The sequence below is a fragment of the Xenorhabdus indica genome (assembly GCF_014467235.1).
GTDB classification, from domain to species: domain Bacteria; phylum Pseudomonadota; class Gammaproteobacteria; order Enterobacterales; family Enterobacteriaceae; genus Xenorhabdus; species Xenorhabdus indica.
Genome location: NZ_NKHP01000011.1, coordinates 57,672 through 111,904, shown reverse-complemented (window position 1 = coordinate 111,904; position 54,233 = coordinate 57,672). Strand labels below are relative to the sequence as shown.

The window sequence follows — 54,233 nt, the reverse complement described above, 5'->3', positions numbered from 1 at the left end:
TCAGTCCATTTTGGGATTTTTTTGATTTGGCGATTAATCAGATCGCAAAAATTGGACTGAGTTCCCTCCAAGTGATCTACTATTTTGAAAGCTTATTTACTTTCCATATTAGCGGTTTTAATAATTATACGCACTTTAAGTGATAATTAATTTTTTATCCATGATTTTTCAATACTAATTAATTAAAAGAAATTTTTTAATAATCAGCTATGTATCTAATCATGATACTCCTGCCTCATAAATACAAATGGTTGTTCTATTGAATAAAAAATAACATACCGTCAGTAACGGGAGATTGATTTAATCAAAAGAGTACATTTATAGGGGAGGCAATAATATGGATAACCATTATGATGTTTTGATTATGGGAGCGGGCGTTTCTGGCATTGGTATGGCATGCCATTTGGCAAGAGAATGTCCTGACAAAAAAGTGGGGATCTTAGAGCGTCGTCACGCAATAGGTGGAACTTGGGATTTATTTCGCTATCCGGGGATTCGCACAGATTCAGATATGATGAGCTATGGCTATAAATTTCGTCCCTGGACAGATACCAGTATTTTTGCTGATGGGCCTTCAATTAGGCGCTATCTGAATTCAGCAGTAGAAGAGTATGAAATTGATAAAAAAATTCAGTTTGGATTAAAGATCACCAAAATTAACTGGTCAAATGAAACTCGCCAATGGACTGTTACCGCAATAGATGAAACCAGTGGAGAAACTCGGCAATTTACTTGTCATTTTCTTATCGGCGCGACGGGTTACTACAATCAGGATGAACCTTATGTACCTAAGCTCCCCGGCCTTGAAGATTTTAAAGGCACAATAGTTCATCCACAACACTGGCCTGAGACATTAGATTACAAACGAAAGCGGGTTGTTGTGATTGGAAGTGGCGCAACCGCAGTCACTTTACTTCCGGCAATGGCATATGAGACTGAGCATATTACTATGCTACAACGTTCCCCAAGTTATATTTTTTCAATACCGGGCAGGGATAAGATAGCTGAGTTTCTGAATGGCATTATTCCACAACGTTGGATTTATACATTAAGCCGAAAACGCAATATCTTATTTTTTAGCTTGTTATATAAAATCAGCCGGTATTTTCCTCACTTTTTGAAATCGTTATTGTTGGGATTAGCCCGCAGAAAAGTTGGCCCTGATTTTGACATGAAACACTTGACACCCAAGTATATGCCATGGGATGAACGGTTGTGCTTTGTGCCTGACAGCAATCTATTTAAGGTTCTGAAAGAGGGGAAAGCTTCTATCGTCACTGATCAAATTAAACGTATTACTGAAGACGGGATTTTATTGCAATCAGGTAAAAAATTATCTGCTGATATCATAGTGACAGCGACAGGGTTGCAATTACAACTGATGGGGGGAGCTGAGATTGCTATTGATGGTCAACCACAGCAAGGTAATAACATGATGTTCTATAAAGGGACATTGATACAGGATATTCCTAATTTTGCTTATCTATTTGGTTATATTAGCAACGCCTGGACATTAAAAGTTGATCTCTCAGCGGAATATATTTGTCGTTTATTACATGAAATGGATCGCCGTCAGGCTACGGTTGTGACACCACATGCTCAGCCGGATGAGGTAGTACCTGATAAACATTTATTTGGTGCCTTGCAATCTGGCTATGTGAAACGAGGCGAAGATGCACTTCCCCGTCAGGGACGCAGTCCAAATTGGCAAGTGTCACATGATTATCAAAAAGATAAACAAGTCTTACGGCAGCCAGTGGATGATCCCGCTCTGGAATGGTTGTAATCATAATCAGCCCGTTATGATAACGGGCGAATTATTTTTTATCAGATTTCAGAGTAATAAGGGGTCATGCTCCCAATAATTAGATCTTGTGATAAACGCCCTATTTTTTATTATGGGTGAGATATGGCTAAAGTCGATGTGATTTGTCGTTATTGTCATAAAAATTTTTTGATTGGCTATTATTCTGTATTGAAATCAAGGAAATCTACAGCGTATTTAAGATATAAATTCAGGAGGAGATATTAGTTGATATAATTTTTTATTAAATGATCAATTAATAAATTATTTACTCCAGACTAATTATATTTGCAAAGGAATACCTGAATAAATTTCGATATGGTTTAAAAATGGCATGCGGATTGCCGCAAAATGGTTAGTTCTGTGGCGCATAAATTTACTTGCACCTTTTCTCATATTTTGTCAGCTTTAGTAGTGTCAGGGGTGCTGACAACGACTTTTTCAAGACAGGGTAACTATGATGAAAAGTGTAGGTTTTATCGGCTGGCGTGGTATGGTTGGCTCAGTATTGATGCAAAGAATGGTGGAAGAAGGGGATTTTAACCAGATCAAACCCGTTTTTTTTACGACTTCCCAACATGGACAACCAGCCCCAGAGTTTACTGGTAAGTCGGGCGTTTTGCAGGATGCTTTTGATATTGAAGCACTGAATGCGTTGGATATTATTATTAGTTGTCAGGGAGGGGATTATACCAATGAAATTTACCCCAAACTGAAAGCAACGGGCTGGCAGGGATATTGGATCGATGCGGCTTCTGCACTCCGCATGAATGATGATGCTGTCATTATTCTCGATCCTGTTAACCATCAACATATTCAGAACAGCCTGAATAAAGGGATTAAAACTTTTGTTGGCGGTAATTGTACTGTCAGTCTGATGCTAATGTCATTAGGTGGTTTGTTTGCTAATAATTTGATCGAGTGGGCATCAGTCTCAACCTACCAGGCAGCTTCTGGTGGTGGTGCTCGCCATATGCGCGAATTGTTGATGCAGATGGGCATGCTACATGATCAGGTTGCAGATGAACTGCAAAAATCGGCTTCTGCGATTTTAGATATTGAAAAGCGTGTAACTGATTTCACTCGCAGTGGTATTCTGCCGACCGACCAATTCGGTGTTCCTCTGGCGGGGAGTTTAATCCCGTGGATTGATAAGCAATTAGAAAATGGGCAGAGCCGTGAAGAGTGGAAAGGTCAGGCGGAAACCAACAAGATTTTGAATACGGGTGATGACATCATTCCGGTTGATGGCCTGTGTGTCCGTATTGGAGCACTGCGTTGCCATAGTCAGGCATTTACCTTGAAATTGAAAAGAGATATTCCGATTCACGAAATTGAAACGTTGTTGGCATCCCATAATGATTGGGTTCGCGTGATCCCGAATGATCGCGAACTGACCATGCGTGAATTAACACCGGCGGCGGTGACGGGGACTTTGAATACACCAGTAGGGCGTCTGCGTAAGCTGAACATGGGGCCGGAATATCTGTCTGCCTTTACGGTTGGTGATCAGTTACTGTGGGGAGCGGCAGAGCCGTTGCGCCGTATGTTGCGGATTTTGTTGTAGTAAAGCATTTAATAGACCGCCATTATTGAATAAATATTGGTGGTTGTTTTGTTTTTTTATATCTTACACTTACGTAATAGGGGCAATCAGGATGTGTCGCCATTTTATGTTGGTCCCTGCATGCTAGTTTTTTATAAATTCTCATGTTATTGATTTTAACATAATTTAGATCTCAGCGTTGTTTTTCACTTTCCGCAATTAGCTTATCACCTAGGTATTTTTAATGCCTGCCGCTCTTTCGGTGGAGCGCTGGCTAATTTCGTCAATGCACAGATAATAGCATCTACATCAAGGGGTAACTGTCCGGTTTTCGATACTTGTCAAATGCACAAACAAGAGTTGTTCTCGATAGGTGAGTGATAGTAGCTTGAAACTGATTTGAGGTGTTTTAAATGGTAAGAACGGGCGGTTTAATTCGCCCGTTTAACATAAAAGGAGTTTAATTAACCATACTTCTTAGCGAAATCTTTATCTGACATGCATAAATAGATAATAAATTCAATAAAAGAAATGATATAAGGAATAAACGTCCAGCAAAAAATAAGGTATAAAAACCCTGATCCTATTTTTCCTAGATAAAATCTATGCACCCCGATAAAACCAAGAAAGAAAGCTAATAGAGCTGCAGTTATTCTGCTTTTTTCACCTTGTGTTTCTTCTTTTTGAACTGCACCACAGCTAGGGCAAGAGCTTGCGGAGGTGTGGATTTCTTTTCCACAGCCACGGCAATAAACCATGTTTGACATATAAATATCCTTAGTGTTATCTATCTTATTCTTATTTATATTAAAACTATCAAGTTAAAAAACCAATGATTTTAAGAAAAATAAGACAGTCTCAGGGTGACCAATGGGAAGAAGGTTATAAATCCAATTTATTGATAGTGATGAATGTTTAGATAATAGCCAATTCTCAGACATGTACTGTCTCCCGACATTCCATTCATAGCCATATCTACGTTTTGTTTATGTGTGTCAGAATGACATGCGGTTCCAGTTGCCAAGAATGGCGATCGTTATTTCTGTATTTTGAATGTATCTTCCGAATAATTGGTGAGTATTATTTGCTAGCATGGTTAAGTTTCTCGATAAAAATTAAGGACACAACCCAGTAAAGCGATATCCTCCATTTGCGGCAGAAAATACCCATAATTTGCTGTTACTTGGGTCTAATATCATCGAATATGGTGCATCATCAATAAACCCAAGCCTGTTGTAGGCATTTGAAAGGTGTTTCGTTGCGGTCGTCAATTTTAATTTTCCATGATGGCCTGTTTGGTAGGACAAATTGACAGCTTTTTCTATCAATAAATAAGCACAATTTTGGATCCCCGGATGGGTAATCAGGTAACTGACTTCAGGATAATATGGGTAGTGATCATCTTCATTGTAGGTAAATAACATTATTCCAATGGGCACCATCAGAGAAGACACTGAGTCTGTTGGAAAGTGAGTTGTATAACAAACAAAGTAGGTATAATTGCAGCCTTGATATAAGGTACTATCTTTTTTTCTGATGCGAAATGATAAATTATCTTTCACTGTACATAACAGGCTATCTGTTATACAACATCGAAGATCCCATAATTCTTCGGTGGAAGGATTCGATTTTGCTTCTATATTGTCTCTTCTTCGATATGTATTTTCGATATGTGACAGCCATCCATCCTGTTGAATTGAATTATATAATTTCCTGACTGCCATTTCCGCTTCTTGCAATGTTGCTTTTTTGACTATTGGAATATATCCATTTATTAATCTGGGGTTGTGATGATTGACATTGATATTCAACATATTTTTGGAGGGCTGAGTATGGAAAGAGTTTGAGCGGGATAAAGTTCCAGATGGCGTTTTGTGTATATAGCTATTAAAAGAAGAATTTCGTTTTAACATAATAATAACCTTTATAATAGAAATTGAATATGATTAATAAAATTAAGCTACTCTTAACATTTAGGTTCAATATGTTATTGAGAATTAAAAATTCCTGATTTATATAATGAAAGTGAAATTTTTCTTATCTTATTAATAAGATCATTTTTTGTTTTTTATGAAGAAATATCCTTAAATAATCGCTCGTTATCAGGGTAAATAAATGAAGGATTTTTCAATTAATTTGAGAAGTAATATAAGGCAGTTTTAGATGGTTTTCCAAGTAACCAATGAATATTTTATAGATAAATTTTGAACCGTCTTTTCCCCGGATAACGTTTTAGTTATCCGGGGCAGGTGTAGGAATATCAGATATCAATATTCGCAGCTTTCAGTGCGTTCTCTTCAATAAATGCACGACGAGGTTCAACAGCATCACCCATCAGGGTGGTGAACAGTTGATCGGTCGCAATGGCATCTTTCACAGTGACACGCATCATACGGCGAGTTTCTGGGTTCATTGTGGTTTCCCACAACTGATCAGGGTTCATTTCCCCCAGACCTTTATAACGTTGGATAGAAAGACCACGGCGTGACTCTTTGCTCAGCCATTCCAGTGCTTGCTCAAAGCTACTTACTGCCAGACGGCGTTCGCCACGCTCAATATAAGCACCTTCTTCAATCAGATTACCGATCAATTCACCCAGTTTGCTGATGCGACGGTATTCGCCTCCGTGAATAAAATCGAAATCCAGATTGTAGTTAGTATCAACACCGTGTGTGCGGATGCACAGAACCGGCTCATAAACCTGACGCTCGCGATTTTCATGGATTTGGTAGCTGTAAGTGCTGCCATGTTGCTCTTTGTCATTCAAACGAATGGTCAGTGCACTTACCCATTCTTCCACTTTGGTCTGATCGGTTAAGGCATCTTCGGTCAATACCGGATGGTAGATTAAGTTATTCAGTAGCGCCAGCGGGTACAAGCGTTCCATGCGTTTGATTATTTTTTGTGTAGTATTGAATTCAGTTACCAGTTTTTCCAGTGCTTCGCCTTTTAGAGCCGGAGCGTGTGGATTGGTATAAAGTGATGCACCATCCAGTGCAATGGACATTTGGTAGGCTTCCATTGCATCGTCGTCCTTGATGTATTGCTCCTGTTTGCCTTTTTTCACTTTGTACAGTGGTGGCTGAGCAATATAGACATAACCACGTTCAATGATCTCCGGCATCTGACGATAGAAAAATGTCAGCAACAGAGTACGAATATGGGAACCGTCAACATCGGCGTCGGTCATGATGATAATGCTGTGATAACGCAGTTTATCCGGATTGTATTCATCACGGCCAATACCACAACCCAATGCGGTAATCAGGGTTGCCACTTCTTGTGAAGAGAGCATTTTGTCAAAACGCGCTTTTTCAACGTTCAGAATTTTACCTTTCAGTGGCAGGATAGCCTGATTTTTACGGTTGCGCCCCTGTTTGGCTGAACCGCCCGCAGAGTCACCTTCCACCAGATAGAGTTCGGACAGTGCAGGATCACGCTCCTGACAATCAGCCAGTTTGCCCGGCAGACCTGCCAGATCTAATGCCCCTTTGCGGCGGGTCATCTCACGTGCTTTGCGAGCAGCTTCACGGGCACGTGCTGCATCAATGATTTTGCCAACAACAGTTTTGGCGTCGTTAGGGTTTTCCAGCAGGTATTCCACCAGCTTCTCGTTCATCATCGTTTCAACCGCAGTTTTCACTTCAGAAGAAACCAGTTTGTCTTTCGTTTGTGAAGAGAATTTCGGATCTGGAACTTTAACCGAAATAACCGCGATCAGACCTTCACGGGCATCATCACCGGTAGCACTGACTTTGGATTTTTTGTTGTACCCCTCTTTATCCATATAGCTATTGAGAGTACGGGTCATCGCTGTACGGAAGCCCACTAAGTGGGTTCCCCCATCGCGCTGAGGTATGTTGTTGGTAAAGCAATATATGTTTTCCTGGAAGCCATCATTCCATTGCATGGAAATTTCAACACCAATACCGTCTTTTTCAGTGGAGAAATAGAAAACATTCGGATGGATCGGGTTTTTATTGCGGCTCAGGAATTCAACAAATGCCTTAATACCCCCTTCATAATGGAAGAGATCTTCTGTATTGGTGCGCTTGTCAACTAAACGGATGGAAACGCCGGAGTTCAGGAATGATAATTCACGCAGACGTTTTGCCAAAATATCAAATTCGAAATCGGTGTTAATTTTGAACGTATCCATACTTGGCCAGAAACGCACAGTTGTTCCTGTTTGTTCTGTATCACCAACGACTTTCAGTGGTGCTTGCGGAACTCCATGATGGTAGGTCTGTTCATGTACTTTACCGTCACGACGGATAGTCAGTTCCAGTTTTTCAGATAAGGCGTTAACAACAGAAACCCCTACGCCATGCAGGCCGCCGGAAACCTTATAGGAGTTGTCATCGAATTTACCCCCCGCATGCAGCACGGTCATGATGACTTCCGCTGCTGAAACACCTTCTTCTTCGTGTATGTCGGTAGGAATACCGCGGCCATCATCCTGTACAGAAACTGAGTTATCTGCATGGATTGTGACAATTATTTTGTCACAATGGCCTGCGAGGGCTTCGTCGATAGCGTTGTCAACAACCTCGAAGACCATGTGGTGCAGGCCAGTACCATCATCGGTATCACCGATATACATGCCTGGACGTTTACGAACAGCATCCAGCCCTTTTAATACCTTGATACTTGAGGAGTCATATGTATTCGACATCAACGTTTCTCGCTTATCTTAATCCTGTGGTTGAACCTCTATACCCTTCGTCTTTCGAATTGCCGCTTTGTTGGCTGCACCTCGAAATCCATTGGGCATATTTTGCCATGTTCTACGCGAAACATCCTGCTATTTACATCAATCATGTCTGCAACTTGCTCAGGCGTTATTGCACTGACAAACACCTGGGCCTGCGTAGATTTCAGACGCTCGGCTAATAAATTACGACGACCGGCATCCAACTCAGAGGCAAAATCATCAAGCAGATACAGGCATTTTTGCCCGCTCTGTCGGGTGAAATATTCACCCTGTGCTAACCTCAGGGCACACATCAGTAACTTAAGCTGACCACGTGAGAGCATATCTTCTACAGATATGCCGTCTGCCCTGATCCGCAGATCGGCTTTGTGGGGACCGGATGCGGTATAGGTTAATGCTTTGTCGCGCTCAAACTGACGCGCGAGCAGTTCTGCATATTCACTTTCTTTATCCCAACCTTGTTGGAAAGAGATATTGAGAGTGAATTCAGGTAAAAATTGTTTGCAGGTTTTTTCAATATCTCCGGCAATACCTGCAATATATTCTGCACGCCATTGGCTTATCTGGGTCGCAAGCGGTGCAAACTCGTGATCCCAGTGCTGGATCTGGTTATAACGGGTTACCTGTCGTAATGCCGCATTTCGTTGTTTGAGCAGCCTTTTCAGGTTGACCCAACCAGTAAAAAAACGCGGTTCATTATGAAAACAACCCCAATCAATAAAAGCACGGCGGTATTTCGGGCCACCATTCAACAGCGTAAAACCTTCTGGTGTGATAAGTTGCATCGGCAACATTTTTGCCAGCTCGGCAATTTTGTGCCCATCACTGCCATCAATTCTGACTTTGCTGTCACCCTGACGGTTTTTGCTTAATCCAACCGATAGCGTTCGTTCATGGGATTGTTGCTCCAGCCTCCCATGAAGAATGAACTCCTCACAATCCTGACGGATCACTCTTCCCGCCTGAACACTGCGAAAAGCGCGTCCATGGCCCAAGGTGTAAATGGATTCCAATACACTCGTTTTGCCGCTGCCATTTGGCCCAACAAGAAAATTAAATCCCGTTGCCAACGGCAAATCGGCATTTGCGATATTACGAAAATCGCGGATCAACAGACGCGAGAGAATCATGAGTTATGAATTAATACTTGTTACAGACGTATTCTTTACAGACGCATCGGCATCACGACATAAGTCGCTGCCTGACTGGCTGAATTCTCTATTTTTACACTGGATGTGGCGTCCGTCAGCAGTAAACTGACTTGCTCGCATTTTAATGCGTTGAGGACATCCAATACATAACTGACATTGAAGCCAATTTCCATTTCAGCGCCGTGATAATTGACGTCGACGATCTCTTCTGCTTCTTCTTGTTCCGGGTTATTTGCGGTAATTCGAAGCTGGTTTTCGCTTAGGTAAATGCGAACACCACGGAATTTTTCGTTGGATAAAATCGCAGCTCGTGAAAATGCCTGCTTAAGCATGTCACAATTTGCTTCCAGCGTTTTATCAGGATTCTTGGGCAGGACACGACGATAATCAGGGAAACGCCCATCAACCAGTTTTGAAGTAAATATAAAGTCACCAACGTGGGCGCGAATATTGTTGCTGCCAATCTGCAATTGGAGTGGGTTATCTCCACCATCCAGTAATCGCATTAATTCAATGACACCCTTACGAGGGACAATCACTGAGTGTGAAGGTAAACTCTGGCCGATATTCATTGAACAGACCGCCAGACGGTGGCCATCTGTAGCAACAGTACGCAGTTCTTCCCCTTCAGTTTCGAATAGCATACCGTTCAAATAATAGCGGACATCCTGATGTGCCATTGAGAATTGAGTAGACTCAATCAGACGTTTTAATGTTGCTTGTGGTAGTGAGAATTCAACTTCGCTTTGCCAGTCATCCAGATTGGGGAAATCGGATGCAGGTAAGGTAGAGAGTGAAAAACGACTGCGTCCGGAGCGAACCAGAATACGGTCACCATCCAGCTCAACGCTGATTTCCGCTCCGTCAGGCAATCCGCGCCAGATATCAAAGAACTTACGCGCGGGAATGGTGGTTGCTCCCTCTTCATGTGGCTGAGTGAGTGCTACACGAGCCTTCATTTCCATTTCTAAATCTGTACCTGTCAGTGACAGGGAGCCGGTTGTCACCTGCAACAATAAATTGCCTAAAATAGGCAGAGTAGGGCGGCCACCTAAAGGGCTGCTGACCTGCTGCAAGGGTTTTAATAATTGCTCACGTTCAATGATAAATTTCATAGCGCTAGGAAGATAATGTTCTGATTAAGTTAGAAAAATCTTCTTTGATGTCATGACTTTCTTCACGCAATTGTTCTATTTTACGACATGCGTGCAATACGGTTGTATGGTCACGACCACCAAAGGCATCCCCGATTTCAGGCAAGCTGTGATTTGTCAGCTCTTTTGCCAGCGCCATTGCCATCTGTCTTGGACGGGCAACAGAGCGTGAGCGGCGCTTGGAAAGCAGATCAGCAACTTTGATTTTGTAATATTCAGCGACTGTTTTCTGAATATTATCAATAGTTACCAGCTTTTCTTGTAGAGCCAATAAGTCACGTAATGCTTCGCGTACAAAATCAATAGTAATCGCCCGGCCAGTGAAATTGGCGTTGGCGATGACTCTGTTCAAAGCGCCTTCGAGTTCACGGACGTTGGATCGCAGGCGTTTAGCTATAAAGAAGGCCACTTCCCCCGGTAACTGAATCTGGTTTTCATCTGCTTTTTTCATCAGAATGGCAACTCGAGTTTCCAGCTCCGGTGGTTCAATAGCAACAGTTAATCCCCAGCCAAAACGGGATTTTAACCGATCTTCAACGCCATTAATCTCTTTTGGATAGCGATCTGATGTCAGAATAATCTGTTGATTACCTTCCAACAGAGCATTGAACGTGTGAAAGAATTCTTCTTGTGATCGCTCTTTATTAGCGAAAAATTGAATGTCATCAATAAGCAGGGCATCTACTGAACGATAATAACGCTTAAACTCTTCTATCGCATTGTTCTGCAACGCTTTAACCATGTCCTGTACAAAACGTTCAGAATGCATGTATACCACTTTGGCATTGGCTTTACGTGCCATGATGCTGTTGCCGACAGCATGTAAAAGGTGGGTTTTACCCAATCCCGTGCCTCCATAAAGGAATAGCGGGTTATATGCTCCTCCCGGATTATCGGCAACTTGTCTGGCTGCTGCCCTGGCGAGTTGGTTGGATTTACCTTCAACAAAGTTATCAAATGTATGTTTCGGATTTACGTTTGAACGATAGGATAACTCCGGCTGCGCTTTTGCATTATCCCAGCTCGGACGTACAGATAAACTGGATGGAGCAGTAGCCACCGGCATATCAGCAATGATTTTCTGAGACGTAGACTGGCTCGGTGAAACAGGCTTATTACCCACTTCAAAACGCAGTAATGGTACTTCAGGACCACAGAAATCATTTAATAACAAATTGATATTATTTATATATTTCTCTCTAACCCAATCCAATACAAAGCGATTAGGCGCATAAAGAGCCAAAGTGTTATTACTTAGTTCTGCCTGAAGGGGTCGTATCCACATACTGAATTCTGTGGCAGGTAACTCATCCTGCAAACGGGCAAGACATTGCTGCCAAAGCGAAAGTGACACGGCAAACTCCCCTAAAACAAGACCAATAAAAGAAACTGGAATAAATAGATACGTTATACTGGGCACAAGACATTACTATTTACCGATGAGAACGTTTTGACCGATAAGAATATTACCGATAAGAACATCTACCGATGAGAAAGCTCGCAGTACCTTGTGGCGACTTTTACTTTCATCGCTCTCCCAACGATCCGTACAGCGAGATCGGAATCGTGACCAATGATCATAACGCAAAAGACGATATAAATCCTCATTCTTTTACACAGCTTTGACGCTTTTTATCCACAGGGAGATCACCACGCGTTGGTACTCGTAGAATATAAAGCCCATAGAAGATACTGTAGTGTAATCATGGTATATAGCAAATCCCATTTAGTTATCGTTTAAAATTCAAAGGGAAAACAGCAGTATAATTACCAACCAAATGTCAGGATCTGTGTTGCATCCTTGCGCTTTATTACACAGTCCGTATAATCTTGCACCCTGTGTGTAATGCCGAACGATTTTTTTCCGGCTGTGGCTGGTGGAAGTCAGGGTTAACACTTTAAATAGCAAAATATTAGGTAGCAACAAGTCTGACACCGATTGAAGCGCGGTCAGGCTCGCGTCATCTTGGATTGACTAAGGGTAGTACATTTTATTACAATCCTGCCTCTTTCTATATATTGATGTTGCGATTGAGGCATCGGTGTCTACTTATTTCTCACTGGTCGCCAACGCATTTGCTGAATCAGTTACAAATTTTAAGTTAGGTAGAAATCGCTATGAAACGCACTTTTCAACCATCCGTACTGAAGCGTAACCGTACTCACGGCTTCCGCGCTCGTATGGCCACTAAAAATGGTCGTCAGGTTCTGGCTCGCCGTCGTGCGAAAGGCCGTGCTCGTCTGACTGTTTCTAAGTAATAAAGCTAACCATTCCAAGTGGTTAAGCTCGCTTTTCCGAGGGAGTTACGTTTGTTAACTCCCGAGCATTTCACTTATGTTTTCCAGCAGCCACAACGGGCAAGTTCCGCAGAGATCACCATCCTTGGACGCCTTAATGAGCTGGGGCATCCCCGCATCGGTCTAACCGTCGCCAAAAAAAATGTTAAACGCGCCCATGAGCGTAATCGTATTAAGCGATTGGCTCGTGAAAGTTTTCGTTTAAACCAACATAAATTGCCTTCCATGGATTTTGTCATTTTGGTGAGGAAAGGGGTCGCTGAGCTTGATAATCGTGAGCTAACGGAAACGTTAGGCAAATTATGGCGTCGTCACTGTCGCTTGGCTCGCGCCTCTTGATTATTTTAATCAGAGGTTATCAGTTAGTGATTAGTCCACTACTGGGGCCTCGTTGTCGTTTCAACCCTACTTGTTCCCAATATGGTATTGAGGCATTACGCAGGTTTGGAATGATAAAAGGCAGTTGGTTAACGGTGAAACGCGTATTAAAATGCCACCCTTTACACGAAGGTGGTGATGATCCTGTCCCACCTAGAAAAAACGAAGATAACAGAGAACATTAACGATGGATTCGCAACGCAATCTCCTTCTCATCGCTTTGCTGTTTGTTTCGTTCTTGGTCTGGCAGGCGTGGGAGAATGATAAGAACCCACAACCAACAGTACAGATCTCGCACCAAACAAGTACGCTGGGTAGCGAAGCAGGCAATGGGCAAGGCAAACTGATCACCGTGAAAACGGATGTGCTTACGTTGCACATCAATACCCGTGGTGGTGATATTGAAGAGGCTGACCTGCTGGCCTATCCTGATACTATGGGTTCCAAAACACCATTCAAACTGCTTGAATCAACCCCTGAATTTACTTATCAGGCTCAAAGTGGATTAGTGGGTCAAGATGGTCCTGATAACGCAAAACGTTATAAAGAACGTCCTTTATATAGCACAACACAAACGAATTATGTTCTGGCTGATGATCAGAATGAGTTGCGTATTCCGATGACTTACACTGCGCCGGATGGTGTAGTTTACGTTAAAACATTTGTTCTGAAACGTGGCGATTACGCGGTTTCAGTTGATTACAGCATCGATAACGTGACTGACAAGCCATTAGAAGTTGCGTTTTTTGGTAAGCTGAAACAGAGCGTTGAGTTACCAACGCATCGTGATACAGGTAGCAACAACTTTGCTCTGCACACTTATCGTGGTGCTGCTTATTCATCAGATGATGAAAAGTACAAAAAATACAGCTTTAGTGATATTGAAGATAAGGATTTATCTTTATCTACAAAAGGTGGCTGGATAGCGATGTTGCAGCAATACTTTGCTACAGCTTGGATCCCGAATCAAAACGAAACCAGCACTTTCTACACTCGACATCAGGATAAAAAATTAGCGGAAATCTGGTATCAAGGTGCTTCTGTTGATGTCGCTCCTCACAGTAAACAGTCCGTTTCTTCTACCTTGTGGGTTGGCCCTGAAATTCAGGACAAAATGGCAGCGGTTGCTCCACATCTGGATCTGACTGTTGATTACGGTTGGTTGTGGTTTATTTCCCAACCTTTGTTCAAACTATTGAAATTCCTGCATGAGTTCATCGGTAACTGGGGCTTTTCCATTATTGCGATTACCTTTATCGTGCGTGGTATCATGTACCCGCTGACTAAGGCGCAATATACCTCTATGGCGAAAATGCGTCTGTTGCAGCCGAAAATTACTGCGATGCGTGAGCGTTACGGTGATGATCGTCAGCGCATGAGTCAGGAAATGATGGCGTTGTACAAGACAGAGAAAGTAAACCCATTGGGTGGCTGTTTGCCTCTGTTGATTCAGATGCCAATCTTCCTTGCATTGTATTACATGCTGATGGGATCTGTTGAACTGCGTCATGCACCATTTATGGGCTGGATTAAGGACTTGTCTGCCCAAGACCCGTATTACATCCTGCCATTGCTGATGGGTGTGACTATGTTTGTGATCCAGAAACTGTCACCAACTACCGTCACTGACCCAATGCAGCAGAAGATCATGACTTATATGCCAGTCGTGTTTACTATCTTCTTCCTGTGGTTCCCGTCTGGTCTGGTGCTGTATTATATCGTCAGTAACCTGGTTACTATTATCCAACAGCAGGTTATTTTCCGCAGTCTGGAAAAACGTGGGTTACATACTCGCGAAAAGAAAGTAGACCTTTCTAAAAAATAAGTCTTTTAAAAATAGATTTTTTAAAAAATATAATAGAGGGCGGTCATTGGCCGCCTTTGCTATTTCAGAAAATGGGTAAAAGAGAGAATTTCATGAATACCACCGATACGATAGTCGCTCAGGCCACTCCTCCGGGACGAGGCGGTGTAGGCATTCTGCGTATTTCTGGCCCCAAAGCTGCGGAAGTTGCTGAGGTGGTATTGGGAAAACTCCCGAAACCCCGTTATGCCGACTACCTGCCGTTTTGTGATCTGGATGGTTCTGTATTAGATCAAGGTATTGCCCTTTATTTTCCTGGCCCTAACTCATTTACCGGTGAAGATGTGCTGGAGCTCCAAGGGCATGGCGGGCCGGTTATTCTTGATTTACTGTTGAAACGTATTCTGGCAATTTCCGGTGTACGCATCGCAAATCCGGGAGAGTTTTCTGAGCGCGCATTTCTGAATGATAAACTTGATTTAGCTCAGGCTGAGGCAATTGCGGATCTGATTGATGCCAGCTCAGAACAGGCTGCCCGTTCTGCAATGAACTCTTTGCAAGGAACATTCTCCAAACAGGTTCATCAAATGGTGGAAGCGCTGACTGACCTGCGTATCTATGTTGAAGCGGCGATTGATTTTCCTGATGAAGAAATTGATTTTCTTTCCGATGGCAAGATAGAGGCCAAGTTGGATGAAGTGATTGCAGAACTTGAGCAAGTTCGTTCACAAGCACGTCAAGGCAGTCTTTTGCGTGAAGGGATGAACGTGGTGATCGCCGGTCGTCCAAATGCAGGTAAATCCAGTTTGCTGAATGCGTTGGCTGGCCGTGAAGCTGCGATTGTCACCGATATTGCGGGGACAACACGTGATGTTTTACGCGAGCATATTCATATTGATGGCATGCCGTTGCATGTGATTGATACCGCAGGTTTGCGTGAAGCCAGTGATGAAGTAGAACGCATTGGTATCGAACGCGCATGGCAAGAAATCGAACAAGCTGACAGAGTACTGTTTATGGTGGACAGTACGACAACCAATGCTACCGAGCCTGCACAAATCTGGCCGGAATTTATGGCAAGTCTGCCTGCATCTTTGCCTATTACGGTTATTCGTAATAAAACAGATATGACCGGAGAAGAAACCGGTGTATCAGAGGTAAATGGTCATTCATTGATCCGCCTTTCTGCCCGTGAAGGTGATGGCATTAATTTGCTGCGTGATCATCTAAAAGAAACCATGGGCTTCAACAGTAATACCGAAGGCGGTTTTCTTGCCCGCCGTCGTCACTTACAGGCCCTGAATACCGCAGCAGAACATTTGCAGGAAGGTCATCAACAATTAGTATTTGCCCGTTCAGGAGAGTTGTTGGCGGAAGAACTGCGTTTAGCACAACAAGCATTGAGTGAAATCACGGGAGAATTTACTTCTGATGATCTGCTTGGCCGGATTTTCTCAAGTTTTTGTATTGGGAAGTAATATTCTGAAAGTCCCAAAAACATAAAGCTATTTCAAATGATATCGGCTGATTTGAAAAATTTTATTCACTGAGGGAAAGGATTCTAATCCATTGTGCTCCGATTTTAGTTTTTTGGAGCACAGTTTTTGGAGCTTTAGTTATCCCCGTAATACGGTATAAATTCCGGGAAAAATTTTTCAGTAAAAATTGCGGGTTCATGCAAGAAGTGATGAAAAGAACCGGAATATCCAGGGCAACTGACTTCAAGCTAAAAAACGATTTGTCAATCCAACTCAAAGCTAATTTTCAGTGTGATATCTGCCGCCAGATTTGCAGGTTTCGGGCCAATGGATTTAGCAAGACTGAGTGCTTTTAAAGCCTCATTATCCATTGCACTGTAACCGGAGGATTGAACGACTCTGGCTGTGGTGATGGAACCATCATCTTGCAGTGTAAAATTGACGGTAACCGTACCTTCCTGCCTCATTCGTTTTGCTTTGCGGGGATAACGTTTATGACGTTCAATTTCCTGTCTGAGTTTTGTGCGGTAATTATCTGATTCACTATGACCTTGACCCATCACTGGTTGTGAAGTTGCCGCTCTGCTCATGCCGCCTTGTGAATTGATCTGCTCAATGCCATTGGTTTCCAGCTCTTTTAGGTGCTGTTTCTGAGCGGATTGAACGGATTGTTTTTCTCCATTTTCTTTTGGTTTTTCTTTCCGCTGCTTTTTCGGCTTTTGAATGTTAACTGGCTCGACAGGTTTCTCGATCTTTTTTTCTGTTTGAACTTTTTTATCCAGTGTAATTGCTGGTGTTGTTGGTGATTCAGGAACAGTTGGCAATAGCTGAGATAATTCAACAAACTCCGGTTCCTCCTTCCACGATGAAACCGCTACCATAGTGATCGAAAACTCTTTTTCAGGCGAATTTTGGTTGAGATGTTGAGCACTCTCATCGTAAGAATCTGTATGTCGGTTTAACAGCCATATCAGACTGGTATGCACTAAAACAGCAATCAGGATACCAACCAGAAAGCGTTTATTGAGTGTCAATGGAACATAGTTAACAGGGTTGTCTGATATCGCTGTGTTGATCATATTATCCTCTAAAACTGGCTGGTAAGACTGAGTTTAAAGGTTCTGCCCGGTGCCGGTATCATTGAGCGCGTCAGCGGATCAAGATAATAGCGGTTGGTTAAGTTAGTACCAGTCAGCTCCATTGATAGGGTAGGGGTGATCTGATAGCTAACATAAGCATCGACAGTGAATACCGGATTCCAGCGCATTGGATTGTTGGACTGCCCTTTGTAAACATCTGGCAAGATATTCATCAGCCATTTTTCATCTTTGTTTTCCGCTCCGCTGTGATAGAGCATCCGGCTGCCTAGCTCCAGTTTTTCATCAAACAGACGTCCGCCGATATTCAGATTAGCTGAATATTTCGGTTGAATGGAAGTACGCAGATAACCTCCTGGAAAACCACCGTCAATACACTCAGGGATACCATAACGATTCTGGGAGTCGATTCTTGCGACTGAGTTATTGTCACACACCTTGTTTTTCATATTGTAGACCAAGCCAATATCGGTAAAAACACTACCGTTGTCGTAACGCGCCTGTAACTCCAGACCAGCCAGTTTTTGTTTATCCAGTTGGGAGAAACGATAGGTATTATCCCGGTCGAACACATTTTCAATAACAGTATTGTAATAGGAGAGTTTGATATCGGCATTGCGTTCAGCATTAACCAATTGGCTGAAATCATAGACGAAGCCCACTTCTGTGGTTTTGGCTCGTTCTGGTTTGAAGTTTAGGCCTGTGTAATTTGCTTTAAAGCCTGAAAAGCCGACAGTATCTTCAAAAATACTCGGCATTCTTACTGCTTCAGCATAACGGGTATAGATTCGGAGATTGTCGGTGATATAGGCCGTAGCAGAAAATGTTGGTGCCCATGCGTGATCCTTACGTTTTGGGGCTGGTTCCCAGGGATTGGTAGGATCAGAGCCAGATACACTATTTGCATCGACTACCATGCCGTATTCATATTTATAAACTTCTTTGCCAGTTATTGGATCGATGATTCTCTCATTCATATCAAGCTGACCGTTGAAATAGGGGTTTTGGTTCTTTTTGAGCTGACCATTACTGGAATCATATTCCCAAGTGAATTCTTCTTGAACCATCCAACGCATCTGCTCATGGCGATCAATTTTGGATTTAATTTTTTTTACTTTATTACGTAACTCTTTTTTTTCTTTTCTGTTAAGTTTGGAATAATAATCGTTATTCTGCTTTTTCTTAAAATATTCCGATTCTTCTGCTGTTAGTGTTCGCCAATAACTCATCTCATGCCCGATGGAATCACCCACTTTTTTATAACGTCCATCTCTCGCGGCACGACGTTCATTGAGAAAATCATCTTTGGACCAATAGGAAACACGTTTAGCACCCGCGCTTAATGCCAGCCATGAAGCAGGGCGCCAATCAAAGTTAAAAGCGAGATTGATTTCTTGACGTTGCCCTTTCCTTGCCGGTGACTGGAAAAAGTACATATTTTGGGGATTATACTCATCGTTGGAATCCAGATGTTCGCGTTGGAAATTTCCTATCAGGGTCAAGTCCAGATTGCGGGTCAGCTCAAATTTATTAGAAATATCCACGCCCCAGCGATTATTTTGGGAATTGGTGACGGCTGTATTTATCAATGTGCCATCAATATCGGGGGTCTTTTTGTCGCGCTCGTTTTCCCATTTATAATCCCGGCTAACCGGACTACGGGGATATCCACCCGCGGTATTGGTATTCCCTGTCGTGCGGGTTGTCCACAAGTTTATATCGAAATCGATATAGGGATTTTCAGCAGGGTGCCATTTATAAGTCAGGTTGGCTGCTTGTTGACGGACATTAGCCAGCGGCCATTGAGGAACCACATTATCTTCAGCAAGTACCATTGCCAGTCTTGAAGGCATAATATCGCCAAAATCCATGCGAGTATTGCGAAAACCAAGTTGTAGTGCTTGATCATCGGTGAAGTGCCAGGTGTTTTTGATTAACACAGATTGCATCTCACTGGAAGTATTAGGAACTTCATTACCGGGGCGGTAGATGCGGGCAGCAAAGGGCAAATAAGGGTCTAAACTTGTTTGTGGTTCAGTCATCAGTTTTTTATCGGCTTCTGTAACGGCTTCATCATAACGATGGGCTCCACCTTTACCGGCAAAATAGTTACCCTGACGGCGATAAGCATAAGCCAGCATCAAATCAAAATATTGCTGCCTTGTGCCCACGGCGATACGGAATGCATTGTCTTTGAAACCAAACAGTTTATTGTCTTTTGATGAATGTGGCGTGATTTTCAAGGCAGGATCAGTTTCAGCATCTTTGTAGGTAAAGTCAGGAATATCGCGGTAATCCTGCCCCAGTGACAAAGAAGGGATACGCTCTCTGACTGAATTACTACTGGTTTCCAGTTTGGTATTGATGCCAAACGTTTCTCCTTCCGGCACCACATCATCAATATTTAGTGTTTTGATAGCGACTGCGCCCCCGATAGATCCTTTGACTTTACGATTCAGGGAGGGGCCTTTTTCGATTTCAATACTGCTGATTAAGTTTGGGTCAATATAGTTGCGGTTATTAGCACCGTTGTAACCACGCCCAACGGTAATGGCCTGTTCCGTTCCATCAATAGTGACGGGAACACGTCCCTGCCCCTGAATACCACGGATATTAATATCTAAGGCACCACTATTGCGGGCATCACCGCTGTATACACCTGCGGCACCTTTAATGACGTCAGCAGGAGATGCACCTTTGTAGCGCTCGATCTGCTTTTTGCCGATATAGATATTAGAAATATCTTTGTCATAGACCGCATCATAACCGGTTTCATCTTTATGACTGCTATCTGTAACCCGAATTTTACCTAAATCAGTCTTGCCGTTTGGGGCTGTGGTCGCAGGTTTGGATTCAGCAAACAGAGGTGGTGCTGCCAGTGAAAATGCCAGTGATAAGGCCACTGTGGTGGGGGTAAGCCGGGTTTTGAGTCGATATGCCATTGCTATTTCCTGCCTCAATTATCATCGTACAAATAAAAATCATCAGATTTTGCTTAAAAATATTTTTCCAGCCTGATCAGCACTTCGTTTTTGTTAAAGCTGTACAACCAATCCACATTGCTGTGATTGCGTCGGTGGCGGAAAGTCACAGAGGGGGTCATGCCCAATATTTCAGCGGCAGGAATTTTGATAACAGCAGTGTAAATTTGCTCCGTATCCTGACGTCTGGCCCTAAGCATCGGGCTGTAAGCGCCAAAGCGCCGATCCCGCAGTGTGGCAAATAGTGAACCATTGATACCGCGGTAGATTTGCCCGGCAATCCCGGCACGTGCACCCCATTGTTGATAACGGTCTGCGGGATGCAGGTCGTTATCCCGGTAAACCCAGTCACCGCCGCCAAACAGGATAAATTCTTTGTTAATGGCGTGGGATAAGGTGAGGTAAGAAGAGGTGAGTGCGCCATCTTTTCTGCGGTAATGTTGCTGATGGCGCAATTGTTTGTGCTCAAGTTCAATATTAAGCGCTGTTTGGGAGGTAATTCCCCATCTCCACTCAGTTTTGAGACCTGTGGCGCGATAAAAGGTATCACCAGCCCGCTGCTTATATTCAAACACAGGGCCAAAAGAGATATTGTGGTTCCTGTTTTTATAATTATAGCCGCCGATTAGCTGGAAAGTGTTTTCGTTCTCATCATGGTAATCACGATAGTTTTCACCATAAATCAGACCACGCCCAAAAATACCGTGATGGCCGATAAGCTGGTAGCGCCGGTTTAATGTAGCATCATAAGACATCCCCCACGCCTTGATGGCTCTGGGGACTTGGCTTTGAAAGAATCGGTTATTCTTTAGGTCATAATACTGAGAGAAGCTTTCCTGATCAGGAGACATATTGACGTTATCGTTATAGGCATAACCAGCAGAGAATGAGCCACGCCAACCATTTCTCAGTTTTATGGCTTCCAGGTAACTGTTAATGTTCTTTAAAACTGCTTCTGGTAACTGTTGCGGTTCACTCGATGCTGAGAACAGGTCTTCAGCTTCCCGGTTTTTATGATCTTCAAAATAGACACGAGCTAATTCTAGTTTGATGCGAAGAAAATCGGGTTGTTGTTTCAGAATTTGTTGATAATGATAGGCAGCGAGATCCAGGTCACCTTCAAGACGTGCCAGCCCACCCTGGGCAAAATTCACCAACATAACATCATGCCCGGATAATTTTTGGTAAGCGGCGAGAAAGCGACTGACATCCGGCCATTGTCGGTGGTTTACGGCAAGATAGAGAGCCTGACCGATATCATTTAGATTATTTTCTACCTGAAATGTTCGCCCATTAATGACAATAGATGAAGCGTCGTCCTCGGTAAAAATGGGATCAGGGGTAATCAGATGGGTTTCTTTTTCCTGTTGATTATGTTGTGCCTCTTGCCAGATTTTATGTGAGGTATCTTCATCCGCATAAGTGGATAAAGAAAAGCATAAGGCTATCAATGCTGTTAATAATATTGGCGTTTTTCTATTGTCAAACATTGGGGAAACCAGATCACAAAGTTCATGCTATTAGAAAAAATAAAAACAGAGAACAGTGCCCATTTGGGGCACTGTTCTCTAAAAAATTAACAATTACTGTTTAGTACCACCGAAGGCGGTATCTTTGGATCTGTCATCGTCAAATTTGGCATATCCAGCCAGACTGGATGCATTATCTCCAAAGAAGTGACCTTCTGTTGTCCCGACAAGGTTGCCAATGTTAGCGTCGCCCTCAAACTTAGCATCGGCATAGATATCGGCATCAATATTTATTGTCATTGCAGCATTTGACATCGAACCAATCAGTGTTTTTTCACCAAAATCTGCGGTAAATTCACCGGACAGAGCATTATTACCGCTGTATTGGTTAATACCTGTTACTGTATAAGTTGCTGTACCATCGGTTGGAATGTTGGTAGTGACATCCTTGCCAGCGTAATAAACCGTATGGGTTGAGTCATCGGCATTACCCGTCTGGGACCATTCACCAAAGTAAACATCCGCATTGGCAACTTTGCTGAAATGAAATACTCCCATACTACCGTGCGTACCTGGAGCACCCGCCATTGAGATATTATGAATGCCATTATTATCGGCTGGAGCCATACGGGTCAGACCAGCAAACCCAGTGATCTGACCACCGTAGACGGAACTGACACCTATACCCGGTTCACCCGCTCCGCCACCGTGTGGACCACGACCCGCTTCGGTTTTCCCAACCTTAATATATGATGGTGTACTTACTTGACTCTGACCAAATCCTACTGCTGCCTGAGCCTGTGCCATAAATCCTAAGACGCCTACAGCGGCGACTAATACTTTAATCTTTCTCATTATTATCCTCGCTTGGAATAGGGGTTCCTTTTTACCCCATCATGAAAAATGAACTGATTTACTGCGCAAAGAAAATTACACTTTTCATATGATAATGTAAATGATAATAATTCTTGTTTGTTTTTTGTTGTGTAGGGTGGTTAAAAGAGGTTTTTATATAAGGTGGTGAATTTATTTAATTTTTTCTTTTTTTGATAGAAGGGGAACAATTTTCTTTTTGTCAAAAATGTGAGATTGGTAAACTTAAACACTTTATATTGTTGTGGTATTAATAATCTAATTTTATTCAGTGAAATAGTTATTTATACTCGGAGAAGCTTTTTTTTGCATGAGCATAACGCGAATTCTATTAAGAATGTCTTTATATTTATCAATCTGATATCTGTTTATTATGGAACCTGTTATGGACGCCAAAATCATTATTCAATCAGCTAAAGAAAGGGAAGATTTCAGGGAAGAATCTTATGATCTTATCAGTGCCAGTTGGCCGGAATTTGTAGATCATGGTGAGGTGGTCGAGCAATATTGGGATACGTTATATGAGCCTGATTTTAGTCATTTTCAAAAATGTGCCATCCTTAAACAAGGGCAACAAGAACGTCTGATTGGATTATTGAATTCAATTCCTTTTCCGTGGGAGCAAACTTCCTTAAATCAACTGCCTGACGATGGTTGGGATGCAGTATTGCGTAAGGGTGCAGAGGCTAAGGGAAAAAAGCAAGCAAATATGCTGTCAGCTTTGTCTGTGACTGTTGATCCTGAATTCCGTGGACATCATGTTCCGGCTTTATTAATTGATAGTGTGAAACAAACCGCGCGTGAAGCAGGGTTGCAAGGGATGGTTGTTCCTGTCAGGCCAAGTCTGAAAAGTTGTTATCCACTGCAAGATTTTGTCGAATACTGTAACTGGAAAAATGAAAAAGGGGAGCCATTTGATCCCTGGATACGTACTCATTGGCGTTTAGGGGCCAAAATCATCAAACCTGCACTCCGTTCGATGAATATTTACGGTACAGTGGAAGAGTGGCAAGAATGGATAGGTATGAAATTCCCACAAAGTGGGGAATACATCATTCCAGGTGGATTAGTGCCATTGGTGGTGGATACGGAGAAACAGATGGCCCACTACATCGAACCCAATTTGTGGGTGTTTCATAGCCTTGATTAATCTTTTAACCGTTGAGGGTGTGTATATATTGTTGCTCGTCCCGGCTTACAGAAACCTGCCAGTGTCAGGTTACATTTTTCCGCTACTTCGATTGCAAGTGAAGTAGCGGCAGAAACTGCAAACACTATTTCCACGCCACAATTGGCGGATTTTTGCACCATTTCGTAACTGGCCCGGCTGGAAACCAAAACAGCCCCTTGCTGCCAACCTGTTTTTGATCGCATTCCCAGTAACTTATCCAATGCAACATGGCGACCAACGTCTTCGCATCCACCCAGTAAATTTCCTTCTAAGTCAATCCAACCAGCAGCATGTGTACAACCCGTTATTGCACCGATATTTTGCAAACGGGGTAATTGTGAAAGCGCCTGATCCAGATAGCTTAATGAGAAATTTTGTGTAAAGGGCAGGGGAGTGATTGGGCGAAATATTTCAGATAGCTGTTCGGTGCCACAAATACCACAACCCGTTCTGCCAGCCATACTGCGACGGCGCTCTTTCAATTCAGCAAAGCGGCGACTGGAGAGTTCGATATGTAATTCAATGCCGCCGTGACAACTGATAATTGAATCAATACCACGAATTTCCTGCGGAGAAATGATCAGCCCTTCCGATAATGAGAAGCCGATTGCGAAATGTTCGAGATCTTTCGGACTTGCCATCATCACAACATGAGAAATGCCGTTGTAAACTAAGGCAATGGGGACTTCTTCTGCCACCCAATCCAGTTTGGGGCTGCTCAGATGGTTTTTTTGTTGTACATAGGTACGGGAAGTACCGCAAATCTCATGAGTGATTAAGTGGTTTCCTGACCTTGTGTTACCCATCTGCTTCATTCTCCATCGGATTAATTTATGATGCTGTTAATTGAATATCATCGGCTCAATCCGGCGCTTGCGTTGTCAGTAAAAATACCAGAGACTATTTTCTTCTCTGTTTTTACTGACTTTATTGATTGAACAGTTCTTTATTCGAATAAAAAACTATTCGAATAGTTTTCTGAGCCTATGATTCGCTTCTTGTTTATCAAAAGGTTCAAGTGATTCACTTGGGGACAACCCGATATATTCCAAGTGCTCTGCTTCATCTTCGGTCAATAGCTTTCTCTTTCTCAACTTGAGTAAATAATTCCATTCCCAAATACCGCCAGAATCTTCAGTTGGGCAGACTCCGTTACCTGCGGTAACTTTAGGCTGAAGGACATCTTTTTCAAGTACCTTCTCTACTGTTACCTGATGGAGCCAGTCATCACCAAAGTCATACTGGTAGTTGAGTTCATCACCAATATCACGTAAGAATAAACCAATACATACCTGGTCATAATTTTCTTCCGGGATTTCTATTCCCCCAAGTTCAAAACGGAACAGGTGCATATTTTCCCATCCCATGACATTTTGTATCACATCATGCAATTCATTCAGTGTCATCTGGTTACTGACTTGAACCCGACGCCAGATAGCAGGGCTTGCTTCCAGTAAGCTGATTTTGATAACCAACCCTTGTGGTGGGATTGAAGAAGAGAGGTCATCCAGATCCATAGTAAAAAGCCGAAAACTGAATTCAGACAGGGTATCAAATAAACCAAATCTCTTACGGTTTATCGCGGGATCGTGGAGCGCATGAGCCAAATCCAGATATTCATTCGTCAAACGTTTCTCTTCTGGTGGTAGCTTATATCTCTCGACAGCGGCGGAGTAAGTCAGACGCCCGGTAAACACGTCCTTGTTTGCATAATAGTAGAGTTTCAATAAGTCTCTGGGTTTTTTCGCTTTCAATATACATTCTTCTGGTGCCAGCCAGCTCATCATGAGCGCTGATTCAACAGATTGGCCGAGGCTGAAGTAACCGAGACGACTCTGCTCTTGCCGCTTCGGGTTTACCTCATAACCCAATTTCTGGCTCCATTGTTCAAGATTAAACTCTTCTGGTTGAGTCCAGTCGATAGGCAATTGTGACAACCAATAAAGTGAGTAAAGGTCGAGAGGTGTATTTTTAGCTTGCTGAACGGAAAAGATCCACGGTAGCACTTGTTGCAGCCAGTCTGGAGAAACAAGCGTAAATTCAACACTGGTATCGGTGCTTAATTGTGCTATTAACTCACTGAGTGTTTGGTCAGGGACGGTATTCAATAAGGTTTCCCGGATACCAGATTTAAAATCCAGCATCATACTTATCTGGTACTCCTTACCATCCAGTGTGGCTTTCATCATCATGCTAGCGCAATCATTACCGTCAACCTGGGTGGTGTATAGTTCGTATATTTCTGCTGTCGCCCGTGCCTTATGGTGTGCCAGTGCACGTTTTTTCCATCGCTTCAGATAGGGTTTAATTGAAGGATGACGGTTGAAACGGGCACACAGGTTTATAAGCTGTAAGTAGGATAAATGTTTCCAGGCAGAAGAAGAACATTGATCCAGCACTTGTGCACTGGTAAGCGCTATTGGTTCCTCAAAGTATTGAGTTAGCAAAAGTAGTGCATCAATACCCCATGAATACTGTATGACTTCCGACAGTATATAGTGTAACGCGTCAAGGGGGGCAACAGAAAAACCATCTTCAAAAAATTCAATGAATTCGATGCCGGATTGAAGATTAAGTTCATGAATGAGTTCTTTTAATTTAGGAGGATTTTGGGGAAAAGAAGCCACATTTGTGCTATCGGTATGTTTTGTAATATCCAACAATTGAGCAATGTCAGCTTTGATGTGAAACTGGTATCGCTTCAAGATTGAGGAACATAACAATACGTTTTCACTATGCAGCTCGAAGTTTTCTTTAGCATAATTTAGTATTAGTTCAATAGCTTGTTCAAATTGTTGTTTGACTTCCTTAGGTGAATTGACAGCGATTAATGCGAGTTCTGAGATGGCAACTTCAAGCCAATCTTGGACGCTGTCTCCTATATCATCCATAGTTTCTTCAGGTAGAGTTAATGCCGTAGTGATCATCAAAAAGATATTCTCTGGATTGGCAAACCACTGAACTTGCTTTGGGGTTAGATGTCGTTGCTTCTCTGGCTGGAGGGCATATTCTTCTATCGCAGAGCACAATTTTTCAGGTGTTAGTTTCATCATCAATCTCTTCTATTTTCAATATATTAATCAATAAGAATAACCATGATTGTACTGTCCAATCTAACCTAGATTGTAAATATAGTTATTAACAGGATTTCATTCTGATAATACTCTTATTTGTCACTATGATCGCCAATTTATTCAACAGATTTTAAATTTAATAGTTAATTGCGATTGAATTAATCAACATAGTGTTAACAGTAGAATCATGGTGATAGATTTTTTAAAAACTTACCCTTATCTGTCAGGTTGGCACATTAGGTACTGAAAGACTTGCTTTATTTTGTCTACAGTATGTCGGGAAACCTGTGCTATTTTCATCGGCTGGTATGAAACTGGACTCATGCATGGAACACAGTAAGGTATGAAGAAAAAAATAATCTCAGGGGTTTATTTGGGGGTATTGTTGCTCGCAGCTCTGGTATTAGTATTTGAAAAAAGTGCTGATATCTATCCCGCGTTAGTTTCTGTTGGTGTATTTAGTACGCTCTTTGGGCTGGTATTTCTTATTACAGCACGCGGGTTGTTTTCCGCAGTATTTACCGGAACCCTTTTTATTATCATCAAATTCCTCAACCAGCTAAAAGTTCACTACTATAAAGACCAACTGATGTTCTCTGATTTGAATATTATGCTCGATCCTTCAAATCAGGAAACTCTGCACCACTATTGGCTAGCCGGTCTTGCAGTAGTAGCGATGCTGGTTTGGCTAATCTTCAATATGTTCCTGAGCTGGAGAAGTGCAAATCCAGTGCGAGGGCTAAAATGGCGGGTGTTGAGTGTTGTATTGGTTGCTGCCGGTGTTGGGAGTGTCAATCTTACCGTCAATGCTTACCATAACGAATGGCAGGCTGAATTACCCAAAGGGCGTGGGACAATGACCAATATGGTGATGTCAGCTAAAGATGTAGAGTACCAATCTCCTAAATTTGGTGTATCAGCAGATTATTTTTTGCAGCAGGCGAAAAATGTCACTCTGCCTGAACCACAATCAGAGGTAAAACCGGATGTGGTTGTATTATTGCAGGAATCTACGGTTAACCCGCATATTTATCAGTTACCGACGAATACTCGGTTACCAGACCTTTTTATGTTTCAGCATGATGCGGGGGTCAGCGCGCAAAGTCCACTCCGGGTACAAACCTTTGGTGGTGGAACGTGGCTATCAGAGTTCTCTATCCTGACGGGATTAGATACTGATGACTTCGGCTCGCGTAAAAATTCTGTGTTTTATTTTGTGGTTGACCATCTGCAAAATAGCCTGTTTCATGCCATGAAAGATAATGGTTATTATACTGTGGTGCTGACGCCATTTAATAAATCTGCCTATCATGCCGGACATGCATACCAGACACTGGGTGTTGATCGCATTATCCAGCCACAAGAGTTGGGTTATCCAGCAAGTATGGATGAGAATTTGTGGCAGATCAGGACACAAGATGTATTGTCTTACGTGAAAACTCTCCTGACTGAGGAGACGGATAAACCCATCTTTATTTACGCTCTGACTATGTACGAGCATGGGCCTTATGAAGAGAACCATAGCGACGATTATGGATTGACGGGCAAACTTGAAACTTCATCGGCAATAGGAAAATTCAGCCACTATATGGAAAAGATCACGACATCGGATCCATCTATCAAAGAATTCAGTGAATTTGTGGCTAAACGCGATAAGCCGACCGTTTTTCTCTCATTTGGTGATCATCAACCTAATATCCATTTTAACCAATATTCCTCTTCACTGCCTGATCCGGCGTATCTGACTCAATTTACGATGCGGGATAATCTGAAACAGGGAACGCCTATTACCATCGGCAAGCTGACAGATATTTCTTTTCTCGGCGGGATGATTTTGGAAAGGGCTCGGTTAACCGTTCCACCTTTCTATCAGGCTAATATAACGATGCGTCATTTATGTGGTGGTGAGCTTAATGACTGTCAGGACAAAGCACTGGTGGAGAGCTATAAGCATTATATTTACCAGCAGTTATCTGTGGCAGGTAAAGAATAACCTGGCTGTTATGTAAATATTAAGCAAATAAAACCTACATGCGCTCAATCGTGTAGGTTTTATATGTAAGCTTTATCTGGTCTATTTCAATGGTGTAATGCGGTAAGCACAGCGTCGGGCACCGTTCAGAATATATTCAGTTCTTTCCACTTGTGCTTGCAGAATTTCCCGAAACATTTTGAGCTCAGCGCGACAAAAACCCTGGCATATGCTGGCGGCAGCACAGATTGGGCAGTGATTTTCAACAAACAAAACTGAATTATCTTCCTGAACGATATATTGAGCCATATAACCTTCCTGGCAGCGTATCTTAGCCAGACGCTCAATTTTTTCCTGTAATCCAGTTGCTCCTTCCATTGCGATTTTATAATTATCAGAAACTTCTTTTTCACGAGATTTGATAATGAAATCCAACGTTGATTCACCCAATTGATCGCGGATAATCGTAATCATCTGGACGGTTAATTCTGCATGAGTATTGGGAAATTTAGCGTTCCCCTTGTCGGTCAGATACCAAAGCTGAATAGGGCGACCGACTCCCCTTGTTTCTGAGTGCCCTTCAACCAGACCCTCTTTAGCCAGCTTCACAAACTGTTGGCGGGCAGCTTCCGCAGTGGTGCCTAATATCTTACCAGCATCAGCAGATTGCATAGCACCTCGCGTTTTTAATAGCATCAATAATCGTTCACTCACAGAGTGTGGCGTTATCATGCTATTTTCCAAGTCAATGCTTGACATATTGTTAGACCTGACAGTAATTTATTCCAAGATTTATCTTGTTTAATTTAACGTAACAAATTTCACAACTCAACCTGAGTTCAGGAATAATCATCATGACAATAACTGAGGAAAATCGCTGGAGGGATCTGTTTTCCAGTAAAAATGCACCGAGTGCGATAGCGCTTTCACTGGGTGTGGGATTGATGGCTGTTAATACTTTGATTGCGATTACGATTTTGCCTTCTGTTGTAAAGGATATCGGGGGATTGAACCTCTATGCCTGGAATACAACGTTGTTTGTTGTCGCATCTATTATCGGATCGATACTCTCAGCACGACTGCTGAGTGCATCAGGTGCAAGAAATGCTTATTTGGTTGCTGCCCTGGTTTTTTTTATTGGCAGTCTATTTTGTACTTTCGCACCAACAATGGAAATTATGCTGATTGGGAGAGCCATTCAGGGGCTTGGAGGTGGATTTCTCTTTGCACTTTCCTATTCAATGATTAATCTGGTATTTGCACAATCGCTTTGGCCACGAGCGATGGCATTAATTTCAGGGGTATGGGGGGTGTCAACCCTTATCGGGCCAGCTATTGGTGGTATTTTTGCTGAAATGAATGTGTGGCGTTATGCGTTTGGCATTATGTTGCCTATTATTTTGTTGTATGCCTTATTCACTTATCGGATTCTCCCCAAAAAACAGGTAGAGAATACAACGAAAACAGCGTTACCCGTTGTGCAGCTTATTCTGCTATCCGCTGCTGTACTCGCAGTCTCCGCAGGGAGTTTGTCACAAGATGTGCGTATCAATATTCTTGGCATTGTGACAGCAGTAATATTGGTATCCTTATTGGTTATCTATGAATCCCGCACTTCAGCAAAATTATTTCCAGAGAATGCGTTGAATTGGCACTCTCCCCATTTGATCTTATTCGCGACTATATCGCTTTTAGTGATAGGGCTGGCGGGTGATGTTTTTATTCCCTACTTTCTGCAAATTCTGCACGGGAAATCTCCTTTAGCTTCTGGTTATATGGTTGCCACTGCGGCAATTGGTTGGACGATTGGGGAAATGCTCAGTGCTAGTTGGCAGGGTGAGAAAATTCGCTTGGCGATTGTAAGTGGTCCTGTCTTCATGCTTATTGGTATGTTGATATTGCTTGTCATGTTGCCTTATCAGTCAGCGGGAGAGTGGCAAATAATCCTACCGATAATTTTTGGCTTGGGGCTATTTGGTTTTGGTGTCGGTTTTGGTTGGCCTCATTTGTTGACCCGCATTTTGCAGGTTTCCAATGATACTGATAAAAATATTGCCGGTTCATCTATTACTACTGTTCAGCTATTTGCCACAGCATTTGGCTCTGCATTGGCTGGCATGGTCACTAACATATTTGGATTTTATCAGCCCGGTGGCATTGAGGGCGCAGTTTCTTCTTCCCATTGGTTATTTTTACTTTTCACTATTGCACCAATATTGGCATTATTGACTGCATGGAAATCAGCAAGGATTACAGTAGAACAGCAGTAAAATAGGCAAATGGTATAATCTGTGCATTGGCTTTCTATGGAAAACCAATGCATAAAAAGTATCGGTTTTTGCAGAATATCAGCCATATTAAATTCCTTTAATACCCATCAATTCATTTAGATAATTACGATATTAGACGTAACAAGATAGGTAAATATAATATGATATGGAAAGATGTTATAAAATAAAACTAAGGATATTTGATGTTCATGATTTCCAATCTACCAATGGATGGTTTAAGTACCAACATAAAACATACCCAAAGATATAGCCGCTCAATAATAAAACATGTTTTGATACTATTTATGCTCTTCTTTAGCATAAGCAGTGTATCAGCAAAAGAGAGCCGACAAGAGACGACGCTCGTTGAAGTGCCGGCACTTACCCAGAGTGTAACGGATGTATCCAATGTCCTAACCAAGAATGAACACCAACGTTTGACTCGCAAACTGAAAAAATTGCAATCAGAACACAAAGTTCAAATGGCGGTTTTGATTATTCCGACGACAGGGAGTGATAGTATTGAAACCTTTGCTTCCCGCGTATTCACTGAATGGAAACTAGGCAGTAAACAACGTAATGATGGCATTCTGTTTTTGGTGGCATCAAATGATCATAAGATGCGTATTGCCGTTGGCTCCGGGCTTAAAAAGCAGCTAACGGAAACTCAACTGGCAAATATTTTACGTAAGGATGCGAAGCTTGCTTTCAAAGAGGATGACTATTATGAAGGTCTCAATAATAGCATTGAGTCCCTTGAATCCTTGGTAAAACAACCTTGGCAAGAGAAGGCGTCGCAAGAAACATCGAAGATTACGCAGGCTTTTGAAGACGACAACAGCGATACTTCCGACAACATATCAGATAAAGATTTTTCGAATCTGCTGATTTTTTGGTTGATCGGCCTGATATCTTTGCCACTGCTGGTTTTCCGCAAAGGTGGCCGGTTTAAGCGTTTCCTCAAGAGTGCATCAACGGTGGCTGTCTGTACTTTTGTTCTCAGTTTGGTTGGTATTTTTCCTACTATCCCGTTGGGATACTATCTGATGATTTTCTTCTTACCCGTAATCCTGATACTTGTTGTGCTCTTTTTCGGTGCATCGTTACTGGGCAGTTTATTCAGTAGTCTCTTTGGTGGGTTATTTGGTGGTTCCGGTTCAGAATCTCCTACTACTGCTACTGAGCGTACGGCAAACCCTAACGATGACAGTTTTTCCGGTGGTGGCGGAAAAAGTGACAATGATGGTGCATCAGGGGATTGGTAACCTGTTTGGTTAGAACCTGATTGTTAAGCAGACATGCTTTTTATACGTAATATAAGAACATGTCTGCTTTTTTGTACGCTTAACTAAAATATCTTCTCCATTTGGTCGATAGGGTTTTAATCGTGAAGAATTGGCATAATTATTTACCTATATTTTAGTTTATTACATGGCATATCGATAATTCCAACATTGAATATTCAAGATGTTGAAATTTTATCGAAGGCGAAATCTGACAGGTTTTGTTGATAATTCACACAACGTATTACCATTTTTACTATTTGAATAATTCGAATTAAACCAATTGCTTGAAATAGAATATTGTCAGAACACGCGATATGAGACTTCAGAAAGAAGTTATTCATATCGCGGTATCTATAGATCATCCACTTAATGATTTTGATCCGATTGCTTGTACCCTTCATTGTTAATAAAACAGGATAAACAAAGCACTACGGTTGCCAGAACTAGGCAATAAGCGACAATTGGCCAGGTAGTCGCATTGGATAAAAAGGTAATGGTGAGCGTTCCGCCTATTCCCAACAATAACCCTCCCAGACAAGAGTAGAGTGCTGTTACAGTGCCGGCCATATGATCAAAACCTTGTAGTGCGCCATTAGGTGCAACAGAAATCGCCATAGAAACTCCAACACCGACGAACCACATTGGGACGATGAAACCAAATACTGACTTAGGTATGAGCGTTTCCCCAACAGACAGCAATAGTGCTCCTGTTATCACTTTGGTTGTTCAGGCCATACGATATCAGGGGCAATTGAGCAATCCACCCGACTGAGCAACACCCGGTATTTACGCCATGCAGTGAATGCAGATTTTTCGGCATCAGTGGCAATACCTAAATCGACGGCATCCTGTAGTGGAGCAATCCGATGAAACACCTCAATCAGCAATTGTTGTTTCTGAGATTTTGCCTGCTGCACTTCATGTTGATGCTGTGCTTCAATATCCGTCACCCACTGTGTACCATTCCATTTATCAAAGGGAGTTTTCGGCTCCAGTAGCGTGAGTTCTGTGGGAAGATCCCCAATTTCCATTATCTCAATATGTTCACGAGTCTGAATATGGTATGCCTTTTTACCCCGGTAATCTGATACATACTCCCATGATTTGCCGTCAACTGTCCGGCAAATCACCTTATTCGGCGCTTTGGGCAGTTTGGGTTCATCCAGATACGATCCCGCAGATAAAGTAACACCAATAAAGGTACGTTCCAGTTTTGTTCCGATATATTCCCGGTTTACCGCATTCGTGCAATAAACCTGTACCCAACCATAGGACAGAGCAAATCCATTTTCGTCAAATTGTATCGGTGGTTCTGTTGGTTGAGTCATTACCTTCCCCTTACTAAAAATATCACCGCAACATTTTTCATCCTATTTTCAGCCGATGTCGGGACAACGGAAGATGCACGAAATTTTCGATCTTCATAAACGTAGCCATCGTCTCCAAATGCGTCACTGTAAACGTGACTTCCTCTACCTTGGTCAATGGTGGAAAATACTCCAGTTGTATGATCGGAAATCTCATCTGTTTTACGACTACCTGTCCTAATTACTCCTGTGATATCTCTGATAGCATCAGCCTGAAATGATCCCAATACCCTCCCAACCTCTGGGTCAACACTTCCGGTTTTATCCCATCCACGAGGCACATAACCCCGCCAATCTGGCAGATTTCCTGAAGGGTAGTGTTTGAGTAATTCAGGATATTTATTAGGGTCAATTTGTCCGCCCTCCATCGGCAGGAAGTTATTGGGATGCGGTAGATCACTGCACCACATTAAAATACCACCGATGGGAACTGCCAATAATTCAGCGTCTTCTTTTTTGATAAGCTCACTAATCAGCATAGTTGTCACATTTTGGCTCATCACAAGATCATTAGATACCCCAGTTTGTTGAACAATAGCTGATTTTGGCAAGGCATTTTCCGCCTGATTGACTGTATCTCGTAATCCGAGATTATTTACAAAAGTGTCTTTATCAGGAATATCAGCTCCGTTCTGGTCTTTCGCTAAGCGGGTATTGGCATTGTTATTCGCATTGTTGGCGTTTTGGTAGGCTGTATTGGCTAGGTCATAGGCTACTTTCACTGCTTTTGGTGTTGCTGCGTTAGCCTCGCTATCACTGCTGACATCATTGCTCAGGGTAACAAATCCTTTATCACGTAGCGTTGCATCTGGATGGTTGCGACTTAGGGCGTGTTTTTCTATCGCTTCTTTGATTGAATCTTTGATATATTCCGGTGTTGTAACGATCACAAGACCGCTATCATCTAATGCCTTTGTTTCAGGTTTTTTATCTTGCATATTTATTCCCTCATTTAATCAACAATACATATTGCTAAATAACATGAAGGCGGTGGGAGACTTCTCCGCCTGTGAACATAAATAAACGGGTTCATCAATACTGGAGAGTATGGGCATGGCTAAATTCAGTTGGTCAATATTTGGTGAGCTGCATGTTTTGATGGCAGGATGACTTAAAATAACAGACGGAGAAATAACAAAATTCATCTTGCTGCGGATTAAAATTATACAATAAGAAGGACCCCCTTCATTTCTTAATGATCGGACCGCACCCCTTATCAAATATGAATGAGATATATTAATTATGTAGCTTATGACGTTATTTTGATATTGGTTTTAACAGTTTCTGTTCTACTAAATAGCTTATATTTGATATGTTATTTTTACTGGTTTAAGTTCAGGTAAAACCTCTTTCTTTTGAGATATTGTGAATCGCTAAGAAACATTATTCAATATTTTTGAATCTAAGCTGACTTTATTTGATAATATATTGATTTATATATTATTTATTCCTGTGTTACCTTGAGTGGTACATTAATTTTATTTGTGTTTGATCGTTCGCGATTTACGCAGTATAAATGAATGCTACTATTATCCAACTGAAATTTGATGGAATTAATATGTCTTTAGATGTTGCTTATTCCTTAGAAATAGAAGATTTTATTGATGCTGATAGAGCTTACGAGTTTTACTGGGCAGGTCTCATTACTAGCAAAAAGGCTTTTATTTGTCCTGGTGAGAATTGCCGGGCCCAAGTAACGTGTGCAAATATCGATGAAGAAACCCAAAAAATGAAGGTTGTTCCACATTTTAGGGTTTATGGCGATCATGATGAAAGTTGTGAGGTTTTTAATAAAGTACCTTTGAAAATAACTGAGCTAATTTTAGAAAAAAATAATACCGAGAAAAAATCAATTGATCTTTCTGTTGTTGATTCTTTTTTACTGGTAAGACCTCCTTCGTATTATGAAGTTAATGATAAAAAAATAGATTTTAAGTTGGAAGATTTGAAAAGAAACATAAAATATAAAAACAAAAACATTTCATATAATCTTAAACAAATTGGTTTTATTGGCAATGTTTATTCTGTTAGAACTATAGTAAGCAGGTTTCTCAGATATTCATCTGATAATACTATTAGTAACAGGTCCATCAATATAAGTGGTATGAATATCCCATATTCTTCATTTTTAAAACTGATTTGGGAGCAAAAGCTTGAGGATTTACCAGAATATGGCTTGATTTATTATGGCTGGGCTTATGTTGATAGACATGAAAAAGGATACAAAATTAAGTTTAAAAAAGGTTTCAAGAATGAATTAGATGAAATTTTGCCTGTTTCTCTTTATATAGGAGACAAATTAATTGAAAAGTATCCTATTAAAAAATTAGTAACAAAAAGGCTTTCATCTATCTCTGCCGAAATTAAGCCGACAGCGTTTGTATTCGTTTATGGTAAACCAAGGATATATAAATCTCCAAAAACATTAAAAGAGTATGTGAATTTTGATTTGTATAACCTTGATATGATTGATGTCAATAAAGAAACTCCCTTACCTAAGAAAAAATAACATAGCAGTTGGTATTTTTAATTAATAATATAAGTTTAAAAATTAACCATCATAATTTGGTAATGCTCCCAATAATTAGATATTATGATAAACTCCCCGCTTTTTATTACGGGTGAGATATGGCTAAAGTGGATGTGGTTTGCCGTTACCGTCACAAAGCGGAAGCGGTGAAAGGACATGGAAAAGGGCGTAATGGGCATCCGCGTTATCACTGCTATGCCTACCAAAACCTTTCAACTGAATTACACCTATCAAGCCTGTAATCCCGGAATGAAAGAGCAGATTGTTGATATAGTAATGAATAACTCTGGTGTTAGAGATACCGCTCGTGTTCTGAAAATTGGCATTAACACGGTCATTCGCACATTAAAAAGCTCACGCCAAGAAACGTAACCACACTGCCGCTGGCGGGAAGTGACATTCAGATTATCTGTGAAATAGACGAGCAATGGGCATTTGTCGGTAGCAAGAAGAATCAGCGCTGGCTCTGGTACGCCTGGGAACCTTGTATGAAACGGATAGTGGCGCATGTGTTTGGTGGTCGCAGCAGGAAAACACCTCACCGGAAAGAAATTTACCCAACGTATCGAGAGAACCAATCTCACCCTCTGTATCCGCCTAAAAAGGCTGAATCGAAAAACGATAGGTTATTCCAAATCCGAAAAGATGCACGATAAAGTGATAGGAACGTTCATTGAAACAGAATACTACTTTTTCTAAACGATCTAACTATTGAGTTCATGACCTTGATAGCGTTCTTTTCAGCCTCAATCTTTGCCAGTGCTTTGGCTTTACTTTCTTGTTTTTCGCTAGCAACGTCATAGCCCAAAGCAACCCGCTCTGATAGCTCTCTGGTAAATTCGTTCTCTTGCTTTTGATAGTGATAGATCAATGTATGAACCTAAAGTTATCACTCTTGGCATACCTGCAAACTTATACCTAAAACGCCATATAGGGTGCTTAAAGGTTTTTCGATAGCATAGATATAGCCCGTTACCGTCCGCTTTCCCTTCGAATCTTTCGCCCGACTTTATCCACGCTCTGATCTCTTTATCTGTGAGCTTAGGCATTGTGCAATCTCCAATGAAAAAAGTAAGGTGTACCCAAAATGATTTTATAAATGTGCTATGGGTACACCTTTGGGTACACGATAGTCATGCGCTATTGTGAATCTTTGTGCAACATTCTGATAGAATAAAAGCCATTAATAACTTGTATTATATGGCTTTTTGATATTTTGTGAGTTTTTATGAAACACTATTCAATATTTTGAATCTGTTCTCTCATCTGCTCAATCAACACTTTTAATTCAATCGCAGAATTAGTCACATCCGCATTAATTGATTTTGATGCCAATGTATTCGATTCGCGGTTAAATTCCTGCATCATAAAATCGAGGCGGCGGCCGACAGCTTCTTTCTTTTTCAGAATATTACGAGTTTCTTTGACATGAGCATCCAAGCGATCCAGCTCTTCTGCCACATCAATACGTTGAGCCAATAAGATCAACTCTTGCTCAAGACGGTTATTTTCCAACTGAATCTGGGCTTCTTCCAACTTGGTTTGTAACCGTTCACGTTGCCATTGCAGGATGGCTGGCATCTGTACACGGACCTTGCTGACTTCCTCAGTTACGGCATCCAAACGTTGTTCAATCAGTGCGTTAAGCGCTTGGCCTTCAGTTTCTCGGCTTTGGATAAAGGCATCCAGCGCCATATCGAGTTCTGCAAGCAATTGTGTGCTGATGGCATCCAGATCTTGTTCTTCGGCAGCCATTACACCCGGCCAGCGCAGAATATCTACAGGGTTAATTTCCCCTTCATTGCTCAGTTGTTTAATCCAGCCTGCTGCTTCAACAAGTTGTTTGGCCAGATTTTCATTAAGAATCAGTGTACCCTGAGCGCGGATATCCAGCTCAAAACGTAGGTTACATTCCACTTTGCCGCGAGTCAGACGGGAACGGATACGCTCACGGATGACTGGTTCCAGACTTCTGAATTGCTCTGGCAGACGAATATAAGTTTCCAGGTAACGTTGATTGACAGAGCGCAATTCCCAGGCTGCATTTCCCCAATCTCCCTTGATATCTCGCCGCGCAAAAGCGGTCATGCTACGGATCATAACTCATTCCCAATTTATAAAATGATGAATGATTATAACGTTCCAGGCAGATGCAGGATAGGCATTCGCCACGTTAGGCCGTATAATGCGCCCCCAATAAAGTATTAACAGCGGAGAGAACACTATGAGCCTGGTAGGAATGCGTCCGGCAGGAAGAGCGGCAGGGCAGGTTCGTCCTATTAAAATAACCCGTCATTACACTAAACACGCAGAAGGTTCTGTGTTGATTGAGTTCGGGGACACCAAAGTGTTATGTAATGCCTCCGTTGAAGAAGGAATTCCACGTTTTTTGAAAGGTCAGGGGCAGGGTTGGATCACGGCAGAATATGGTATGTTGCCACGAGCGACAAATACCCGTAACGCCCGTGAAGCCGCTAAAGGCAAGCAAACTGGTCGTACGATGGAAATTCAGCGTCTGATCGCTCGCTCACTGCGCGCTGCCGTAGATTTGAAAAAACTGGGTGAATATACCATCACGTTAGATTGTGATGTCATTCAGGCAGATGGAGGCACGCGTACCGCCGCTATTTCCGGCGCATGTGTAGCTTTGGTAGATGCGCTGGATAAGCTGGTTGCTAATGGCAAACTGAAAGAAAGCCCGTTGAAATCAATGGTAGCCGCAGTTTCTGTTGGTATCGTTGATGGAGAGGGGCGTTGTGACTTAGAGTATGTAGAAGATTCTGCGGCTGAGACTGATATGAATGTTGTCATGATGGATGATGGACGAATGATTGAAGTTCAGGGCACGGCAGAAGGTGAACCGTTTAGTCATGATGAATTGCTGTCATTACTCTCCCTTGCGAAAGAAGGATTGGCAACTATTTTTGCCGCGCAGCGAGATGCGCTAACGCAATGTTTTCCAAAAGAAGATTCTCTAAAACAAGATGAATTGAAAAAATAAATGGATCAGGCGGCTGAAGAGTCGCCTTTTTTATGTCTGAGATAATGGCGATAAGAATCAAATGATGCACAAGAGGAGAACCCCATGAAAGCCTATCAGCGCGAATTTATTGAACTGGCACTGGAAAAACAGGTGCTGAAATTTGGCGAATTTACGCTGAAATCCGGTCGTCAGAGTCCGTATTTTTTCAACGCAGGGTTATTTAACACCGGACGTGATTTGGCATTGCTTGGCCGTTTTTATGCTGCGGCATTGCAGGATAGCGGTATTCAATGCGATTTGCTATTTGGACCAGCTTATAAAGGTATTCCAATTGCAACTACAACCGCAGTGGCGTTGGCGGAACATCACGATATTGATATGCCTTATTGTTTTAACCGTAAGGAGGTAAAAGATCATGGGGAAGGAGGAACACTGGTTGGCAGCCCATTACAAGGAAGAGTTGTGGTAGTTGATGATGTGATCACAGCAGGAACCGCTATTCGTGAATCAATGGAAATTATCAAACAACATGGTGCAACGTTGTCTGGCGTTATTTTGTGTCTGGATCGTCAGGAGCGTGGACGGGAAACACTTTCGGCTATCCAGGAAGTTGAGCGTGATTATCACTGCAAGGTCTTCTCTATCATTACCTTGAATGATTTGATTACCTATCTGCGTGAAAACCCAGAAATGCAGTCTTATTTAGAGGCGGTGGAAACTTACCGCAGAGAATACGGTATTTGATAGTTCGTTCTGGTTGATTGCTCTGTAAAAATTACAGACTAAAAAAATCCCTCGCCCAATGGTGGGCGGGGTGAGTAGTAGAAATGACATCCCGCAGATAATGTGGAAGGAATGTCATTACTGAGCGATTAGGTAGTCAACTCAGCTAGCCAAAGCATGTTAACACAAATTTATACAAAAAACGTTAGTGAAAAACGCATGTTATTATTTCCATATCCTGTCATGAAAAGATCCCAGAATAAAAAATGTGCGTAACAGGTTTGGGAAATTTATTGTAGTTGGGTCAATATCAAGGGCCAGCGTATTTCAAATTCTTTCGTCGGTCGATAGCGGAACTCAGAGCGAACAAAACGAGAGAGCATGCCTTCACAAAAAGCCAGTAATTGTGATGCTAATATAGTTTCGTCATAACTGAACCCTTGTCCATCCCGTATTTTTTTCTCTTTTAAGATTTGGCGAAGCTGTACTTCAATACGCTCAAACAGTTGGTTGATACGGTTTTGTAATCTGTCTTGTTCAAACATCAGGGCATGGCCTGTCATGATACGGGTTAAACCTGGATTTTTTTCTGCAAAGCCCAAAATGAGGATCAGGATTAACCGAATTCGAGGAATGGTCTCTTTTTCATCTTGCAAAATCAGGTTGATGCGAGAAATTAAAGAGTCTTCAATAAACTCAATCAGGCTATCAAACATCCGGGTTTTGCTTGGAAAATGACGATAAAGTGCAGCTTCAGAAACTCCAACGTTGGCGGCAAGTTTTGCAGTTGTAATACGCTGGCTGCCATCGCTGGATTCAAGCATATGTGCCAGTGCCTGCAAGATTTCTTCACGTCTGTTTTTCTTTTTTGTACGTTCTTTTTCTGCCATGTGTGGTAAACCCCTGCTAAGACAGCAAAACAAATCCAGCGATACCCTTTATCTTCCAAGTCAAGACTTGAAAGATAAAGGGTATACATTTTGCCCATGTTGATGATGGGCAAAAATATAAAAGTTGGTTGACGGTATCAGGCTTTATGGAAAGTTATTGACGACCAGAATGACCAAAACCACCAGCTCCACGTTCTGTGCTCTCAAAATCTTCAACCAAATTAAATTCAGCCTGTACAACGGGCACAAAAACCATTTGGGCAATACGTTCGCCCGGTTCGATGGTGAATGTCTTATCACCACGGTTCCAAACAGAAATCATCAGTTGCCCTTGATAATCAGAGTCGATGAGCCCTACCAGATTACCAAGCACTACACCATGTTTATGACCCAAACCTGAGCGGGGAAGAATGACCGCAGCCAATTGTTCATCCGCGATATGGATAGCAATCCCTGTTGGCAGAAGTTCGGTCTGGCCAGGTGCCAGTTCCACTGCGTTATCCAGACAAGCACGTAAATCTAAGCCCGCAGAACCAGGAGTAGCGTAGGTCGGTAAAGGAAATTCTTGCCCGATGCGGGGATCAAGGATTTTAACGTCGATTTTTTTCATCATAGCGTTTGAATATCTCGTCTAATAAGCGGTGGCTGAGTTGTAATTTATTACTGTGCGGTAAGTTAATGCTGCCATCATGCCAGAACAGATGTAATGCATTAGTATCACTGTTGAAGCCATGTTCAGCCAGAGATACATTATTCGCACAAATCAAGTCCAGATTCTTCTGCTTGAGTTTTACGCGGGCGTATTCTTCCACATTCTGGGTTTCGGCTGCAAATCCAACGACAAAGGGACGATGTTTTTCCATTGCTGCAACATTCGCTACGATGTCAGGATTTTTGACTAATGTATAGGTGATTTCATCACCCTGTTTTTTGATTTTTTCATCTGATATCTGCTTGAAACGGTAATCAGAGACGGCAGCACAGCCGATGAAAATATGTTGTGAAGCTGCGATTGCTTGTACTTGCTCGTGCATTTCCAATGCGCTGGTTACGTCAATACGTTTGACATTTTGAGGCGTAGTCAGATTGACAGGGCCTGCAATCAGTGTGACTTTAGCTCCACGTTCTGCGGCTGCCTGTGCGATGGAGAATCCCATTTTACCGGAGCTATGGTTGGTAATAAAACGGACAGGATCTAAGGCTTCACGAGTTGGCCCGGCTGTAATTGTTATTTGCAGGCCCATTAAATCTTGAATAGGGTTAAAAAGTTGCGTTGCCAGTTCGACAATCGCCATAGGTTCAATCATTCTTCCCGGCCCTACGTCGCCACAGGCTTGGCTTCCCTCATCCGGCCCCCAAATCAACACATTACGTTCTCTCAGTATATTGAGGTTATGTTGGGTGGCTTGTGCACGGTACATTTGCTGGTTCATCGCAGGAACGACCGCCAGGGGGGCTACTGAAGCTAAACAGATAGTTGTGACTAAATCGTTTGCCATACCAATACTTAACCGAGCTAATAGATCTGCCGTCGCAGGAGCGAGAATAATCAAGTCAGCCCATTTTGCCAGCTCAATATGCCCCATCGCCGCTTCTGCTGCCGGGTCTAAAAGATCGTCAGAAACCGGGTAACCTGATACAGCCTGTAATGTCAATGGGGTAATAAAAGCTTCTGCTGCCGGAGTCATCACGACGCGTACCTGAGCACCATAATCACGTAAACGCCGTACTAACTCTGCTGTTTTATAAGCGGCGATACCTCCACTGATGCCGAGCACGATATGCTTACCAGAAAGCCCTTTACCGGAAAGTTCTGCCATTCTGATTGTCCACCTGTAAGTTACAATTACTCAAGATTCTATCATAAGAAAATAGAGTGTTGAGCATATGGCGTTGAGAGCTCTTGTTCTGTCGCTGAGAAATACTAAGTTTGCGAAGCGCTACGCAAACCATACGCACAAGACTGGCGGTGATTTTTTCATCATGGGATATTGATGATGTGGATATTAAAGCCATAGGGTGTCATCTTCATGGCTGTTAGCCAGCCAGCAAAAGATATTTAAGGGAGGAAGTAGAATGGATATCACAATAGTGGAAAAAGACGATGAATTGCATTCAGATCTTGCTCCCCGAGAGAAATTGCTGGCGTATGGTGCGGTTGCTCTGACGGATGCGGAGTTGTTGGCCATATTTTTACGCACAGGGGCTAGAGGTGTGCCTGTTGTAAAAATGGCGGAACATCTGCTGCAATCATTTGGCTCATTATATCACTTGCTTTCTGCCGATTATGCTGATTTTTGTGCGCATAAAGGCATGGGTGTGTGCAAATATGTTCAGTTACAGGCGGTGTCTGAATTGGCAAGGCGTTTTTTCTCCAGCCAATTTATCCATGAAGATGTTATGAGCAGCCCTGCCGCGACTCAACGTTATTTGCAGGATTTATTGTCTTGGCAGGATCGGGAAGTTTTTGTCGTGCTGTTTTTGACAAATCAGAATAAAGTGATTTGTCATGATGAGATGTTCAAGGGAACAATAAACAAAGTTGAAGTCCATCCGCGTGAAATCGTAAGACAGGCGGTTAAAGTTAATGCAGCATCTATTATTCTTGCCCATAATCACCCTTCCGGTAATCCAGAACCTAGTCTGGCAGATAAACTGGTGACAGAAAAAATCATTGATGCGTGTAATTTAGTCGGTGTTAAGGTTTTGGATCATATTGTCATAGGCAAACAATATTGCGTTTCTTTTATGGAAAGAGGTTGGATTTAATACGGTTTTTTCACGAACCGGTCAGATCTTAGTTGTGCGGGACTTGAGCATCAGCGAATGAGGGCGTATACTACGCCACCTTTGAGGATCTTGGGCTTGGCGAGAAGAGCCTATCTCAGTGAGTTTTTGGCTGAGAAAATGTGATTCTTTTCAGTAACGTTCTTTATCAGTAAAGAAAATTTGCTGAGATGGGCTCCTAAGCCTGACGAGGCGGCCATACCCAATACAAAGCTCGAGCTGATTTGATTTTTGGAGAATAGACATGTCCCGAGTCTGCCAAGTTACTGGCAAGCGCCCTGTGAGTGGTAACAACCGCTCTCACGCATTAAATGCGACCAAGCGTCGTTTTCTGCCTAACCTGCACTCTCACCGTTTCTGGGTTGAGTCTGAGAAGCGTTTTGTAACTCTGCGTGTATCTGCTAAAGGTATGCGTGTGATTGACAAAAAGGGTATCGATACAGTTCTTGCTGAACTGCGTGCCCGTGGTGAGAAATACTAAGGAGCTGAAAAATGGCTAAAGGTATTCGCGATAAAATTAAACTGGTTTCTTCTGCTGGTACTGGTCACTTTTATACCACTACGAAGAACAAGCGTACTATGCCTGAAAAACTGGAAATGAAAAAATTTGATCCAGTTGTTCGTCAGCATGTAATGTACAAAGAAGCTAAAATCAAATAATTTTAGTGAATTTAAAAAACCCAGCGAAAGCTGGGTTTTTTATACCTAAAATACACCAATCCCTCCTTAATCTTAAACTTGGTTATCGGTTACCCGTGAACGTAATATGACGTTCAGTTATACTAACGCTTTTTGATATATGAACTGTCAGGCGTGGCTCAGAAAATGACTAGAAAAACCTTGAATATCTTACATACGGAATCGTCGCGTGGTTGGGGAGGGCAAGAGATTCGTATTCTGACGGAATCTCAGGGGATGATGCGTCGTGGGCATCATGTTGTTATCATTTGTTGCCCAACTTCGACACTTTACCGTGAAGCTCACCATTATGGTGTTCCTGTCGTTGCGTTGCCAATTGAAAAAAAACGTCTTTCATGCTTTATGGCAATGCGCCGTTGGTTGAAGGCTGAAGGCCATCGGTTTGATATCATTAACACTCACAGTTCTACTGATTCTTGGCTGGTAGCTGCGGCATGTTCCACATTAAGGGGAATGCCACCAATAGTTCGAACCCGTCATGTTTCCACCAATGTTTCAACCTCCATAGCGACCCGCTGGCTCTATTTGAAATCCTGCCAGCACATTGTGACAACAGGGGAGAAGTTGCGCCAATATCTCCATACGAATAATGGCTATCCGCTATCTCATATGACATCTGTACCGACAGGTATCGACTTGACACGTTTTAAGCCTGAAAATAAACAACTGTGCCGCCAGCGTATTGGAATTGCAGATAAACCGACTCTGGGTATTGTGGCGACAATGAGAACCTGGAAAGGGCATCGTTACCTGTTGGATAGCTGGAAAATACTTCATCAACGCTATCCTGATTGGCAATTACTGTTTGTTGGAGATGGCCCACAACGAAAAAATCTTGAGCCCAGGGTTAAATTAGAAGGACTGACGGATAGTGTCATTTTTCTTGGTAATCGTCAGGATGTTCCGGACTGTTTAAATGCGATGGATATTTTTGCATTGCCTTCGTTTGGAAATGAAGGGGTCCCACAAGGTATCATGCAGGCAATGGCGTGCGGATTACCCGTGGTCTCTACATCAGTGGGCGCTATCTCTGAAGCTGTGATTGATGATGAAACAGGCTATGTTATTGAACCTAAATGTATTGAACAACTAACTGAAAAATTAGATCTGTTAATGAGAAATGCAGATGTACGTTTGCAGATGGGAAATGCTTCATTTAAACGAGCCACACGTTTGTTCAGTATGGATAATATGTTAGATAAAATGGAGTCTATTTTTGTTGTTAGTGATAATCATTAGTGGGAGATCGTATTGTTTTGCTCTCATATTACCATTTTATCTAATATGTGACTAATATACTATAAGTGAAATAGAACAAATGAAATAAAACTCTTGTTTGGCTTTTGTATGGAACAATCTATTCAATATGTCCTAAATAACTTTGATGTATGTTCTCTTGAGTTGGTCTCTGAGTGGATAATTTTATAATTCATTATTATGCAACCTAAAAACATTTTGATTATCAATATTGCACGTTTTGGTGACACGTTACTTGTAACACCGGTAATTCGGGCTTTAAAGTTAAACTGGCCAGAAGCCAATATTGATGTATTGGCGCATAAAAGAACAAAAGAGATCCTTGAGAATATTGATGAAATCAATTCAATAAATGTTTTTTCAAAAGGAAAAGCGAAGTGGGTTAGTTGGTTTTCTCGTCAGAGTTATGATTTGGCATTAGTATATAATCATGATAAACCTTTACTACAATATGCCAGACGAAAAGCAAATCGGGTTGTTTGCTTTTCTGATACATCCCGCAAAACCCCAAATGAATTGCTTATAGAAAAACCCCAAAAACTTATGCAGGCTCAGCAGGAAAGGGCATTGTTAGCTAATGCGTTAGGGATTGAGATTTATGATTGGCGGTTGCAGTATTGTGTGAGTCAAAATGAAGCAGAATATGCGAGTTCTTTTCTCCGGCATTATGGGTTGGAAGATAAACTAAGGATTGGTTTTCAACTACAAAGTTTTCCTGCGAAAGCTTACCGTGATTGGCCTGTAGAATCTTTTTATGAGTTAGCCCAGCGTATTTATGCTCGTTATCCTGCTGCCCACATTTTACTGTTGGGTAGCCAGGATGGGGCGGCAGCGGCAGAAAGATTATCTGAAATGTTGGGAGTACAGAGATGTACATCTCTGGCGGGTAAAACGACGATGCGCCAAAATGCGGCGATTATGAGCCAACTTAATTTGTATGTTGGTGTTGATACCGGGACGACACATTTGGCAGGAGCATTAGGGATCCCAATGGTTGCCATGTACCATAGTTTCCATCCTGGTCGTTTTCTTGCTCCACAACAGCATGCAAAATTGGCTGTGATTGAACATCCAATAGATTATCAACAGGCAACCCGTCAAGATAACATGTCAGACATATCAGTAGAACAAGTCTGGGATTCAGTGAAAAAAATACTAGAAGTTCAATAAAAGGATAATAAAAACGATGAAAATAGGATTTATTGATGTCACCGTTACCATGTCCTATGGTGGTATTCAAACGGCGGTCTGGGAGCTGGCTAAAGCTTTAACAGATGCAGGACATGAGATCCATATTTTCGGCGGAATAGGTGATATCAGGCCTGAGTTGAAGGATCGGAATATCTGTGTGCATACTTTCCCATTTATCCCCAGAGAACGAGTAATCAATATTGGCCGTCGTTTTCAACGTATTGTTGAACGCTACTCATTTGCCCGTCATGCCCGTGAAACAGTGATTGCTGAAAATTTCGACTGGGTAATATTGACTAAGCCTTTTGATTTCTTCTGGCCCAGAATGATGCCAACCAACTCCCATACTAAGTTTTGCTATATGAGTGGGGGAACCAGCTTTTTTAAAGGTGACAGAATATTAGGGAAAAAAATATCGGCATGGGTTGCTTGCAGCCATTTTAATGCTTGGCAGATCCAGCATCATTTCAAACAATTTCCAAATGTTATCTATAATGGTGTAGATGTTGATAAGTTCAAACCTGCCAATTCTGATGTCCGCAGCCGGCTAGGGATTCATGAAAATACGTTTCTACTGACTTTTGCTGGTAGGTTAGTCGGATGGAAAGGCATGAAAATTGCTGTTGATGCGATGGACTTGTTACGTGATAAGGATGTAAAACTGTTAATTATTGGAGCAGGTGAAGAACTGAAACGGCTTGAAAAAAAAGCGGCGGAATTAAAGTTAGGACAATCAATTATTTTTCATCCTCCTGTTGGTCATGATCAGTTACCTGAGTTTTATGCTGCCGGGGATGCAGGGATCTTCCCAAGCATTGGTGATGAAGCATTTGGTATTACTATTGCGGAGGCAATGGCATGTGAGCGACCTGTCATTGCCAGTTATATTGGTGGTATACCTGAAGTGGTAGGAAATGAGAATCAGTCCGGCATTCTGGTGACGCCCGGTGATGCAGAAGCTATTGCTGGAGCTGTTAATCATCTCTTGTCTTTACCAGACAGAGGAAAAGGAATGGGTAAACATGCTCGTCAGAGAATTGAAATGATGTATACCTGGGAGCATTCGGCGGGCCGTTTATTGGATACGATAAAAAAGTCATGAAGATTGCTTATATTGATCCCTATCCTGTACCTGATTTTCGTGTTGCTTCACTGCAAATTTTGCAGAATGTGGATGCTTTTGCCCGTCAGGGTCATCAAGTCAGCCTGATTACACCAGCGGGTCAAAATGGTGTAGAGGAGATCCTTGGTAGAAAGTTGCCAACATCTGTTGCATTGATCGCTTTACGCGATGTGCGCCGTAAGTGGTATTTCCCCATCAATACGCAAAAATTATTTTATTTTCAGGTTTCCCGTTGGTTGCAAGAACATCAGGTCGATGCCATTTTTACTCGTAATATTAAAATGGCAAATTATCTCTTGCATAAGCATCCTGATATTCCACACTTCTTTGAAAGTCATGAAATTTTTTCTCAGTCTTTTAAAGAGTCCCATGACTTGAATAAACGGGCTAATAAGCGCAAATATTCTAGGCTCAGACAAATTGAACAACAGGTTTATCATCGTGCCCGGACTGTTTTTGTTCTGACTTCATTACTACGTGACGATATTTATACAGAATATGGGGTTAAAACCCCGATTATCGTTGCACCTGACGGTGTTGATTTGTTAGCCGTTGAAGCGACAAAGATGACATCTTCGGGCAAGCAATACCAGAAAGGAGAAACAACACAGGTATTGTATTTAGGTAGTTTGCATCGCTGGAAAGGCGTACCTACTGCGATGAAGTCTATGTGTCACCTTAATAATGTTGTATTGAATATTGCTGGTGGAAATAGCACGCAGATTGAACAACTCAAATCTGTAGCTCAACAAATTGGCGTAAGTGATCGGGTTAATTTTCTGGGGTTTGTCCATCCTAAAAACCGTTTCCAAGTCATTGCAGATAATGATATTTGCATCCTGCCATTGACAAAAACCAGTATTGGCAGCCGCTATACTTCCCCTCTTAAACTTTTTGAATATATGGCGATGGGCAAACCCGTTGTTATTTCTGATCTTCCTTCCATTCGTGATGCGGTTGATGAAAACGCGGTCAGCTTTGCAGACAGTGAAAATGCGACAAGTTTCGCACAACAGATTCAACTACTGATTGATAACCCGACTGAAATAATGGCTAAAGCAGAACACTCTCAGAGATTAGTCGCGGAGCAATTTAATTGGGATCAACGGGCAAAGTTGATTATGCAAGTGATAGAAAAAAATCTGTTTTGATAAATGAAAGTCAAATAATGGGACACCAGCCCGTCTCATTTATTGGATATGGGCTGGTGTATCTGAAATTAGTGGTTTTTCTGTGCTATTCTGGTTTCTTTTTGGGCGCTATATAGGGCGATCATTAATCCCAATAAGATACCTATTTCATTAATATAAGCATTTTCAAACATCCCCCTGACGATAAAAATACCAATAAATGCGGCAAGCATAATGATACCCGCTTGTCGGATTATGCCACTATTTTGACGTATGATTTGGCTTCCGGTAAATATTGCTGAGAATGTCATTAATAGTGTGGTTATTAGACCCAGGACGCCACCGGCAAACCAAAGCGATAAAAATACATTATGTGGTCCAATCGAAGTTCTGTATGTCCAGTCAGGATAATCGGCAACACGACTATTATAAACTTGGTGATATACCTGATTACCGAAACCATAACCTTTGACAGGGTTTTCCATAATCAACTGCCACGCAGAGCCTTGGGTTCCATTACTATAGCGGTGGCTGCTATCAGTTTGGGTAAGCTTATAAAGCAGTAATTTTGTGGCAGGATTCGATGCTGCCGACCAATGAGTGATCCCGGCCAATAATGCCAGACATATTGCAGCAGCAATGGTGATTTTCCATTCTCTATTAATCACAATAATAAACACTGTGGCTGCTACAATCGCAACCCAGGCACCACGAGAAAGTGTTCCAAGCAATAAGAATAGGCTGATGGCTGAAGCGATAAGCAACAATAACCAACTCAGTAAAGAATGTTTTTTCCATAATGCCCAAGTACATAACAACACAGGAAAATAGAAAATAAATCCGTATGAAAACTCCCGATGATTATAATTAGTAAATGGCATTTCACCTGTTGAATCGTAATTGATAATGTATTTCGCGAGATCGGTCAGTGAAATAGCTAACATACCAATAATAAAAGCAATCAAGATCATTTTTGCAATGTGTTGTTTACTTTCCTGATAGAGCACAATGGGAAGTGTGAAACTAAACAGCAACAGGCCATTTAAGATAGGCTTATTCATCTCTTTGAAACTCAATGCAGGATCAATCGAAATTCCAATAGAGTAGAACATTGCCAGTATAAATAGCAAAATGGATAAGAAGAGAGAATTTCTCAGTGAGTTTACTACTTGACGAAAATCCGTTACCAGATAACACAGTGCTGTTATGCAGATCAGGATCATGACAAGATTTTTATATCTTGTAATATCTGGCAGATAAACAAGAATAATGTACAGTCCAATAATAGATAAGTTCCACAGGGACTTTTTATTTTCGATTATGTTTAGCCTATTTCTGATATCAAGAAGCATGGTGCGGCCTATTCTTTCAACGATTTTGACTGGATTTAGCTATAAATAATACATGAAAACGGTCTCGTAATCTGCTAAATAGGATGCTGTAGATCGTTTATTCAAGGAGTCAGTATGCCGGAATTACCAGAGGTTGAAACCAGTCGCAGAGGAATTGAGCCACATTTAGCTGGTAATGTGATTCAATATGTTGAGGTAAGGAATTCGCGTTTGCGCTGGCCTGTTTCTGAACAGATCATGACATTATCAGATCAACCAGTGCTCAGTGTGCAGCGTCGGGCAAAGTATTTGTTGCTCGAATTGGCTGATGGATGGATTATTGTCCATCTTGGAATGTCCGGTAGCTTACGTGTCTTATTGCATGAATCTCCTCCTGCAAAACATGATCATATCGACCTGGTGATGACAGACGGTAAAATTCTCCGCTATACGGATCCACGGCGTTTCGGAGCCTGGCTATGGAGCGATGATCTTGAGAAATGTTCTGTACTGGCTCATTTGGGCCCTGAGCCCTTGTCTAATGTATTTGATGGCTCATACCTATACACGCTTTCGCGTAATAAGAAAACGGCTATTAAGCCTTGGTTGATGGATAACAAAGTGGTTGTTGGTGTTGGCAATATTTATGCCAATGAAGCTTTGTATGTGGCTCATATCTTGCCTGAGCGCCCTGCTCATTCCCTGACACAGGAAGAGGCATATCTATTAGCAGATACGATAAAGCAGATTTTACGTCGTTCTATTGAACAAGGGGGGACTACGCTGAAAGATTTTCTGCAATCTGATGGAAAACCGGGGTATTTCGCGCAGGAATTATTTGTTTATGGCAAAAAAGGCGAGCTTTGCCCAATGTGCGGAGAAAAAATAGAGAGTATAAAATTAGGGCAGCGCAGTACGTTTTTTTGTCGGCAGTGCCAGCATTAATTGTATCTTTGGGGGCTGAATTGCCCCCGACGAGTATTATTTACCTAATTTTCTTAACATTGCCAGAGCAACAGGCTCTGGCAGGAATGATGAAACATCACCATCATGACGAGCAACGTCTTTGATTAAGGATGATGAGACAAAAGACAGACTTTGAGAGGGCAACAGGAAGACACTTTCCAACTCAGACATAAAATGTCGATTCATATTGGCGAGTTGCCATTCATATTCAAAATCAGAAACTGAACGTACTCCACGAATTAAGATCGTCGCCTGTTGTTTTTTAGCAAAATTAGCCATCAACTCACTGAATCCTGCAACCTCAACATTATCCAAATGAGCAGTGACTTTTTTGGCTAATGTGACACGTTCTTCAAGGTTGAACATAGGGTTTTTTCTATCACTACTGGCAATGGCAAGTAAAACATGATCAAACATATTTGCAGCGCGGGTCACTATATCGAGATGACCATAGGTAATAGGATCAAATGTACCGGGGTAAATGGCTTTTTTTTTCATTGTCTTTGACTCTCTGCTTGGGTCAGCTCCCAGAGTGCTGCATATTTATTGAAGGTGTATTGAGCATTGACAATCGCTAACATTAGCCCTTGTTTACCATCAAGGAAACCCGCTCTTAACAGCCATGTTTTGAAAAATGCACCCAGTGTGTGGCTGATAATGGAAGAATAACGGGCTGTTTTACCCTGTTTGTAGCGATGTTTGGCCCAATCTTTCGCATAATTCAATTGTTTCTGCTGGAATTCCATCAGATTGCGGCAGGTTAAATGACGTAAATCACCTTTCAATGTCACAATATGGGCGCCTTGGGTATCCAGTGATTCATGAACCTGATTATCGTTATATTGATAACGTTCACGGCAATAGAGACGAATGACTTTATCAGGATACCAGCCGCTGTGCTTCATAAACCGGTGCATGAATAAATTAAGGCGTGCACAGGCATAGACTTTATTGTCGTTGGGATTTTCCAGAACTTGTTCAATTGAAGCTTTTAACTCAGGAGTGACTCGCTCATCTGTATCAATCATGAAAATGTAATCACTACTGGCATAGGATTGTGCGAGTTGCCGCTGAGGGCCAAAACCAGGCCACTGAGTATTCGTGTAAACTTTGGCTCCCATTTCTTTAGCGATTTGACAGGTTGCATCAGTACTACCAGCATCCAGAACGATAATTTCATCTGCCCAGTCTACAGATAGCAGGCAATCACCAATCAAGTCGGCGGCATTTTTGGCAATCATGACGATGGATAGACGTTTTCTCGTGCTCATCAATGGCTCCGTGGTGGGAGATAAGGTTCCAGTAATTTTAACAATCGTTGCAGTGCGCCCTGATTCTCGTGTAGGACTTCCGCGGCATGACGACCGTAATAAAGGCGATAATCTTCATCCGTCAGCAGGCTATTGACAGCGGTACTTAAAGATTGGCTATCTGTCACAGTAATAAGCCCATCAGCTTTATTCAGCTTGGCACAGATATCCTTAAAATTGAAAGTGTGTGGCCCCATAATGACAGGGATCGCATGAGCCGCAGCTTCCAGTGGATTATGACCACCACGTTCGATTAAGCTGCCTCCGACAAAGGCTAGATCTGCAATACCGTACAGTAGCATGAGTTCACCCATAGTATCACCAATAACAACCTGGACATTAGCATCGGGTATGGTAGCAGAACTCCTTAATACTGAACTTAGCCCAGCTTTTTGAGTTAATTCTTCCGCTTTAGCAAAACGTTCAGGATGGCGGGGAACCAAAATCAGCAATAAATCGGGATGTTGTTTCAATAAATTTCGATGCGCATCCAGTATGATAGTTTCTTCACCATCATGGGTACTGGTTGCAATCCATACAGGCCGATGTGCAGCCCATTGACGACGCAGAGTCACCGCCTTAGCGGCCAATTCAGGTGTAACAGAAATATCGAATTTAAGACTGCCTGTGACAGCCAGTTGGGTACGTTTCAGCCCTAATTCAATAAAACGTTCGCCATCTTCCTGATTTTGTGCAGCGATCAACGTGATTTTGTTTAAAATGGCTTTAATAAAACTATTAATTTTCTGATATCCGGCGGCGGAACGGGCTGAAAGCCTTGCATTGGCAATAACCAGCGGTATACCACGTTGGTGTAATTGGGCTATCAAATTAGGCCATAGCTCAGTTTCCATAATAATCATTAATTTGGGGTTGACGTTATCAAGGAAACGACTCATAGAGCCAGGCAAATCATACGGTAGGTAAACGTGGTTAACATCATCTCCTAGTGCGGAAAGTACCCTTTCGGAGCCAGTTGGCGTCATGGTTGTTACAGTAATTGGCAGAAAAGGATAGTGATGCCGTAAAATCCTGACGAGAGGAATAGCAGCTAATGTCTCTCCAACCGAAACCGAATGGAGTAATATCCCTCCTGGAGTAACTTTTTGGGCACAAAAACCATAGCGTTCACCCCAGCGCTTACGGTATGCCGGAGACTTACGGCTGCGCAGTAATAAGCGCAACCAGATAATAGGTTGGATAAGGTAGAGAAGTACCTGATATAAGCGAAGCAACATTCTATCAAATTCACTAAAATAGATTGCGGCTATAGTATCACATTGGCTTGAAGAAAGTGTGCAAAATGCAGATAAGTTGTTCGTATTTCCTTAAAAAGAGTATGCCTATTTTATGGCAAGTATTGGAAATCGAAGATACGATCTGGTCATTAATTTAGCCTATCAGTGAAGTAGCGCTTTGATTTCTC

Annotated in this window: 45 protein-coding genes and 3 pseudogenes; 23 read left to right on the top strand and 25 right to left on the bottom strand. The window is 42.1% G+C overall.

The window, feature by feature from the left end; genetic code table 11:
• The first annotated feature begins 337 nt into the window (after window positions 1-337).
• Window positions 338-1,786, top strand: coding sequence for a flavin-containing monooxygenase (locus Xind_RS10590; RefSeq protein ID WP_047679008.1), 1,449 nt, complete (start codon window positions 338-340; stop codon window positions 1,784-1,786).
• Window positions 1,787-2,264: 478 nt separating this feature from the next.
• A complete protein-coding gene (gene asd, locus Xind_RS10585; protein ID WP_187650061.1) occupies window positions 2,265-3,371 on the top strand; it encodes an aspartate-semialdehyde dehydrogenase in 1,107 nt (368 codons plus the stop codon).
• Between the two features lie 443 nt (window positions 3,372-3,814).
• Here the strand turns inward: asd and Xind_RS10580 are convergent, their stop codons facing one another.
• The 6 genes from Xind_RS10580 to dnaA all read right to left on the bottom strand — a co-directional run bounded on the left by Xind_RS10580 (window position 3,815) and on the right by dnaA (window position 11,723).
• The gene (locus tag Xind_RS10580) at window positions 3,815-4,117 is read right to left on the bottom strand and encodes a TM2 domain-containing protein (protein ID WP_187650039.1); all 303 of its coding nucleotides are present in this window, start codon (window positions 4,115-4,117) and stop codon (window positions 3,815-3,817) included.
• Window positions 4,118-4,465: 348 nt separating this feature from the next.
• A complete protein-coding gene (locus Xind_RS10575) occupies window positions 4,466-5,263 on the bottom strand; it encodes a hypothetical protein (protein WP_187650038.1) in 798 nt (265 codons plus the stop codon).
• A gap of 347 nt (window positions 5,264-5,610) precedes the next feature.
• On the bottom strand, window positions 5,611-8,025 hold the full coding sequence (gyrB, locus tag Xind_RS10570; protein ID WP_187650037.1) for a DNA topoisomerase (ATP-hydrolyzing) subunit B: 2,415 nt from the start codon (window positions 8,023-8,025) through the stop codon (window positions 5,611-5,613).
• Between the two features lie 38 nt (window positions 8,026-8,063).
• Window positions 8,064-9,194: a DNA replication/repair protein RecF gene (recF, locus tag Xind_RS10565; RefSeq protein WP_187650036.1), complete on the bottom strand. Its 1,131-nt coding sequence runs from the start codon at window positions 9,192-9,194 to the stop codon at window positions 8,064-8,066.
• Between the two features lie 35 nt (window positions 9,195-9,229).
• Entirely contained in the window at window positions 9,230-10,330 is a 1,101-nt protein-coding gene (gene dnaN, locus Xind_RS10560) for a DNA polymerase III subunit beta (RefSeq protein ID WP_047678996.1), read from the bottom strand.
• Between the two features lie 4 nt (window positions 10,331-10,334).
• Window positions 10,335-11,723 (bottom strand): chromosomal replication initiator protein DnaA, encoded by a 1,389-nt coding sequence (dnaA, locus tag Xind_RS10555; RefSeq protein WP_047678994.1) that lies wholly within the window; start codon window positions 11,721-11,723, stop codon window positions 10,335-10,337.
• A gap of 764 nt (window positions 11,724-12,487) precedes the next feature.
• On the opposite strand from dnaA, the gene rpmH reads away from it, so the two are divergent.
• From rpmH to mnmE, 5 genes are all read left to right on the top strand, one after another.
• Entirely contained in the window at window positions 12,488-12,628 is a 141-nt protein-coding gene (gene rpmH / locus Xind_RS10550) for a 50S ribosomal protein L34 (RefSeq protein WP_038267117.1), read from the top strand.
• A gap of 18 nt (window positions 12,629-12,646) precedes the next feature.
• Complete coding sequence (gene rnpA, locus Xind_RS10545) at window positions 12,647-13,006, top strand: ribonuclease P protein component (protein ID WP_038267113.1); 360 nt, start codon at window positions 12,647-12,649, stop codon at window positions 13,004-13,006.
• On the top strand, window positions 12,970-13,230 hold the full coding sequence (gene yidD, locus Xind_RS10540; RefSeq protein WP_047678992.1) for a membrane protein insertion efficiency factor YidD: 261 nt from the start codon (window positions 12,970-12,972) through the stop codon (window positions 13,228-13,230). The genes rnpA and yidD overlap by 37 nt, the downstream gene beginning before the upstream one ends.
• 2 nt (window positions 13,231-13,232) lie before the next feature.
• Window positions 13,233-14,870, top strand: coding sequence for a membrane protein insertase YidC (yidC, locus tag Xind_RS10535; protein ID WP_047678990.1), 1,638 nt, complete (start codon window positions 13,233-13,235; stop codon window positions 14,868-14,870).
• Window positions 14,871-14,962: 92 nt separating this feature from the next.
• Window positions 14,963-16,327 carry a tRNA uridine-5-carboxymethylaminomethyl(34) synthesis GTPase MnmE gene (gene mnmE / locus Xind_RS10530; protein ID WP_047678988.1) on the top strand — a complete coding sequence of 455 codons (1,365 nt, stop codon included), beginning with the start codon at window positions 14,963-14,965 and terminating at the stop codon, window positions 16,325-16,327.
• Between the two features lie 263 nt (window positions 16,328-16,590).
• Here the strand turns inward: mnmE and Xind_RS10525 are convergent, their stop codons facing one another.
• The 4 genes from Xind_RS10525 to Xind_RS10510 all read right to left on the bottom strand — a co-directional run bounded on the left by Xind_RS10525 (window position 16,591) and on the right by Xind_RS10510 (window position 22,729).
• Window positions 16,591-17,406: an energy transducer TonB gene (locus tag Xind_RS10525; protein WP_187650035.1), complete on the bottom strand. Its 816-nt coding sequence runs from the start codon at window positions 17,404-17,406 to the stop codon at window positions 16,591-16,593.
• 8 nt (window positions 17,407-17,414) lie between these two features.
• Window positions 17,415-20,366, bottom strand: a complete 2,952-nt coding sequence (locus Xind_RS10520) for a TonB-dependent receptor domain-containing protein (protein WP_047678984.1) — start codon at window positions 20,364-20,366, stop codon at window positions 17,415-17,417.
• A gap of 53 nt (window positions 20,367-20,419) precedes the next feature.
• Window positions 20,420-21,895 carry a surface lipoprotein assembly modifier gene (locus Xind_RS10515; RefSeq protein ID WP_187650034.1) on the bottom strand — a complete coding sequence of 492 codons (1,476 nt, stop codon included), beginning with the start codon at window positions 21,893-21,895 and terminating at the stop codon, window positions 20,420-20,422.
• Window positions 21,896-21,988: 93 nt separating this feature from the next.
• Window positions 21,989-22,729: a Slam-dependent surface lipoprotein gene (locus Xind_RS10510; protein ID WP_047678980.1), complete on the bottom strand. Its 741-nt coding sequence runs from the start codon at window positions 22,727-22,729 to the stop codon at window positions 21,989-21,991.
• Window positions 22,730-23,132: 403 nt separating this feature from the next.
• Here Xind_RS10510 and Xind_RS10505 point away from each other — a divergent pair, with 403 nt between their 5' ends.
• Window positions 23,133-23,897, top strand: coding sequence for an N-acetyltransferase (locus tag Xind_RS10505; protein WP_187650033.1), 765 nt, complete (start codon window positions 23,133-23,135; stop codon window positions 23,895-23,897).
• Here Xind_RS10505 and fdhD read toward each other — a convergent pair.
• A complete protein-coding gene (fdhD, locus tag Xind_RS10500) occupies window positions 23,894-24,724 on the bottom strand; it encodes a formate dehydrogenase accessory sulfurtransferase FdhD (protein ID WP_047678976.1) in 831 nt (276 codons plus the stop codon). The two genes, Xind_RS10505 and fdhD, sit on opposite strands and share 4 nt — an antisense overlap.
• A 156-nt stretch (window positions 24,725-24,880) precedes the next feature.
• On the bottom strand, window positions 24,881-26,971 hold the full coding sequence (locus tag Xind_RS10495; protein ID WP_246432510.1) for a plasmid pRiA4b ORF-3 family protein: 2,091 nt from the start codon (window positions 26,969-26,971) through the stop codon (window positions 24,881-24,883).
• Window positions 26,972-27,335: 364 nt separating this feature from the next.
• On the opposite strand from Xind_RS10495, the gene Xind_RS10490 reads away from it, so the two are divergent.
• Window positions 27,336-28,985: an LTA synthase family protein gene (locus Xind_RS10490; protein WP_047678974.1), complete on the top strand. Its 1,650-nt coding sequence runs from the start codon at window positions 27,336-27,338 to the stop codon at window positions 28,983-28,985.
• A gap of 81 nt (window positions 28,986-29,066) precedes the next feature.
• Here the strand turns inward: Xind_RS10490 and Xind_RS10485 are convergent, their stop codons facing one another.
• Window positions 29,067-29,723 carry a helix-turn-helix transcriptional regulator gene (locus tag Xind_RS10485; protein ID WP_047678972.1) on the bottom strand — a complete coding sequence of 219 codons (657 nt, stop codon included), beginning with the start codon at window positions 29,721-29,723 and terminating at the stop codon, window positions 29,067-29,069.
• 95 nt (window positions 29,724-29,818) lie between these two features.
• On the opposite strand from Xind_RS10485, the gene Xind_RS10480 reads away from it, so the two are divergent.
• Window positions 29,819-31,234: an MFS transporter gene (locus tag Xind_RS10480; protein ID WP_187650032.1), complete on the top strand. Its 1,416-nt coding sequence runs from the start codon at window positions 29,819-29,821 to the stop codon at window positions 31,232-31,234.
• 203 nt (window positions 31,235-31,437) lie between these two features.
• Complete coding sequence (locus tag Xind_RS10475) at window positions 31,438-32,499, top strand: TPM domain-containing protein (RefSeq protein ID WP_052189378.1); 1,062 nt, start codon at window positions 31,438-31,440, stop codon at window positions 32,497-32,499.
• Window positions 32,500-32,886: 387 nt separating this feature from the next.
• Here Xind_RS10475 and Xind_RS10470 read toward each other — a convergent pair.
• The 3 genes and pseudogenes from Xind_RS10470 to Xind_RS10460 form a co-directional block, all read right to left on the bottom strand.
• Window positions 32,887-33,237 (bottom strand): annotated as a pseudogene (locus Xind_RS10470) (CmlA/FloR family chloramphenicol efflux MFS transporter); the annotation flags it as partial.
• Window positions 33,234-33,848: a tail fiber assembly protein gene (locus Xind_RS10465; protein WP_187650031.1), complete on the bottom strand. Its 615-nt coding sequence runs from the start codon at window positions 33,846-33,848 to the stop codon at window positions 33,234-33,236. The gene Xind_RS10465 and the pseudogene Xind_RS10470, both read right to left, overlap by 4 nt.
• Window positions 33,848-34,825, bottom strand: coding sequence for a tail fiber protein (locus Xind_RS10460; RefSeq protein WP_187650030.1), 978 nt, complete (start codon window positions 34,823-34,825; stop codon window positions 33,848-33,850). Before Xind_RS10460 ends, Xind_RS10465 begins: the two co-directional genes overlap by 1 nt.
• Before the next feature lie 578 nt (window positions 34,826-35,403).
• On the opposite strand from Xind_RS10460, the gene Xind_RS10455 reads away from it, so the two are divergent.
• A complete protein-coding gene (locus tag Xind_RS10455; protein ID WP_246432509.1) occupies window positions 35,404-36,396 on the top strand; it encodes a hypothetical protein in 993 nt (330 codons plus the stop codon).
• A gap of 119 nt (window positions 36,397-36,515) precedes the next feature.
• Window positions 36,516-37,116: pseudogene (locus Xind_RS10450) on the top strand (IS1 family transposase).
• On the opposite strand, the pseudogene Xind_RS10445 reads toward Xind_RS10450, so the two are convergent.
• Both Xind_RS10445 and Xind_RS10440 read right to left on the bottom strand, forming a co-directional pair.
• A pseudogene (locus Xind_RS10445) lies at window positions 37,109-37,466 on the bottom strand (Arm DNA-binding domain-containing protein); the annotation flags it as partial. The pseudogenes Xind_RS10450 and Xind_RS10445 sit on opposite strands and share 8 nt — an antisense overlap.
• Window positions 37,467-37,653: 187 nt before the next feature.
• Entirely contained in the window at window positions 37,654-38,517 is an 864-nt protein-coding gene (locus Xind_RS10440) for a YicC/YloC family endoribonuclease (RefSeq protein ID WP_047682795.1), read from the bottom strand.
• A 139-nt stretch (window positions 38,518-38,656) separates the two neighbouring features.
• Here Xind_RS10440 and rph point away from each other — a divergent pair, with 139 nt between their 5' ends.
• Both rph and pyrE read left to right on the top strand, forming a co-directional pair.
• Window positions 38,657-39,418, top strand: coding sequence for a ribonuclease PH (gene rph, locus Xind_RS10435; protein ID WP_047682820.1), 762 nt, complete (start codon window positions 38,657-38,659; stop codon window positions 39,416-39,418).
• 84 nt (window positions 39,419-39,502) lie between these two features.
• Window positions 39,503-40,144 carry an orotate phosphoribosyltransferase gene (pyrE, locus tag Xind_RS10430; protein ID WP_047682793.1) on the top strand — a complete coding sequence of 214 codons (642 nt, stop codon included), beginning with the start codon at window positions 39,503-39,505 and terminating at the stop codon, window positions 40,142-40,144.
• A gap of 269 nt (window positions 40,145-40,413) precedes the next feature.
• Here the strand turns inward: pyrE and slmA are convergent, their stop codons facing one another.
• From slmA to coaBC, 3 genes are all read right to left on the bottom strand, one after another.
• Window positions 40,414-41,013, bottom strand: coding sequence for a nucleoid occlusion factor SlmA (slmA, locus tag Xind_RS10425; RefSeq protein ID WP_187650029.1), 600 nt, complete (start codon window positions 41,011-41,013; stop codon window positions 40,414-40,416).
• A gap of 154 nt (window positions 41,014-41,167) precedes the next feature.
• On the bottom strand, window positions 41,168-41,626 hold the full coding sequence (gene dut / locus Xind_RS10420; RefSeq protein ID WP_047682787.1) for a dUTP diphosphatase: 459 nt from the start codon (window positions 41,624-41,626) through the stop codon (window positions 41,168-41,170).
• Window positions 41,604-42,833 carry a bifunctional phosphopantothenoylcysteine decarboxylase/phosphopantothenate--cysteine ligase CoaBC gene (gene coaBC, locus Xind_RS10415; protein ID WP_187650028.1) on the bottom strand — a complete coding sequence of 410 codons (1,230 nt, stop codon included), beginning with the start codon at window positions 42,831-42,833 and terminating at the stop codon, window positions 41,604-41,606. The genes dut and coaBC overlap by 23 nt, the downstream gene beginning before the upstream one ends.
• Before the next feature lie 256 nt (window positions 42,834-43,089).
• Here coaBC and radC point away from each other — a divergent pair, with 256 nt between their 5' ends.
• The 7 genes from radC to Xind_RS10380 all read left to right on the top strand — a co-directional run bounded on the left by radC (window position 43,090) and on the right by Xind_RS10380 (window position 49,221).
• Complete coding sequence (gene radC, locus Xind_RS10410; RefSeq protein ID WP_047682781.1) at window positions 43,090-43,782, top strand: RadC family protein; 693 nt, start codon at window positions 43,090-43,092, stop codon at window positions 43,780-43,782.
• Window positions 43,783-44,044: 262 nt separating this feature from the next.
• Window positions 44,045-44,281 (top strand): 50S ribosomal protein L28, encoded by a 237-nt coding sequence (gene rpmB, locus Xind_RS10405; RefSeq protein ID WP_038239873.1) that lies wholly within the window; start codon window positions 44,045-44,047, stop codon window positions 44,279-44,281.
• Window positions 44,282-44,292: 11 nt separating this feature from the next.
• Window positions 44,293-44,460, top strand: a complete 168-nt coding sequence (rpmG, locus tag Xind_RS10400; protein WP_010847629.1) for a 50S ribosomal protein L33 — start codon at window positions 44,293-44,295, stop codon at window positions 44,458-44,460.
• A 165-nt stretch (window positions 44,461-44,625) separates the two neighbouring features.
• Window positions 44,626-45,738: a glycosyltransferase family 4 protein gene (locus tag Xind_RS10395; protein WP_047682777.1), complete on the top strand. Its 1,113-nt coding sequence runs from the start codon at window positions 44,626-44,628 to the stop codon at window positions 45,736-45,738.
• 198 nt (window positions 45,739-45,936) lie between these two features.
• On the top strand, window positions 45,937-46,926 hold the full coding sequence (locus Xind_RS10390; protein ID WP_047682774.1) for a glycosyltransferase family 9 protein: 990 nt from the start codon (window positions 45,937-45,939) through the stop codon (window positions 46,924-46,926).
• A gap of 16 nt (window positions 46,927-46,942) precedes the next feature.
• Window positions 46,943-48,049, top strand: a complete 1,107-nt coding sequence (locus Xind_RS10385; RefSeq protein WP_047682772.1) for a glycosyltransferase family 4 protein — start codon at window positions 46,943-46,945, stop codon at window positions 48,047-48,049.
• Window positions 48,046-49,221 (top strand): glycosyltransferase family 4 protein, encoded by a 1,176-nt coding sequence (locus Xind_RS10380; RefSeq protein ID WP_047682770.1) that lies wholly within the window; start codon window positions 48,046-48,048, stop codon window positions 49,219-49,221. The genes Xind_RS10385 and Xind_RS10380 overlap by 4 nt, the downstream gene beginning before the upstream one ends.
• A 68-nt stretch (window positions 49,222-49,289) precedes the next feature.
• Here the strand turns inward: Xind_RS10380 and rfaL are convergent, their stop codons facing one another.
• Complete coding sequence (gene rfaL, locus Xind_RS10375; RefSeq protein ID WP_187650027.1) at window positions 49,290-50,552, bottom strand: O-antigen ligase RfaL; 1,263 nt, start codon at window positions 50,550-50,552, stop codon at window positions 49,290-49,292.
• A gap of 114 nt (window positions 50,553-50,666) precedes the next feature.
• Here rfaL and mutM point away from each other — a divergent pair, with 114 nt between their 5' ends.
• Window positions 50,667-51,476, top strand: a complete 810-nt coding sequence (gene mutM, locus Xind_RS10370; protein WP_187650026.1) for a bifunctional DNA-formamidopyrimidine glycosylase/DNA-(apurinic or apyrimidinic site) lyase — start codon at window positions 50,667-50,669, stop codon at window positions 51,474-51,476.
• A gap of 36 nt (window positions 51,477-51,512) precedes the next feature.
• Here mutM and coaD read toward each other — a convergent pair whose 3' ends face one another.
• From coaD to waaA, 3 genes are read right to left on the bottom strand one after another with little or no spacing between them, the layout of a single operon-like run.
• On the bottom strand, window positions 51,513-51,995 hold the full coding sequence (gene coaD, locus Xind_RS10365; RefSeq protein WP_187650025.1) for a pantetheine-phosphate adenylyltransferase: 483 nt from the start codon (window positions 51,993-51,995) through the stop codon (window positions 51,513-51,515).
• A complete protein-coding gene (locus Xind_RS10360; RefSeq protein WP_187650024.1) occupies window positions 51,992-52,768 on the bottom strand; it encodes a glycosyltransferase family 2 protein in 777 nt (258 codons plus the stop codon). The genes coaD and Xind_RS10360 overlap by 4 nt, the downstream gene beginning before the upstream one ends.
• Window positions 52,768-54,045, bottom strand: a complete 1,278-nt coding sequence (gene waaA, locus Xind_RS10355) for a lipid IV(A) 3-deoxy-D-manno-octulosonic acid transferase (protein WP_187650023.1) — start codon at window positions 54,043-54,045, stop codon at window positions 52,768-52,770. The genes Xind_RS10360 and waaA overlap by 1 nt, the downstream gene beginning before the upstream one ends.
• Window positions 54,046-54,233: the final 188 nt, after the last annotated feature.

Excerpts from the sequence above, each read along its gene's own strand:
- Xind_RS10590 (WP_047679008.1), top strand. The coding sequence starts at position 338 with ATGGATAACCATTATGATGTTTTGATTATGGGAGCGGGCGTTTCTGGC.
- asd (WP_187650061.1), top strand. The coding sequence starts at position 2,265 with ATGAAAAGTGTAGGTTTTATCGGCTGGCGTGGTATGGTTGGCTCAGTA.
- Xind_RS10580 (WP_187650039.1), bottom strand. The coding sequence starts at position 4,117 with ATGTCAAACATGGTTTATTGCCGTGGCTGTGGAAAAGAAATCCACACC.
- Xind_RS10575 (WP_187650038.1), bottom strand. The coding sequence starts at position 5,263 with ATGTTAAAACGAAATTCTTCTTTTAATAGCTATATACACAAAACGCCA.
- gyrB (WP_187650037.1), bottom strand. The coding sequence starts at position 8,025 with ATGTCGAATACATATGACTCCTCAAGTATCAAGGTATTAAAAGGGCTG.
- recF (WP_187650036.1), bottom strand. The coding sequence starts at position 9,194 with ATGATTCTCTCGCGTCTGTTGATCCGCGATTTTCGTAATATCGCAAAT.
- dnaN (WP_047678996.1), bottom strand. The coding sequence starts at position 10,330 with ATGAAATTTATCATTGAACGTGAGCAATTATTAAAACCCTTGCAGCAG.
- rpmH (WP_038267117.1), top strand. The coding sequence starts at position 12,488 with ATGAAACGCACTTTTCAACCATCCGTACTGAAGCGTAACCGTACTCAC.
- yidD (WP_047678992.1), top strand. The coding sequence starts at position 12,970 with ATGGCGTCGTCACTGTCGCTTGGCTCGCGCCTCTTGATTATTTTAATC.
- yidC (WP_047678990.1), top strand. The coding sequence starts at position 13,233 with ATGGATTCGCAACGCAATCTCCTTCTCATCGCTTTGCTGTTTGTTTCG.
- mnmE (WP_047678988.1), top strand. The coding sequence starts at position 14,963 with ATGAATACCACCGATACGATAGTCGCTCAGGCCACTCCTCCGGGACGA.
- Xind_RS10525 (WP_187650035.1), bottom strand. The coding sequence starts at position 17,406 with ATGATCAACACAGCGATATCAGACAACCCTGTTAACTATGTTCCATTG.
- Xind_RS10520 (WP_047678984.1), bottom strand. The coding sequence starts at position 20,366 with ATGGCATATCGACTCAAAACCCGGCTTACCCCCACCACAGTGGCCTTA.
- Xind_RS10515 (WP_187650034.1), bottom strand. The coding sequence starts at position 21,895 with ATGTTTGACAATAGAAAAACGCCAATATTATTAACAGCATTGATAGCC.
- Xind_RS10510 (WP_047678980.1), bottom strand. The coding sequence starts at position 22,729 with ATGAGAAAGATTAAAGTATTAGTCGCCGCTGTAGGCGTCTTAGGATTT.
- Xind_RS10505 (WP_187650033.1), top strand. The coding sequence starts at position 23,133 with ATGGACGCCAAAATCATTATTCAATCAGCTAAAGAAAGGGAAGATTTC.
- fdhD (WP_047678976.1), bottom strand. The coding sequence starts at position 24,724 with ATGGGTAACACAAGGTCAGGAAACCACTTAATCACTCATGAGATTTGC.
- Xind_RS10495 (WP_246432510.1), bottom strand. The coding sequence starts at position 26,971 with ATGATGAAACTAACACCTGAAAAATTGTGCTCTGCGATAGAAGAATAT.
- Xind_RS10490 (WP_047678974.1), top strand. The coding sequence starts at position 27,336 with ATGAAGAAAAAAATAATCTCAGGGGTTTATTTGGGGGTATTGTTGCTC.
- Xind_RS10485 (WP_047678972.1), bottom strand. The coding sequence starts at position 29,723 with ATGTCAAGCATTGACTTGGAAAATAGCATGATAACGCCACACTCTGTG.
- Xind_RS10480 (WP_187650032.1), top strand. The coding sequence starts at position 29,819 with ATGACAATAACTGAGGAAAATCGCTGGAGGGATCTGTTTTCCAGTAAA.
- Xind_RS10475 (WP_052189378.1), top strand. The coding sequence starts at position 31,438 with ATGTTCATGATTTCCAATCTACCAATGGATGGTTTAAGTACCAACATA.
- Xind_RS10465 (WP_187650031.1), bottom strand. The coding sequence starts at position 33,848 with ATGACTCAACCAACAGAACCACCGATACAATTTGACGAAAATGGATTT.
- Xind_RS10460 (WP_187650030.1), bottom strand. The coding sequence starts at position 34,825 with ATGCAAGATAAAAAACCTGAAACAAAGGCATTAGATGATAGCGGTCTT.
- Xind_RS10455 (WP_246432509.1), top strand. The coding sequence starts at position 35,404 with ATGAATGCTACTATTATCCAACTGAAATTTGATGGAATTAATATGTCT.
- Xind_RS10440 (WP_047682795.1), bottom strand. The coding sequence starts at position 38,517 with ATGATCCGTAGCATGACCGCTTTTGCGCGGCGAGATATCAAGGGAGAT.
- rph (WP_047682820.1), top strand. The coding sequence starts at position 38,657 with ATGCGTCCGGCAGGAAGAGCGGCAGGGCAGGTTCGTCCTATTAAAATA.
- pyrE (WP_047682793.1), top strand. The coding sequence starts at position 39,503 with ATGAAAGCCTATCAGCGCGAATTTATTGAACTGGCACTGGAAAAACAG.
- slmA (WP_187650029.1), bottom strand. The coding sequence starts at position 41,013 with ATGGCAGAAAAAGAACGTACAAAAAAGAAAAACAGACGTGAAGAAATC.
- dut (WP_047682787.1), bottom strand. The coding sequence starts at position 41,626 with ATGATGAAAAAAATCGACGTTAAAATCCTTGATCCCCGCATCGGGCAA.
- coaBC (WP_187650028.1), bottom strand. The coding sequence starts at position 42,833 with ATGGCAGAACTTTCCGGTAAAGGGCTTTCTGGTAAGCATATCGTGCTC.
- radC (WP_047682781.1), top strand. The coding sequence starts at position 43,090 with ATGGATATCACAATAGTGGAAAAAGACGATGAATTGCATTCAGATCTT.
- rpmB (WP_038239873.1), top strand. The coding sequence starts at position 44,045 with ATGTCCCGAGTCTGCCAAGTTACTGGCAAGCGCCCTGTGAGTGGTAAC.
- rpmG (WP_010847629.1), top strand. The coding sequence starts at position 44,293 with ATGGCTAAAGGTATTCGCGATAAAATTAAACTGGTTTCTTCTGCTGGT.
- Xind_RS10395 (WP_047682777.1), top strand. The coding sequence starts at position 44,626 with ATGACTAGAAAAACCTTGAATATCTTACATACGGAATCGTCGCGTGGT.
- Xind_RS10390 (WP_047682774.1), top strand. The coding sequence starts at position 45,937 with ATGCAACCTAAAAACATTTTGATTATCAATATTGCACGTTTTGGTGAC.
- Xind_RS10385 (WP_047682772.1), top strand. The coding sequence starts at position 46,943 with ATGAAAATAGGATTTATTGATGTCACCGTTACCATGTCCTATGGTGGT.
- Xind_RS10380 (WP_047682770.1), top strand. The coding sequence starts at position 48,046 with ATGAAGATTGCTTATATTGATCCCTATCCTGTACCTGATTTTCGTGTT.
- rfaL (WP_187650027.1), bottom strand. The coding sequence starts at position 50,552 with ATGCTTCTTGATATCAGAAATAGGCTAAACATAATCGAAAATAAAAAG.
- mutM (WP_187650026.1), top strand. The coding sequence starts at position 50,667 with ATGCCGGAATTACCAGAGGTTGAAACCAGTCGCAGAGGAATTGAGCCA.
- coaD (WP_187650025.1), bottom strand. The coding sequence starts at position 51,995 with ATGAAAAAAAAAGCCATTTACCCCGGTACATTTGATCCTATTACCTAT.
- Xind_RS10360 (WP_187650024.1), bottom strand. The coding sequence starts at position 52,768 with ATGAGCACGAGAAAACGTCTATCCATCGTCATGATTGCCAAAAATGCC.
- waaA (WP_187650023.1), bottom strand. The coding sequence starts at position 54,045 with ATGTTGCTTCGCTTATATCAGGTACTTCTCTACCTTATCCAACCTATT.